Raw genomic sequence first — 44932 nt, 5'->3', positions numbered from 1 at the left:
TCGGAAGGCACGTGCAGACCTTTCGTCATGGCCTCCTACCTTTCTTTCGGGCCTTTCGGCCGAATCTCTCAGCACCCTTCCGTAACGGGTGCTGCTTGCTGACAGCTCTAGTTATATCCAAATTCCAACCGCAATTCCACCTCGCCCCCGAACGGTCAACAAAGTTCGATGAACGGTATATCGAATATGATTCTCCCATAATGCACTTCGGCGTTCTAAAGTAGCTTTTCTAAGGTAAATGCTCTTTTTTCTTAAAAATCATTCGCAATTACAACTCCAATCTTTCGATTAAGAATTGCATATCTAAAACGGTTTTATGTATATAAATGACGCTTGTTCGTGTTTCTGTCTGTATTCGATGATATTCAGCTACCTATCATTCTTATTCACACATACTCACCAGTTGAGTGAGGATATAGACCGTTTTTCACAACGCGAAGGGCGTCAGCTCTATGGCTTGTCAGCGTAAGAAGTAGGTAAAGATACCGTTCACGCGATACGTCCGTGCCATAGGCCGACTAAATTGAGACAATAGTGAATAGTGTTAGGCAACCGTCCCCCACGGGGACTGAACGGACAGATGCATATGCCGAGCAAAATCGAAAAAAAGCAAGCCGCTGCAAAGCTGCGTAAGCCGCCGCGCGACTTCTCGTACACGCAGAACCGAGAGCTCAGCTGGCTGCGCTTTGACAACCGTGTGCTTGACGAAGCCTTCGACGAGACCGTTCCGCTGTTCGAGCGGCTAAAGTTCGTGTCGATTTTCGAGTCTAACCTCGATGAGTTTCTCATGGTGCGCGTGGGCGGCCTGTCCGATCTGGCAGAGCTCAAAAAACAGCCTGTCGACAACAAGAGCAATATGACCGCCTCCGAACAAGTCGATGCTGTCATGGCCGAAATGCCCGGGCTCCTTACCCGATGGGAGTCCATCTTTAAGAGCATCGAGGGCAAGCTCGACACCCTGGGCGTTCACCGCGCCCGCATCGATTCGCTTACGCCCGAGGAGCGCACCTTTGTAACCCGTTACTTCCAGGCCTACGTGTCGCCGGTCATCTCACCGCTGGTGATTGACCCGCGCCACCCCTTCCCCAACCTGCGCAACGGCGCACTCTACCTGGCCTGCGGCCTGGACGGCGTCACCGACGAGGAGAGTCTGCTGGGCCTTATCGAGATTCCCACCTCGATGAACCGCGTGGTCGAGATCCCCTCGCCCACCGGCATCTACTCCTACATCTTGCTCGAGGACGTCATCCTCGCCTGCCTGGACAGCTGCTTTGGCTCCTATAAGCCGCTCGACCGCGCGCTCATCCGCGTCACCCGCAACGCCGACATCGACCCGGACGGCGAGGGCGTCGAGGAGGAAGAGGATTACCGTCAGCACATGAAGCGCATCCTCAAGAAACGCTTGCGCCTGCAGCCGGTGGTGCTCGCGGTCTCGGGGTCGCTCGAGAAGGCGACGCTCAAGACCATCCGCAAGGCGCTCGAGCTTTCGCGCCGCTCTGTCTTTACCTGCGATATCCCGCTCGACCTAGGCTACGTCTTTGGCATTGAGGGCAAGATTCCCGAGCACCTGCGCAACGAGCTGCTCTTTACACCGTTTAAGCCGCAGCCCAACCCCACCATCGATATGACCCGCTCCATCCGCGAGCAGGTACTTCAGCACGACAAGCTGCTCTTTTATCCCTATGAGGCCATGAACCCCTTCCTGGATCTGGTGCACGAGGCCGCCTACGACCCCGAGTGCATCTCACTGCGCATCACGCTCTACCGCGTGGCCAAGCAGAGCCGCCTGTGCGAGTCACTGATCGATGCCGCCGAGAACGGCAAAGAGGTCACGGTGCTCATGGAGCTCCGCGCGCGCTTTGACGAGCAGAACAACATCGAGTGGGCCGAGCGCCTGGAAGAGGCCGGCTGCACCGTCATCTACGGCTCCGAGGGCTTTAAGTGCCACTCCAAGATCTGCCAGCTCACCTATCGCGAGGGCATGGCGCTAACGCGCCTGACGCTGCTGGGCACCGGCAACTTTAACGAGAAGACGGCCAAACTCTACAGCGACTTTATGCTCATGACCGCTCACCCCGGCATCGGCGAGGACGCCAACCTGTTCTTCCGCAACCTGTCGCTGGGCAACCTGCGCGGCGATTACCGCTTCCTGGGTGTGGCGCCCGTCGGACTGAAACCGCTCATCATGCGCGGGCTTGACCGCGAGATCCAGCGCGCCCTCGCCGGCGAGCCCGCCCGCGTGTTCTTTAAACTCAACTCGCTCACCGACCGCGAGGTCATCGACAAGATCGCCGAGGCATCGTGCGCAGGAGTCCGCGTGGACATGATCATCCGCGGCATCTCGTGCCTCAAGCCGGGCGTTCCTGGCAAGACCGAGAACGTGCATGTCCGTTCTATCGTCGGACGCTTTTTGGAGCATGCGCGCGTTTACGCCTTTGGCGTGGACTCGGACATGATCTATCTGAGCTCGGCCGACATGATGACACGCAACACCGAGCACCGCGTGGAGATCGCCTTCCCCGTGCTCGACCCCACCTGCCGCGCCCTGGTGCACGAGTACATGAGCATGCAGCTGCGCGACAACGTGAAGGCCCGCAGCCTCACGAGCGACGGCACCTGGGTCCCCGTGGAGCGCGCAGAGGGTGAGAAACCCTTCAACTCGCAGGAAGCCCTGCTGGAGCGTGCCTACCGCAACGCCGAGGCCGCGCCCGAACCCGTCATTGAGGCAAAGCCCGCCCCTGCTCCTAAGCCGCAGCCGGCCACACCCGAGGTTCAGAAGGTCCAGGCGACCGTCATTGAGCCCGAGCCCGCACCTGCACCTCAGCCCGAGCCGCAGGCAGCTAAGCCCGCACCCGAGACGAGCGCCCGTCGCGATAAGCCCGCCGGCAAGACCAAGGCCATCGAGCGCCATCGCCCCGGTCGTGTGCGCATGGGCCTGGGCCTGATCGGCCTGGGTCTTAAGACGCTCATTACCGGCAAGACGAAATAGTCGTTTGTAGAAGCAGTTTGTAGAAGCGCCCCGCATTTGAGGAAAGCCTCGGATGCGGGGCGCTTTTCCCTGCTACCATGGTGCGAGCAACAACACGAATGACAGGCAGGGATATGAAGCTCACTATAGAATCGATGACCTACGGCGCCGACGGGCTGGCGCACGCCGACAACGGCAAAGCCGTCTTTGTGCAGGGTGCCGTGGCAGGCGACACCGTCGAGGCCGAGGTCGTACAGGACGGCAAGTCGTTCATGCGCGCCCGCACCACCGAGATTCTGGAGCCGAGCCCCGATCGCATTCAGCCCCCCTGCCCCTACGTGGGCATCTGCGGCGGCTGCTCGTGGGGCAATCTCTCACGCACGGCACAACTCGCCGCCAAGGAGCAAAACCTGCGCTCCACGCTCGAGCGCATCGGCAAGTTCGCTCCTGAGCAGGTCGATGAGTTGGTGCAGCCCATCTGCCACACCAAGGACGACTGGGGCTACCGCAATAAAATCGAGCTCGAACCGACCGTCGTCAACGGTCGCGTGCGCCTTGGCATGCACGGTGTCGACCCCAGCAAAATCGTGACCGTCGATGCGTGTCCGCTGTTCGATAAACGTTTTCCCAAGGCGCTCAAATCGGTCGTCGGCGCACTCAACTATCTAAGCGGCAGCCATGACTTAGGGCTCGAACGCGTGGGCATTCGCGCATCGCGCCGCACCAAGGCGCTCGAGGTTGCACTCTGGACGCCCACGGGCTCTTTTCCGCGCTCGCAAGTCTCCCGCGTGCTGGCGGTCGCCGCTCATCCCACGAGCATCGTGCGTGTGATGAGCAAGGGCGAAAAGAAGGCCCGCCGTGTCTCCAAGGTCGAAATGCTCGCCGGAGAGGGCTCATGGACCGAGAATATCGCCGAGGGTCAGATGCGCTTGTCTGCCCCGTCTTTTTTCCAAGTCAACACCAAGGGTGCTGAGATTTTGATCGAGCTTGTCATGGAAGCGCTCGACCCGCAAGAAGACGAGCTTGCCGTGGACCTGTACTGCGGCGCCGGAACCTTTACCCTGCCGCTCGCCCGCCGCTGCGACTTCGTCGCCGCCGTCGAGGCCTACGGCCCGGCCGTGCGCGACCTGCGCCGTAACCTGGAAATCAACAAGCTTGATAACGTCGACGTCATTGGCGGAGACGCGGTGCGCGAGTTCCCCGACCAGGATGCCGACGTCTTGGTGGTCGACCCGCCGCGCGCAGGCCTCGCCCCCGAGGCGATCGACCTTATCGCCAGCACGAGCGCTCGCGATGTCGTCTACGTGAGCTGCGACCCCGCCACCCTGGCACGCGACCTTAAGCGCTTTGTCGAGGAAGGTACCTTCTCCCCCGTCAAGATCACGCCGGTCGATCTGTTCCCGCAAACCTTCCACTGCGAAACCGTCGTCCACCTCAAGCGCAACTAGACTGTTTGCCCCAGACCACGCCCGATGATTTTTCTGGCACGGGGATAAAAATAGATTTGCTCCGAATGATTATTTAATCCCCGTCCCGAAATTGAACCGCCCCTCATTTCTTGAACATTAGAAATGGGGGCTTCTTTATGGACGGGAGAGTCAGGCACGACGCCACGCTGAGGACTCTTGCAGCAGAGCTTTGCGACAGGGGGTGCGGGCGCGCCGAAGGCCAGCGGGAGGCCGAAGGGTGCCCGGACCCGGCCGGGGCCGGCGGCGTGCGAGGGCAAGCTCATGCGACGGAGCTGCTGCCCGGGCGCCTGAAGGACGAATTCTACAGGAGCCGGACGTGGCGGAGCTTCGAGGAGTTCAAGCGGGACCTCGAAGCCTATACCGTTCACTGGAACAAGAGGAGGCGGGTTAAGCAAAAGGGACTGACCCCGGAGGAGTTCCGAAATCAGTCCCCATGTGCGGCATAGGCCGCTAATTGACCCGTCCAAGTATCGGGGCGCAGTTCATTTCAGCGCCGCCCGAGAAAGCTAAACGCCTTCTGGCAGGTTGTCCCGGGCCGAGGGCGGCCACCTTGATCGCCCTCGGCCCTCACCCACCTCAACTGCCCCTCAATTACATAGAGCTGATTGAGGAGGGCGCAGGCTAGCGGGTGCCTTCCTCATCGTCGTTGGGCCGGTAGGTGATGAACTCGATAACAAAGGCCAGGACGGCAGAGACGAGCGAGGCGATGATCGCGAAGATCATGTGGGAGATCCCGGCGCCACCAGGGGTCCCGTCGATAAAGTTGAGCAGGTTGAAGACGCCGAGGCCGCCCGAGATGTACATGAGAGCGCCAGTCATTCCCACGATGGCGCCGCCCACGGCGGAGCTCAGGCATGCCACGACGAACGCGCGCTTGTTGGGGAGGGCGATGCCGTAGATGCCCGGCTCGGTGACGCCGAAGAAGAAGGCGGAGATCATCGCGGGAAGGGCGATGCCGCGGAAGCGCTCGTCCTTGTTTCTGAGGTACATGGCAAAGATGACCGCTCCGAGCGCGAACCCGTGGCCGATGGTGGCGGCGAGCACGCTGTCGTGGCCGAGGGTGTTCAGATTCATGATGGAGATGGGGATGAGGCTCCAGTGGAAGCCAAAGATGACGAGGCACATCCACAGTCCGCCAACCAGGGCGCTGCCCAGGACGGAACCAACCACGGGGAGCTGGAAGATGAACGAGAATGCCGCGCTCAGCAGGTTGGTGATGAGGGTGGCCACCGGGCCGATGATGAGGTAGCCCAAGACGATGGAGACCGTCATCGTGGCGAGCGGGACAAGGAACATCTTGAGCGCAGCCGGCATCCAGCTCTTGAGCCAGCGCTCAAGGATAGAGCCGAACCACACCATGAGAAGGACGGGGATCACCGAGCTCACGTAGCCGGACACGGGCATGATGATGGGGAGCCCGAGGGCGGTGGCGTACCACGAGAACGTGCCGGCCACGCCGAGGTCGATGCTGCCGAGCGCCTCGCCCGAGGTCAGGGCGACCATCGTCGGGTAGAGAAGCGCCACGCCGATTGCCACGCCGGTGAACTCGTTCATGCGGAACTTGCGCGCGGCACTGAACGCCAGGGCGACGGGAAGGAAGTAGAAGAAGCCGTCAGCCACGGTGTAGAGCAGCGTGTAGAGGCCGTCGTTTGCAAAGGCCGGGACGAAGTAGGTGATGAGGGCAAGCAGTCCCTTCATGATGCCTGCGGCGGCAAGCGGTCCCAGGATGGGCTGGAAGATGCCAGAGATGAGGTCGATGACGACGGAGGCAACGGTCTTATCGCCCTGGGGCTCGTCGTCGGCGCTTGCGCCGCCCGAGAAGTTGCCGGCCTCCAGGACCGCGTCGTAGACGTCCTCGACGATGTTACCCACGACCACCTGGTACTGGCCGTTGGCCTGGATGACCTGGATGACGCCCTTGAGGGCCTCGATCTTGGCAGTGTTGGCGCGGGACTCGTCCTTGAGTTTGAAGCGCACGCGCGTGATGCAGTGCGCGACGCTGGCGACGTTCTCTGTGCCGCCTACGTTCTCGAGTATGGATCTGGCCAGATCGTCGTATTTTTCAGCCATTATTTTCTCCTTAGTGATATTGCCCGGGCGGCTAGCCCAGGTCGCCTCCGTTGGTGGCGATGGCCTGTTGATACCAGTAGAAGCTCTTCTTGCGCCTGCGCTCGAGCGTGCCGTTGCCCAGGTTGTCGCGGTCCACGTAGATGAAGCCGTAGCGCTTCTCCATCTCGCCGGAGCCCGCGCTCACGAGGTCGATCGGCCCCCAGGTGGTGTAGCCGAGCATCTCGACGCCGTCCTGCTCGATGGCGTCACGCATGGCCTCGATGTGCTCGCGCAGGTAGGCGATGCGGTAGTCGTCCTCGATCGTGCCGTCGGGAAGCACCTCGTCATAGGCGCCGAGGCCGTTCTCCACCACAAAGAGCGGCTTCTGGTAGCGGTCCCAGAGGTCGTTGATCGTGATGCGGAATCCCAGCGGGTCGATGACCCAGCCCCAGTCGCTCGTGCGCACGTAGGGGTTCTCCACGCCGGCGAAGGCGTTGCCCTCGGCGACGCCGCCCACGGAGTCGGGGTCGCCCGCGGTGCAGCGCGAGGAGTAGTAGCTAAACGAGATGAAGTCGACGGTGTTCTCCGCAAGGATGCGCTCGTCCTCGGCGGTCATGCCCACGTCGATGCCCTCGCGCTCGAGCATCTTGAGCGCGTAGCCGGGGTAGCGACCGCGCGCCTGCACGTCCACGAAGAAGAGGTCCTCCTGGTTCTTGACCTGCGCCGCGCGAACGTCCTCGGGACGACAGGAGTAGGGGTAGTAGCTTCCCGCGGCGAGCATGCAGCCCACCTTGTTCTCCGGATCGACCTCGTGGGCGATCTTGGTGGCCCAGGCGCTCGCCACGAGCTCGTTGTGCGCGGCGCGGTACTCGGCCTCGCGGGCATTCTCCCCGGGCTCGAGGACGATGCCGGCACCCATGAAGGGACGGTGCAAGATCATGTTCATCTCGTTGAACGTGATCCACCAGCGCACGAGGCCGCGGTAGCGGTTGAAGAGCACCGTCACAAGCCGCTTGTAGAGCTCGATAAGGGTGCGGTTTCGCCAGGCGCCGTACTTCTTGACGAGGTGGATGGGGCAGTCGAAGTGCGTGATGGTCACGAGGGGCTCGATCCCGTGCTCGCGGCAGCAGCGGAACACGTCCTCGTAGAAAGCGAGCCCGGCCTCGTTGGGCTCCTCCTCGTCGCCATTGGGGAAGATGCGGCTCCAGGCGATGGAGAGGCGAAAGACCTTAAAGCCCATCTCCGCGAAGAGGGCTATGTCCTCGCGGTAGTGGTGGTAGAAGTCGATGCCCGTCTGGGCCGGGTAGTAGTACCCGGGCTCGAAGTCGAGCATGCGCCTCAGGCCGCGGCTTACGTCGTTGCGCTCCGGCCCGTGTGGGATGACGTCGACGTTGGCAAGGCCGCGGCCGCCCTCGTCATAACCTCCCTCGCATTGGTTGGCGGCGGTGGCTCCTCCCCAAAGGAACCCTTTTGGAAATGGCATGGTGCCTCCTTCTCTCTGGCGCCCCCATCTCTGCGGGGGACGCTTTATAACGTCCTTGCGGCCTCGCGCGCCTGGCCCGTGGCCCTTTCCCTGATGCGCGCGGGCCGCCTGTGAAGGGGTGACTAGCTGACGGCTTGTCCTGCGGCGGCGCGACGTGCCTCCCGGCCTCCAAGCAGGGAGGGGACCTGTGCCAGGCACACGCCGGCGAGGATGATGGCGACGCCCAGCCACTCGACGACGCCGAGCGGCTCGCCGAGGACGATCATGGCGATGAGCAGGCCGGCGGGGAGTTCCGCGGCGGCCATGACGGTGGACAGGCCCGCGGGCAGGTGCGGAGAGCCCATGCCGAAGAGCAGGACCGGGCAGAGCATGCCAAAGAAGCCGGCGATGACGGCAAAGGGCAGGATGCCCTGGGCGAGGACGCCCGAGACGACGTAGTCCGGACACACCGTGAGCGACATGACCACGGAGCCCGCGCATACGATGACGCCACGCTGCTCGGACGAGCAGGGGGCCTCGACCTTGCCGGAGAGGGTGACAAAGAGGGAGCAGGACACGGCCGCCCCCAGCGCGCAGAGCAGGGCCACGGGGTCGTACCCGGTGATGCCGGTCTTGTAGACGCCGCTGGCGAACACCGTTCCGAAGACGATGACCAGGGCGGAGACCACTTGGAGGAGCCTCGGCGGCCGGCGCGTCATGACGGTCTGCCACACGAGCCCCAGCCACGTGAACTGGAAGAGGAGCGTGAGTGCCACCGGGGCGGGCAGCACGCTCATGGCGTAGCAGTAGAGGATTGAGGTGAGGCAGGTGAGGGCTCCCAGGCCCATGAGCTTGAGGGCGAGCTTCCAGCCCACGCGCTGCCAGCGGTGCCCGAGTGCGTGCCCTGCGAGCGTGGCGAGGGCGAAGAAGAGGCAGCCGAACCACGCCTGGCTCGCCACCACCTGCGCTGAGGTGAAGCCCGCGGCGTAGGCGAGCTTGTAGGTCGTGGCCATCGCGCCGTAGCAGGCGCCGCCCGCAAAGACCTGGAGCGCCGCCTTGACCTGCCCCGCGCCCGCGGCTCCCGCCTCGGCGGTCTGTTGCTTGATTGTGTTTGTTTCTGCCATTAGGCTCCCTTCCGTCTGCTGTCTTGCAGATGCACGTCTCGTGCGTTTGTTCCCTGCAGTCGGAAGGTGGGCTCGTGCGGTCTTCTGGCGGTGCATGTGGTACCTGCTGCCAAGACGAAAAAAGCCACGCAACCGACTGCTCGGTTGCGTGGCAAAAAGGTGGCTAGCGCCCAGAAAAGTCCACGCGTTTTTAGACTGGGACAAAGTACTACAACAGGTGAGATTCCGTCAAGAAAAACCGAAGAAAAAAGTGAGCCTCTGCCCGCCGTACCTGTAGCGGTCGTTTCCCCGAACGGGGCGGTGCTGTTGGGGGCTGTCTCGATCTGTAACAGTAAGACCCGGTTTTGGTCCGTAGATGTTACAGATTTAGACGTTTTGTCGGGGCGGTTTCCGTTTGTCTTGATCTGTAACAGTTAGGGGTCAAAAGTGGGTCTAGATGTTACAGATTGAGATTGTTGAGGATGGGTGAGGGTAGCTAATTCGGACGGGGCTATTTTAGCTACCCTGCAAGTGGGGTAGCTAAAATAGCCCCGTCCCTTTTTAAACAATGGAAAATCGAGCGTGGCAAGCGGAGGTCTTCGGGGTATAAGACGGCTAATTGTATGCCGCCTATGAAAGGAACCCTCATGCCCAGCGTTGCCGTTCTCGCCGCCGATGGCTTTGAAACTATTGAATGCCTGACCATGGTCGATGTCATGCGTCGCGGCGGCGTGCGCGCCACGCTTGTCTCGATCATGCCCACGCGCGAGGTCGTAAGCTCGCTGCAGATCCCCGTGACCTGCGATGCGCTCTTTGATGAGATCAATTTTGACGAGTACGACTGCGTCGTGCTGCCCGGCGGCCTGCCCGGTGCCACCAACCTGCGCGCCGACCAGCGCGTCTGCGACGTAGTCTGCGATTTCGCCGCGACCAAGCACGTTGCCGCCATCTGCGCCGCCCCGTTTATCCTGGGCGAGCTCGACCTGCTCGAGGGACGCCACGCCACGTGCTTCCCCGGCTTTGAGAAGAGCTTCCCCGAGGGCGCCTATACCGGCGACAAGGTCACGCACGACGGCAACATCATCACCGCCAGCGGCATGGCCCAGTCGCTCCCCTTTGCGCTTGAGCTGCTGCGCACGCTCGCCGGCGACAAGGCCGTCGAGAAGGTCGCCGAGGGCATTCAGCTATGATTTTGGCTTCGCAATCACCGCGCCGCATCGAGTTGATGCGCGAGGCAGGCTATAACATTCGCGTGATTCCCGCAGATATCGACGAAACGCCTTTTGATGGCGAGGTCCCGCTTACGCTCGTTGAACGCTTAGCACGCGCCAAAGCCGCCGCCGTTGCCGCCGAGCATGCCGAGCCCAACGAACTGACCGTCGCGGCCGATACTATTGTCACCTTTGACGGCCATATTTTGGGCAAGCCGGCAGACGGGGACGAGGCACGCACCATGCTCCGCGAGCTTTCGGGCCGCACGCACCAGGTCGCAACCGGCGTCTGCATCGTTAAAGCCGGCGACGCTACAGCTCCGCATGCCGCCGAGAGCCTGTCGTTTGTCGATGTGACCGACGTGACGTTCTATGAGCTTACCGAAGAGCAGATCGAGCGCTATGTTGCCTCCGGCGAACCCATGGACAAGGCCGGGGCCTACGGCATCCAAGGCACAGGCGGCCGCATGCTTGTGCACGATATTTCGGGTGACTTCTACAACGTGGTGGGCTTGCCCATCGCTCGCGTCGCACGCGCGATTCAAAAACTCTCGTAATTGCATCTGGCGCTGGGTATCCCCCAGCGCCTACAATTTTGCCGTACCGTACGGATCCCGACCGGGCATAAGGCCCGGCGGAAAACCGATAGGAGAAAACATGGACACACTGCTCGAAGCCATCGATGTTTGCAATGTCGATGGCTTTTGCTTTGGCAACTATACGGACGAGGAAGCTGGCACCGGCTGCACCGTAATCGTGGCGCCCGAGGGTGCCACCGGTGGCGTTGACGTTCGCGGCGGTGCTCCCGCATCGCGCGAAACCGACTTGCTGCGACCCGAGAACACCGTCGACAAGGTCCACGCCGTCTGCCTTTCGGGCGGATCGGCCTTTGGCCTCGAGGCTGCAAGCGGCGTGGCCCGCGAACTCGAGAGCCGCGGCATTGGTCTGCCCGTCGGCCCCACGCAGGTGCCCATCGTGTGCTCCAGCTGTATCTTCGACCTTGCCTTTGGCGACCCCACCGTTCGCCCCGACATTGAGGCCGGCATCGCCGCCGTGCGCGAGGCGCTCGACCACACCCCCACCAAGCTCGAACAGGGCAACGTAGGCGCCGGCACGGGCGCTACCGTGGGTAAGCTCATGGGCCCTGCCACCTGCATGAAGGCCGGCCTTGGCGCTGCCGCCGTGGCGCTCGGCCCCATCAAGGTGGGCGCCGTGGTCTCGGTCAACGCCTGTGGCAACGTTGTCGACCCCTTCACCGGCGAGTGGGTCGCCGGTATGCGCGCCGCAGCCGATAGCGACCAGATCGTCGACATGGAACTCGCAGCCTTTGCCGCCGCCGGATCCATGCAGATGCCGCTCGACCGCACCAACACCACCATCAGCTGCATCGTCACCAACGTGGAACTCACTAAGGCACAAGCCACCAAGGTCTCTCAGATGGCCGCAGACGCCTACGCACACGCCATCCGTCCCACGCACACCACCAACGATGGCGACACCATCTACACCCTCGCCAGCGGCAAACTGGGTGCCCAGGCAAGCGCCGCCGTTCCCCTAGACCTGCTGGGCATGCTCGCCGTAAGGGCTTTGCAAACCGCCATCGTAAACGGAGCCAAAACCGCCAAAACCTCCCACGGCATCCCAGGTGCTGCGAAGTAATCTCACTCGACCGTCGGCCGGAGGCGGGCGGGCATTACGTTTGCTGCTCTACAGTCCTATGCAAGACGAAGGCCACATTAAGTGGCCTTCTTTGCATGCGGAGCTCGCGACAAACGTAATGCCCGCCCGCCTCCGGCCGACTTCCAACCTTTTTCTTTTCAGCCCAGGCCCCTGTGTACCGCGCGTCGAAGATCTTCAAATTCAAATCATCTGAAAATCGATACTTATAGCAGAGGCCCCTTGGCCTTTAGTTTGATACAAGTTCCGCACGAGCCGGAAAGCACTTAATGTGCTTTCCGTGCGAGCAGGACTGTTCGCAGTAGCAAACTAAAGGCCAAGGGGCCCAGTCAACCCAACAGTATCGATAACTCAGCAGTTAGTTGAATTTGAAGATCTTTGAGGCAAGACGGTATAGGCCGAGTGTGGTTTTGTCTCCGGCACGACCGCGGAGGTTAGTGAAGAAGCCGACCACACCGTAACGTGCACGACGATACATACGCTCGTCATAGGCCTTCAAATCATTCCACAGCGTCTTCAGACGCTCATCGGCACAATCCTCGTCGGAAAGCTTGGTGAGCACCGAGCAGATCGCCATCATCATGGTGAAGTAGCCCATCATGTACGAACGCAGACGCGACGACTCGACATCGCTGTACAGGTGGTACGACTCCATCATGATACGCGTAACACGGAACTGCTGGTCCAGACGCTTGACCATCGTGGCCTCGTTGACACTCTGGCCCTCGCGACCGATAAAGTAGCGATAGAGGTCGATGTCGGCGTAGTACATGGTCTTGCAACGCGGCAGCGGCACGTAGGCGTAGATGTTGTCCACATAGAACGTGTGCGGCGGCATGGGCAGGTTGGACTCGCGCAGCACATCCGTGCGATAGCACAGGCTGTGCATGAGCAGATTCTGGTCCAAACGGAAATGGCCGATCTGGTCCCAGGTAAAGATCTTTTTTCGAGGCAGGGCAAACTTGTAACCAATGGCCGTATGCGTACCCTCGTAAACCTTCTCGTACACGTAGTTCGAGATAAACAGGTCAACGCGCTGGTCGCGCTCTTCAAAGCCGCGCAGAATCGACAGCATGGTCGAAAGGGCAGCGCCGTCAAGCCAGTCGTCCGAGTCGACGACCTTGTAGTAGGTGCCCTGCGCCTCGCGCAGACCCGAAAGGACGGCAATACCGTGGCCGCCATTCTCCTGGTGCACCGCGCGGATGATTCCAGGATAACGGGCCTCCCACTCGTCGGCCTTGGCGGCCGTCTCGTCCTTGGAGCCGTCGTCCACCACGATAATCTCGATATCGGTGGCGTAATTGCTCCCCTCCAAGATGGAGGTGATGCAATGGTCCATGTCCTTGGCGGCGTTATACGAGGGAATACCGAATGTTATGACTTTATGCATGGCAGGCGATAATCTCATCCGAAAGATCGAGGGCAGAATTGGTCACGGCATCCATATCGTAGTAACGATACTCGGCCAGACGACCCACCGGGTGGAAGTTTGTCAGGTTCTGGACGCGCTCAAGATAGCGCTCATAGAGCTCACGGTTCTCGGGCTCAAGAATGGCGTAATACGGCGTCTCGCCCGAGCCGGGCGTATAGGCCTTGGAGTACTCCTTCATGATGGTGGTCTTGCCGGGCAGGACCTGACCAGTCATGTTCTTGAACTCGGTAATGCGGGTGTAGTCCTCGCTCGTGGTGTAGTTGACGGTGCCCACGGGCTGGAACTGATCCATATCGAGCGTCTCGAACTTCATGTCGAGCGTGCGGTACGGAAGAGCGCCCAGGTCGAGGTTGAACAGCTCATCGAGCGGACCGGTATAGACGATCTCGCCGCCGTAGACCTTGCCGTCGACCTTGACGGTTGTCTCGTCGATCTCGAAGAGATCGCGAGCATCCACGTCGCAGAACACATCAATCAGGTCGTGGTCGAGCATGTGCTCAAACAGCGCCGTGTAGCCATCCTGCGGCATACCCTGGAAGGGGGCCTGCGGGAAGTAGCGGTCATCGTCGCCCACAAAGACGGGAACGCGGCCGGTGATCGAGGGATCGATCTGGTCGGGCGTCTGGCCCCACTGCTTCATGGTGTAATGCAAAAAGACGTTCTCGTAGACGTAATCGGCGACCTCGGCCAAGTCGGGGTCGTTCTTCTTACGCAGCTCCATGATGGGCACTTTGACATCCTTGCCAAAGGTCTCCACGAGCTTCTGATACAGCTCCTCGCCGCGCTCATCACCAAAGGCGAGCTTGAGACTCGCATGGTTGAAGGGCACGGGCATAAGGGTACCGTTGATGTTGGCGAGCACCTTGTGCTGATAATCCGTCCACTTGGTAAAGCGCGACAGGAAATTATGCACGCGCTCGTTAAAGGTGTGATAGATATGCGGACCGTACTCGTGGATCAGGATTCCGGCCTCGTCAGTGCAGTCATAGGCATTGCCCGCAATGTGGCTACGGCGCTCCAAAACGGCAACACGATAGCCGATGGTCTCGGCAAGACGGCGGGCGCAAACGGCACCGGCATATCCAGCACCGACGACAATCATGTCGTACGCGCCGGCGTTAAAGCCTTCAGGCAGGCCTGAGGTAATCTGCATCGATACTCCTTGTCAAAAGCCACGGGCTCGTTAGCTGGGCTTTTCTCGAACATTCTTCGAGACATATTTATCAGAGCGATTATAGCGCTAATGCGTCCTATAATGAGCTTGCCACACAAGGAAAGCTCAAGCACCGCGGCGTACATTATTGAAAGGTAAACCCGCTAGCAGCGGGTTTATTCGTGAACAGCCGGGCGCCTGGAGCTTAGCGAAACGCTTGCAAGGAGTAACATGAGCGATTTCCTAAACCGTATGAAGTCTGCCGCCAAGGCCGACCTTAAGACCATCGTCCTGCCCGAGGGCGAGGATCCGCGCACCATCGTCGCGGCCAACAAGATCATCGAGGAAGGCCTGGCCAACATCGTCATCCTGGGCGATCCCAACGAGATCAACGTCCCCGGCGCCACCGTCATCGATCCGCGCAACGCCGAGAAGCACGAGGAGTACGCACAGAAGTTTGCCGAGCTCCGCGCCAAGAAGGGCGTCACCATCGAGCAGGCTCGCGCCCAGGTGATGGACGCCACCTACTTTGGCACCATGATGGTCAAGATGGGTGACGCCGACGGCCTGGTCTCCGGCGCCTGCCACTCCACCGCCGACACCCTGCGCCCCGCGCTGCAGATCCTTAAGACCGCCCCGGGCACCAAGCTGGTCTCGGCCTTCTTCGTGATGTGCACCGACACCCCGCAGTTCGGCACCGACGGTACGCTGATCTTCGCCGACTGCGGCCTCAACATCAACCCGTCCTCCGACGAGCTATCCGAGATCGCCATCGCCTCCGCTCACTCCTGGTCCACCTTTATGGGCAGCGTCGAGCCGCACGTGGCCATGCTCTCCTACTCCACCATGGGCTCCGCCGGCGGCGAGGTCGCCAAGAAGGTCCAGGAGGCCGTTAAGTTCTGCAAAGAGAAGGCTCCCGAGCTCGCCATCGATGGCGACCTGCAGCTCGACGCCGCCATCGTTCCCACCGTCGCCCAGCTCAAGGCCCCCGGCTCCTCCGTTGCCGGCAAGGCCAACGTGCTTGTGTTCCCCGATCTCGAGGCCGGCAACATCGGCTACAAGCTGGTCCAGCGCTTCGCCGGCGCCGACGCTTACGGCCCCATCCTGCAGGGCATCGCCAAGCCGGTTAACGACCTTTCGCGCGGCTGCTCTGCCGACGACATCGTGGGTGTCGTAGCCATCACCGCCGTCCAGGCTCAGATGGCTGAGTAGCGGACGCACTCGCCCGAAGGCCGTACGGGCTAACCCCTGAAAACGTCCTCGACCAATGAAACGCCCCCGTTCTGCTCCTTCGGAGCTACGAACGGGGGCGTTGCTGGTGATGATCACTTTGGGACTGGAATTTCCGCCTGCTAGCAAAAAGGCCTCCTGAGTCGTTGCTCTGGAGGCCTTTCGCTTACTTGCAAATGCGCGCGTTAGTTGTTCTTGGTCAGACGCTCGACGTCGTGGGCGATCATGTATTCCTCGTCGGTGGGGATGACCATGACCGTGACGGCGGAACCGGCGGCGCTGATGACCTGCGGGCCGTTACCCACGGCCTCGCGGTTCTTGTTGTTGTCGATGCGCACGCCCAGCCACTCAAAGCAGTCGCAGAAGGCCTTGCGGATCGACCAGTCGTTCTCGCCAATGCCGGCGGTAAAGGTAATGGTGTCCACGCCCGCCATGGAAGCGATCATGGAGCCGGCCTGCTGCATGGCCTTGTAGGCGAACATATCGAAGGCGAGCAGGCAGCGCTCGTCGCCCTCGGAGGCGCGCGTACGGATGTCACGGGCGTCGTTGGAGATGCCCGAGATGGCACGCAGACCAGACTGCTTGTTCATCATGTCATCGACTTCCTGGTAGCTGTAGCCGCCCTCGCGCTGCAGGTAGCACACGGTAGCCGGGTCAATGGAACCACAACGGGTGCCCATCATCAGGCCGTCGAGCGGCGTGAGGCCCATCGTGGTATCGCGGCATACACCGTCCTCGATGGCGGCAAGCGAGGCGCCGTTGCCCAAATGGCACGAGAGCAGGCGGTGGCAGCGCGAGCCCAGGATCTCCTTGGCCATCATCCACTCATAGCGGTGGCTCGTGCCGTGGGCACCGTACTTGCGCACGTGGTACTTGTCGCACACGTCCTTGGGCAGCGCGTAGGTGTAGGCGACCTCGGGCATGGTCATGTGGAACGAGGTATCGAAGACGGCCACGTTGGGCAGCTCCGGATACTTCTCGCGGCAATACTCAATCGCCGCGGCCTCGCCGTAGTTGTGCAGCGGGGCGAGCGGGGCAACCTCGAGGATCTTAGCCATGACCTCATCGTCGACGACCGCGGAATCATCGAAGTGCCAGCCACCCTGAACGATACGGTGGCCGATGCCATCGATCGTAAAGTCGGTCTTCTCGAGCTCCTCGAGCACGCGCGCAATGGCGCAGCGATGATCGGGAAAAGGAATCTCCTCGGTCTGCTTGGCACCACCGTTCTCGGAGTGGCCAAAGATGCCCATGTCCGAGCCGATACGCTCGCAGTTGCCCTTGGCGAAAACCTCGCGGGTATCGGTATCCAAAAGCTGATATTTAAGGCTCGAGCTGCCGGCGTTGACAACAAGTACGTTCATGAGACTCCTTTGCAGTGCGATACGGTCGGCGCAGACCCCTTAAGGCGGCCGCATGTTAATAAGAAGTTATCACAACTTGATAAATAGCTATCAGGCATATCGCTCAACGAGACGAAAGAGGGGCTGAACGGCGCTCGGTCGTCCAGCCCCTCCCCTCTTGCAATTACTTGCCGTTGACGATGCGCTCGACGTCGGAAGCGATCATGAACTCCTCGTCCGTGGGGATGACGAAAATCTTGACCTTGGAATCCTTGGCAGACAGGCACCAAGCGCCGTCACCACGCAGGGCGTTGCGGGCATGATCCATCTTGACGCCCATAAAGGCCAGGCGGTCGGCAACGCCGGCGCGGACGGCCGGAGCGTGCTCGCCGATGCCGGCGGTAAAGACCAGGGTGTCCATACCGCACATAGAAGTGGCCATCTCGGCAGCCTTGGCGGCAATCTTGTAGACGAACATATCGAAGGCGAGCTGAGCCTCGGGGTCGCCAGCGGCAGCGAGCTCCTCGACATTGCGGCAGTCGTTGGTCTTGCCACCGGTCACAGCCAAAAGGCCGGACTTCTTGTTCATCATCTCGTCAACCTCGTCGAAGGTGTAGCCGCCCTCGCGCTGCAGGTAGCACACGGTAGCCGGGTCGATGGAGCCACAGCGGGTGCCCATCATGACGCCGTCAAGCGGGGTGAGACCCATGGTGGTGTCCATGCACTTGCCGTCCTCGATGGCGCACAGGGAGGCACCGGAACCGATGTGGCACACGACGACCTTGCGGGCCCCGCCGTTGGTCATCTCGGCGACCTTCTTGGAGATGTAGCGGTAGCTGGTGCCGTGGGCGCCGTACTTACGAATGTGCAGCTTGTCGCAAACATCCTTGGGCAGAGCGTAAGTCTTGGCGACCTCGGGCATGTTGAAGTGGAAAGCGGTGTCATAGACCGTGACGTTGGGCAGGTCGGGATACTGCTCCAGGCAGTACTCGATAACGTTGGCCTCGGGGTTATTGTGCAGCGGGGCGAGCGGAGCAACCTCGCGGATCTTGGCGAGGACGTCCTCGTCGACGAGGGAGGAATCACCGAAGTACCAACCGCCCTGAACGATACGGTGGCCGATACCCTCGATCTTGACGCCGTTGGCCTCGAGGTCCTTCAGAACGACCTCGATGGCGACCTTGTGGTCGGGGAACTCGATGTTCTCGGTCACCTTCTTGGAACCGTTGGCAGCGTGGGTGAAGGTACCGCCGGTAAAGCAGACGCGCTCGCAGGAGCCCTTTGCGGACACCTTGTGGGACTTGGTATCGATGACCTGATACTTAAGGGTCGAAGATCCTGCGTTGACGACCAGAACGTTCATGTGTCTCCCTACTAACAGGCGGTGTGGCGCCGCCAGGTTACATACGCTTCAATAATAAACCCAAACGCCCTCGCGCTCGGGTTTATTGCGTTGATATATAAGTTATCGGTGCTTGAGCTTCCGTTTCATTGCAAGGAAGAAGCGCCCTCAGATGAGGTTCTCGCCCAGGTTTTTGCCGCCGAGGACGTGCATGTGGAAGTGCATGACGGTCTGGCCGGCGTTGACGCCCTTGTTGGAGATGACGCGGAAACCGTCCTCCAGACCCTTGGCCTTGGCGACCTCCTGGATGGCGTGAGCTATGGCGCCCATGGTCTCGGCGGGTACGTTGTCGGCGATGTCGCTGTAGTGCTTCTTAGGGATCACGAGCGTGTGGACCGGCGCCTGCGGGTTGAGGTCGTCGAAGGCGATGACCTGGTCGTCCTCATAGACAACGGTCGAGGGGATCTCGTGGTTGGCAATTTTACAGAAGATGCAATCGCACATAGCTGGTTCCTTTCTTACAGACCAAGGTAATTATATTTGGTCGAGATGCTTAGAACGAGAGGTTATCATCGGTGTTGGCGGCCTCGCCGTCGGCGAGCACATCGTTGCCGTCGACGTCCTTAAGGAGCACCGAGACCTTCTGCTCGGCATCGGACAGGCGGGTGCGCAGGCTTTTGAGGAGCTCGACGCCGCGGGTGTAGCTCTCGAGCGACTCCTCAAGCTCCATATCGCCCGACTCCAGGCTGCGGATGATGAGCTCCAGCTCCTGCGAGGCCTGCTTGTACGTAAGCTGCTCGACCGGGGTCTTCTCTGCCATATCTGTTTCCTTTCCTAAGGGTCTATCACTGCGAAACGCGGTCTACTCGACCGTATCGACCGTTGCTGCCACGTTGCCGTCTGCCATGCGCACGCGAATGGCGTCGCCAGGCTTAAAGGTCTTGGCACTCGTAGCCACACCATCATCGCTGTACGCGATGGAATAGCCGCGAGCAAGCACTTTGAGCGGCGACAGGGCATCGAGCGACGCTGCCGCACGGCTCAGGTCGGACGCTGGCTTGCTGAGCATCGTGCGCCCTTGATGCTCTAGGCGGGAACTCGCAAGCGTGAGCGCATGGCGCTTACCATCGAGCCCCGAGGTGCTTGTAATCAGACGCTCGGGCAAGCGCTCAAAGTTGGAGCGGAATGTCCCGACCGAGCGTACTATGGCGCCCGACAGGCGATCGGCAGTCAGCGCAAGCTCCGATTCGCGACGCTCGACCATAAATGTGGGGTCGTTGAGGCACGGGCGACACGCAGCGGCATCGAGCGCATCACCCAAGCGAGCCGTATAGGTATCCCAGGCACGGCGACCGCGCTGATCGAGCATCTCCAGGTCGACCTGGGCCGACCCAATCATCGATGCCATCGCGGCACCCAGACGCTGATGGCGCGCCTCGAGCACATCGGCCAACTCCGTCATAGCCGGCGCCACCGATTCTGCCGCCGCCGTGGGCGTGGAGGCGCGTCGGTCGCTCACCATGTCGCAAATCGAGGTATCGGGCTCATGGCCAATGCCGGTCACCACGGGCACAGGACAAGCCGCCACCGCGCGGGCAAGCTCCTCGTCATTAAAGGTCATGAGGTCCTCAAAGGAGCCGCCGCCGCGCACCAGCAAAATACAGTCGGGCGCCGGCGTAATGGAAGCGGCGCGGCGCAAGCCATCAATGAGCTCGGCCGGCGCACCCTCGCCTTGAACCTTGGCGCCCACGCAGACAAGCTCGACGAGCGGGTTGCGACGGCGCAGCGTACGCTTGACGTCGTCGATTACCGCACCGGAAAGCGAGGTGACGACCGCCACGCGTGAGCAAAACACCGGGATGCGGCGTTTGCGGGACTCGTCCATCAGTCCCTCGCGGCGTAGCTTTTCGGCCAACTGCGCCACCTGTTGACGCAGCAGACCCTCCCCCGCCAGCGAAAACGAGCGAGCGACAAAGCTCATGCGGCCCGTGGCCTTATAGAGATTGAAGCTGCCCTTAAAGCTCACCTGCATGCCGTCACGCAGATCGAAGGTACGCTTGAGATAGGCGCCCTTCCAGATGATGCAGTCGACGGCGGCCGAGTCGTCTTTAATCTGGAAGTAGCAGTGGCCGCTTCGGGCATTGGGACCACGGAAACCCGTGACCTCGCCCAGGACACTCAGCTGCGGAATGGCATCGAGCGCACCGGCGGCGATCTCTACCGCCTGGCTCACGCTGAGCTCCTTACGCTCCTGCTCGTCCGAACCGTCGAACTCGGCGGAAACGGCATTGCCGGCTAGATTCCAGCCTGCCACGCAGCCTCCTTTCGTCATCGTGCACAAGGGCTTCGGCCCTGCGCAAATTCAAGTCCAACACATAGTACAGCGCCGCGAGGACACGAATCCCCGCGGCGCCCAGCGACCCAATTTGTTATCGGTTGGAGTTTCTGTTGTATCGAGCCATAAGATAGAGCAGCTGAATAATCGAGGTGAGCGCCGCAGCCACATAGGTAAGCGCGGCGGCCGTCAGCACCTTCTTGGCACCGTTGACCTGCTGGGAGCTCATACCCGACTGCTCAATATACGCCACGGCGCGCCGACTAGCATCAATCTCGACCGGTAGCGTAACCAGTTGGAACAGCACGCTAAACGAGAAGAAGATCAGTGCGAGGGTCGTGAGTCCCGCGATGTTCATAAACAGGCCCATGAGCAGCACGATGGTCCAAGTGTTCTGGGTAAAGTTGACGACCGGCACGAGGGCGGTGCGTACCTTCATCATGGCATAGCCGCTTTGACGCTGCGCGGCATGGCCTGCCTCGTGACAAGCGACAGCAACGCTTGCGACCGAGCCGCCCGAACGGTTGGAATCCGACAGATACAGGTTATTGTCCTGCGGGTTGTAATGGTCGGTGAGCTCACCGGCGACGCCCTTGATACCCACGGCGTTGCAACCGTTGGCGTCGAGCATGCGGCGAGCGACCGTGGCACCCGTGTCGCCGTCCGAGCGAACCTTGGACCACGTCTTGTACGTCGAATTGATATAGCTCTGCGCAGCAAGGCCAAGCACCGTGCAGACAAGAACAACCAGCAGGTACAGCGGGTCGATGCCAAAGCCATATCCATAGTAATAGGGCATGCGAATTCCTCCAAATCGAGTTACACGTTGGAGGCATTCTACCCACTCAGCAGACTAGGCTTCCCTATAACAACTCAATCTTTCCGTCCTTCACGGTGAGCCCCATATTGCCGGAAAGCAGATCGTCCAGGCGCGAACCCACAAGCTCAAAACGCCAGCCTTCGCGCAGGGGGCTTTGCTCAGGATGCTCGATGTAATCGGCCAGGTCATCGCGCGAGGCAATGACCGAGGTCGCCACCCCCGAGCGCTCGGCAACCAGGCGGATGAGCGCATACATCAGGTCCGTCACGCTCTCCAGCTCCGGCGAGATCTGACGGTGTCCGCGCACCATGAGCGGCAGGCGATCGTGCGGGCAGCTCGCGCCGCGCTTGATGGCCATGAGCGCACCGTCCACGTCGCGCTCCCCCAGCTGGTCGGTACCGCGAATGCTACGGAACTCCTCAACGCGGACGGGATTGCGCTTAACGAGCGCAAGCAGCGTGTCGTCGGACATGACCCACTTGCGCGGGATGTTACGGCGCTCGGCGCGGTCCTCGCGCCAGGCGGCGAGCTCGCGCGCGATACCCAGCTGGTGACGGCTGCACGAATTGATGCGCTTGACCTTGCGGAACGCCTCGTGGCGATCGGCGCGATAGTGCGACTCGTCAGCCAGCGGGCGCAACTCGTCGAGTACCCAGTCCACGCGGCCCAGCTCGCGCAGACGGCTCATCATCTCGGTATAGGCGACGATCAGGTACTTGACGTCATCGATCGCGTACTCAATCTGCTTATCGGTCAGCGGGCGACGCGACCAGTCGGTCAGCGACTCAGTCTTGGGCAGCGAGACGCCGCAAAACGTCTGCACGAGCGCGCCGTAGGAAATCTGCTGGCGCTCGCCTAAAAAGGCGGCGGCCACCTGCGTGTCAAAAATCGGACGCGGCAACACGCCTACGGTATGAAGCATAACTTCCATGTCCTGCGAGCAAGCATGGAACACCTTGGTCACGCTCTCGTCGGCCATGAGTTCGGCCAAGGGAGACAGGTCGTCGATCACCAGCGGATCAACCGCGACGCTCTCGGCAGGAGTGGCAATCTGGACCAGGCACAGGCGCGGATGGAACGTGCGCTCGCGCAAAAACTCGGTATCGACGGCAATCGCGTCAAACTCACGGGCGCGCTGACAAAAGTCGAGTAGAGCCTGATGTGTGGAAATGTACATATCAACCCATCGAATAAGGTTAGGCCCGAAAAACACGGGTAGGATATCGGCATTGCCTTACAACTATACTCGGTTAGTCACAGAACGGGAACGTAAGTATGCGCTGCCTTATCATCCACAACCCGGCATCGGGCCCCAGCTCAGATGAAATCTACGCATTCACGCACGCCCTCGCGCAGGGCGGCGACGAGGTCGTGATGCGTTTTATCGGCGATGGCATGGAACCCGAAGACGCCGTGGCAGACGTGCGCGAGTTTGATCGCGTGGTGATTTCGGGCGGCGACGGCACCGTCTCCAACGTACTCGACCAAATGCGCGGATGCGGCGTCCCCACGCTCGTCTTCCCCTCCGGCACAGCCTGCCTGTTCTTTAACAACATCGGTAATGCCCCCGAGGCAGCGGCACTTGCCAAGGCCTGCCGTGCCGGTCGCACGGTCAAAGTGGACATGGGCGAGCTCTTTTGGCTCGACGAGAACGGCAACGAAAAGCGCCACGGCTTTATCATCATCGCCGGCTCGGGCTTCGACGCCGAGATCATGATGAAGGCCGCCCCTACCAAAAACGACATCGGCGAGATCGCCTACTTCCTCTCCGCGGTCGCCACGCCCAACCCCACGGTGGCGCACTTTACCATCGAGCATGACGGCATTGTCGAGGAGCTCGATGGCATCTGCTGCATGGCCGGCAACACCTCGGTCATCCAAAACGACATCAACCTGTTCCCCAACTGCCGCATGAACGACGGCATGGTCGACATTGCGGTCATCGAACCCGTGCGCACCGTGCAGCTGCTGCCTACCGTGATCACCGCTGCGCTTGACCCCGCCGGCAAGGTACTCGGGCGCCCACAGTTCAAGATCATCCAGACCAAGGAAGCCAAGATCACCTGCACCCCGTCACTGGGCATGCAGTTCGATGGCGAGATTATCTCCAGCAATTCGGGCGTCTTTGGAGCCCGCGCGCTTCCGCAATGCCTCGACCTCATCGTCGACGAATTCTCCCCGCTCGGAAAATAGGAGGACCCTATGAACGACAATCCCCTGATCGGCTTTATTGTCATCGTCTTGGCCATGCTCGTCGGTTACGCCATCAACGTGATTCACCGCCGAAAGAAGTAAATCCACATTGGTATGATATTCATCCAGTTATCGACTCTCCCGCTGTTTATGCAAATCCTAAACAGCGGGAGAGTTTTCTTTTTGACCGCCGTCTAATGCTTTATTCAGCTACAGTAAATGCAGGGTGCCTTTATTTAACTAAAGCCATAAAATGAGTATTATTATCCGTTCATCGTATATTTCTTCACGCTCATCGAGCAAAGGCTGTTGTCGAGTGAATACTCTTTACACTTCCTTTAGGCTAGTAGATGTATTTATTAGCTGAAACTCCGTACGGTTTCGCGGGGTTTCAACAGTTGGGAGGGATTATGAGGTTTACTCATCCTGTCAACACGCTCAAGAAGCTCGGCTGCGGCCTTGCGTTTGGAGCAGCGGCTATCATGGCCATGCCGACTTCGGCACTCGCCTGCACCCAGATCTACATGGGCAGCAAGCTCACGGCAGACGGCAACACGTACTACGGCCGTTCCGAGGACTTCGGTCCGCGCTACATCAAGCACTTTGGCATTGAGCCCGCACACAAGGACGGCAACGAGTACACCTCGGTCGAGTCCGGTTTTGAGTACAAGTCCAAGGGCGCAACCTACCGCTACACCTTCGTTCGCGACAACCCCTCGCAGTGGGAAGATCGCTACGACGCATATTCCGAGGCAGGCATCAACGAGAAGGGTGTCTCCTGCTCTGCCACGTTGAGCACCTCCTATAACGAGAAGGCCGAAGAGGCCGACCCCATCACCGAGGAGACTGGCATTGGCGAATACAACTACGCCAGCGTCATTCTGGGCGAGAGTGCCACGGCCCGCGAGGGTGTCGAGCTCCTCGGCAGCCTGATTGACGAGCAGGGCGTCTGCTCCAACGACCAGATCATCATTGCCGACAACAACGAGACCTGGTTGTTTGCAGCGCTTTCCGGCCATCAGTGGATCGCCATGAGGCTCACTGACGATATCGCCTCGCTCAACCCCAACATCGGCAACCTCACCTATGACGTCGACCTCGACGACACCGAGAACTGCCTCCACTCCGAGGGCATCGAGTCTATGCCTAAGGAGAAGGGCTTTGCCGAGTACACCGACGGCAAGTTCGACGTCGCCAAGACCTACGGCGAGGAGATTGGCGAGGCCGGCATGCACCAGTGGTCGCGCTATATCCAGGGCCGCGATTACTTCATGGCTCCGCTTGCTGAGGGCACCGACTACAAGATCGTCAAGGACGAGCGCGAAGACGCTCGCGCGACGACCGGCGCCCTGGTCCACGAAATGCAGCCGCTGTTCTTTACGCCCGGCAAGTCCGACTGGAACACCTTTGAGATGATTCGTTCCTTCGCCGCTCGCGGCGAGAATGTCGCCGGCCTCAACGCCAACACCGACGGCGCGTATGCCATCGGCTCCAACCGCAACACCGAAATCCACACCTTCCAGATCCGTCACGGCATGGACCCCGAGATCGCGACCATCCAGTGGGAAATGCTCTCCAACGCCGAGTTCTCCGTCGCTATCCCCCTCTATTCCGCACTGCTCACCGAGGTCAGCCCCTACTTCAGCGATCAGGATGTCTCCTTCGATCACTGCGAAGAGGAAGACGTCGTGAACAACGAGGAGCCCGAGAACTCCATCAACTACGTCCTCATGGACATCAACACGCTCGCCTATGAGAACCGCGACCACTGCGCCACCGGCGTCCGCGCCTATCTCGACGCCCTGCAGAAGGAGCTCATCGAGCAGAACCTGACCGTCGACGAGGCCATGCAGGCCGAAGAAGGCACCGAAGCCCGCACCGCCCTGGCCAACAAGGCCGGCAAGGCTGCAACCAAGAACACCTATGTTAAGTGCAAGGCCATGCTCGAGGAGATGCGCGACTACCTCCAGGAGGGCGATTTCTCCGAGGAGTTCGTCCCGAGTGACTACGATGCTGACAACGACTGCCTGGTCGAGTCCATCACCTACGCCGACGAGGCCCTTTCCGATGAGGACGTGGCCGAGCCCGAGGCCGAAGAGGAAGAGGTCACCGAGGAGAAGTCCGAGGGCAACAACATGGCCGCCATGGCCGTTGGCGCCGTCGTCATCATCGGTGTCTGCGCCTACGTGATCTATCGTCGCAAGAAGGCCTAAGGCCCTCATGTCTTAGCGGGGGGGGCGAGGCAGCAATGGCAGCCTCGCCCGCTTAGCCCGCTCTTTTGACCGACGGGAAACCCGCCTGAAATCTTTTCAAAAAAGATTTCCTCGCATACACTTCGCTGTGCTATAGTGCAGCGCAACAGCAACTAGGTGCGACCGCGCCACGGCATCACGAAAGGAGCCACCAACATGAAGAACACGATGACGTCTCTCAACAACTGGTGGTGGCGTGATGCGAATACGATCGGTCGACAGTGAGTCCCTCACGCCTGTTTTTGCGCTCTAGGTGATTGGAAGGCCTCCGGTTTCGACCGGGGGCTTTTTTCTATCTCGAGCCCGATCGCATTCGCATCACGCGCCTCCGCTTTTCTCTTGCACTCCCATTCCGAAAGGATTTTCACCATGTCTCAGAACACCGCCGCCCAGCCCCGCACCGTCCAGACCGCCGACCGCGGCAAACTCGATGTCCGCGCCCTCGTCCTGCTCGCCATCCTGCTCGCCGCCGGCTTCATCCTCAACTTTACCGTCGGCAAGGCAATCTCGGGCATCTCGGGCGGCATGATCAGCCCCGAGTTCATCATCTCGGCCTTCTGCCTCACCATCCTGGTCGTTCGCCCCAACATCGGTCAGGCGCTCGTCATTGGCCTCATCTCGGCTGCCGTGATCCAGATCACCACCACCTCGCCGTTCGTCGATTTTGCCGCCGAGGGCATCGCCGCCATGCTCATGGCCGTCATCGTCAATGCCGCCGGCAAGAACGGTCAGGTCAAGCCCGCCATCGCCATTGTCGCGACGTTCGTGACCACCTTTGTCTCGGGCGTCATCTTCATGGTCATCAAGATGGCCATGCTCGGCGTGGTGGGCGAGCTCGCCGCCGCCATGCTGCCCGTCGTCGCCATGACCGCCGTCTTTAACGCCATTCTGGTCGGCGCCCTCTACTTGCCCATCCAGAAGACCCTGAAGCTCAACTAACCCGTTCGGCTTTATGAGCCACCCCATCTTGGCGTTCATTCGTCGCTCGCGTACCCAAGTACGCTTCGCTCCTCTTTCGCGCCAACCTGGAGCCCCTCGTAAAGCCGTCTCCGTGCTTCGCCACCAAAGACTGTCCCAAACAACTAGCTCTTGGGGACGTTCTTAAACGACTAGTCATTAAAGAACGTCCCCAATGACTATGAAAGGTATCCATGGAAACGATCATCAACGTCGACGATGTCTCGTTCTCCTATGGCACGCAGACCGAGCAGGCGCTTAGCCACATCTCGCTCAGCGTGAACAAGGGAGATTTCATCGGCATCATCGGGCCCTCGGGCGCCGGCAAGTCCACGCTTTCCGCCTGCCTGTCGGGCGCCGTGCCCCACCACTACACCGGCACGTTCTTTGGGTCCGTCATGGTTGACGGCCACGACACCTGCGAGGTCTCGTTGACCGACGTGTCGCAAATCGTCGGCAGCGTGCTGCAAGACATCGACACGCAGATGGTCGCCTCCGTGGTTGAGGATGAGATGCTCTTTGGCCTCGAGAACTTTGGCGTGCCGCACGACCAGATTGAGCAGCGCGTCACCGAAACCCTCGAGACCGTCGGCATCAGCGACCTGCGCGACCGCGAGATCGCCACCCTCTCGGGCGGACAGAAGCAAAAGGTAGCCATCGCTGCCATCCTCGCTATGCGTCCGCGCGTCTTGGTTCTCGACGAGCCCACCGCGGCACTCGACCCCGCCAGCTCCACGTTGGTCTTCGAGATGCTACGTGAGGCAAACCGCGCACTTGGAATCACCATCGTCGTCGTTGAGCAAAAGGTCGCCCTGCTCTCGGAGTACTGCAACCGCGTGCTCGTGCTCAACCAGGGCGAAATCGCGCTGCAGGGCGAGCCACACGAGGTCTTCGCGCATACCGACGAGCTCCGTGCCATCGGCGTCGACTGCCCTCGCGTCACGCGTATCTTCAATAGCCTCCAGGCCGATGGCCTGGTAAGCGGTACCCCTTGCTTGGATGTCGATGAGGCCGAGCGCCTGATTTCGGGCATCGTCGACCCCGCACACGCAAGCAGCGACATTCAGGCACCCGCCGGCTCACCGCACGCACCGTCGTTGCGCCCGCACGCCAAGGACGCCGAGCCCGTGCTCACCTTCGACCATGTTGAGTTTGCCTATCCCAATGGCGGCGCCGCCGTCCACGACCTCAACCTAACCCTCTATCCCGGCGAGCTCGTGGGCATCGTCGGCCAGAACGGTGCCGGCAAGACCACGCTCACCAAGCTGCTCACAGGCCTGCTTAAGCCCGCCTCGGGCAGCGTGCGCGTCACGGGACTGGATACCGCAGCCGTTCCCACGAGCCGTATCGCCCGCGAAGTCGCAACCCTCTTCCAAAACCCTGACCGTCAGATCTGCAAGGACACCGTGCTCGACGAGGTCGCCTTTGGCTTGGAGCTTGGCGGCATGGACCGCGCCGAGGCCCTGCGTCGCGCCCAGCTCGTCATCGACCGCTTTGGCCTGCCTGCCGATGAGGCACCTTTCTCGCTTTCGCGCGGTCAGCGCCAGATGGTGGCACTCGCCTCTGTCGTGGTCGTAGAGCCCAAGATCGTCGTGCTCGACGAGCCCACGAGCGGCCTTGATTACCGCGAGTGCATGACCGTCATGGAAACGGTGCGCACCATGGCCGAGCGCGGTTGCGCCGTTATCATGGTCTGCCACGATATGGAAGTCGTTTCGGATTTTGCCGAGCGCATTGTGGTAATGGCAAACGGCCGCATCCTCGACCGCGGCCGCACGCACGAGCTGTTTTCGAACATCGAACTCATGCAGCGTGCCTACGTCGAGCCGCCCCAGGTCATTGAACTCTCACGCCGCCTGGCATCCTCCGTCTCGCCTGCCTTTGCGCAGGTGAGTGAGGTCACCGATATCGTTCGTATTACCGAGGAGATGGACCGCCGTGGTTAACGTCATCGACTACATGCCGGGCGATACGCTGCTGCATCGCCTGAACCCCGTCATCAAACTGGGCCTCGCCGCCGCCATCATCATCGGCATCTTCTTGTCCGACACCTACGTGGCGCTGCTGGGCTTTTTGGCACTCACCCTTGTACTGGGTGCCTATGCCGGCGTCGTCAACCGTCTGTTCTCGCTACTCAAGTTGCTGATTTCGCTCGCGCTTATCATGCTGGTGCTCCAGCTGGCCTTTATGCGCGATGGCAACGTGGTGTGGGGCTTTGTCACCGACGAGGGCCTCATCACCGGAACAAAGGCCTGCCTGCGTCTGTTGGGCGTGGCGCTGCCGCTCATCCTCATGCTTATGGTGACCAAGCTCAACGACCTCGCCAACGCCTGCGTCGAGGTGCTGCACGTGCCATATCGCTATGCCTTCACCTTTACCACGGCGCTGCGCTTTGTGCCGGTATTTGGCCAGGAAATGAACGCCATCATGGAGGCGCAGACTGCACGCGGCGTAGAATACGACACTAAGAATCCCGTCAAGAAACTCAAGCTCATGCTGCCGCTGTGCGTGACACTGCTTATTTCGAGCGTGGGCAAGACCGATGCCACCGCGCTTGCCGCCGAGCAGCGCGGCTTCTACCTGCGCACGCGTGCGAGTTCGTATAAGCGCTACCCCATCAAAGGCCTGGATATCGCCGTACTTATCGTCAGTATCGCCCTTATCTCCATCGGCTTCCTTTTCTAGTTCACCACCGACAGCAACCGCCCAACGCAAAAGGCCTCGGCTCGCACCAAACGAGCCGAGGCCTTTACTGTTTCACCAGATAAAACCTACCAAAATAAACCTGTCCCTTTTTGGCAGGTCGGAAGCTAGAGGCGGTAGGGGGCGCCGCTGCGGATGATGGATTCGCGCACCAGGACATCCATGGCATCGAGGGTGATCTCGGGCATCTCTCGATACTTCTGCAGCACCGATAGCTCGGTGCAGGCCAGAATGACACGGTCGCAGCCGCTACGGGCGAACTCCCACATCACGCGGTCGAACTTATCCATATCGGGCTCACGTCCGGCTTTCACATCATCGTAGATAAGCGACATCACATCGTTTTGACGTTTCTCGCTGGGATAGACAACCTCAACACCCGCAGCCTTACATTCGCGGCCGTAGACGCCCGCGCCCACGGTTCCGTCGGTGCCCATGATGCCAATCTTGTGCACCGGCTCGGCCGGCATACTCAGGTTGGGGTCGAACTCGCACTCCCCCATCACCGCACCCGCAAGGGCATAGCGCACCGACTCACGCGGCATGTGGATAATCGGCACCTTCGTAAACGACTGGATCTGGTCGTAGAAGTAGTGCGACGTGTTGCAGGGAATGGCAATGTGCGCACAGCCCAGCGACTCGAGTGCCTGGGCACACTCTTTCATGGTCGCCAGCAGCTTGGCATGCTCGCCGGTCTTAATGGCAAGCGTGCGGTCGGGCATGGTCGACTTGGAGAGCACCACCATGTCGATATGTTCCTGATCGCAGGCAGCAGCCGTATGGCGCACCACCTGGTCGTAGTAATACGACGTGGCCTCGGCGCCCATGCCGCCGATAACTCCCAGCTTTTCCATCGCCGCCTCCTTGATGACGCTTGCGCAATTGCGCGTATCATACCCGCGCCCGCCCGATGTAAACCGGACGGGCGCCGCACTCATCTACTTGTAATACGTCTTGAACAGCTTAAAGTGGCGCAGCTTGGTGTGCCACATGCGCAGCCAGCGGTTAAAGACAAAGTCGCCCTTCATAAACGAAGGGTCGGCGCCCTTGCCTTCCTTGTCCAGGCGATGCACCTTAGCGCGCAGCTCGGGATCCTTGACGTACTTGTCGACGACCCCCATGGGAACGACCATCCACAGCGCCTCGTCCTGCGCCGCCACAAACTCCGGCTCAAACGGGCGGTTGAACACATACTCGTCCACCACATACTTGGCAACGTTAAAGCCGCTGTTAGTGACGTAGTAGTTGCTGCGACCTTGGCGCGTGTTGAAATCGAAGAACTTAAACGAGCCGTCGCGTTCGTCGTACTTAACGTCAAAGTTGGAATAACCCACAAAGCGAAGGTCCTCGAGCAACTTGCGCACGCCGCCCATGAGCTCGTCATTGGGCTCGGTGATGATACAGGCGTGGTTGCCGACACCGTGAGGCTGATGCTCCTCGAGCAGCACGTGACCCAGGCACATCATGCGCACCTTGCCGTTGCGGTCGGAATAACTGGTGAGCACGCGCATGTACTCGTCATTGCCGGGCACGCGATCCTGCAAGATCAGGTCGTCGGTGTAGCCGCTGGCGTACGAGTCGCGAATGACCTGTTCCAGCTCGGCACGGTCGGCAATCTCATAGGCCTTTTTCTGGCCCTCGAACTCGTGCTGCCACCACATGATGCCGTCAGAAGGCTTCAGAATCATCGGGTAAGGAAAATCGATCTGGTCGAGCACTTCGGCAGGTGCCTCGCCTTGGGCGTTCAGCATCGCCATGGTGAAGGTAAAGGTATGCGGATAGGGCACGCCATGCTTCTCGCACAGCTCGTAGAAGATCTCCTTCTTCTGACACTGCTCAAGCATGCTGTAGGGAGCGTAAGGCGCGACGATGTTATCCGCCAACTCATGGGCATCCTTGGCCTGAGCCACGAGGGCAACATAGTTATCGCCACAGCCCACAAGAACAATCGTCTTATCGGCATGCGCTTGGGCAATGCCGTTGACGGTCCTGAGCATCACGGGCATGGTATCGATATCCACGTTGGGCGTGTAGTCGATAATCTGGCTGCGGTACGCGGGACCCGTCTGGTACTTGCCAAAGACCAGGCTCTTGACCTGGTACTCCTCGTAGAAGGCGCGCGCCACCGAATAGGCGTTGATGTCGCCACCGAGCAGCACGGGAATGAACTCGCGCTCTGTAAACTGCAATGCCATGGAAACTTCCTATCATGAACTGCCCACACAACGGGCGATCTTTGCGCAACTGATTTATTCTAGCGTGCCAAACCGCCGGCGCCCAAAGCTCCACCGTATCTATGGCAATCGACGTAATCGTCCAGCATAAAGGCCGCACTCACCGCGATGAAGCCTTGTAGCTGCAAACCCCACGTTGAGATAGCTTTTACAGCCCAAAACACCTCTCAAACAGGGCTCCGTAACGTTAAAGTTGAACTCTATGGTTTCTCAACAATTCATCATAACTGCAGGTCAAAGCTAAAGCCTCAAGTTCAACTTGACCCTTTGGAACCTTTAAGGTTCAAGTTGAGGTCGAAAGCAGTAGTAGAATACCGTTCGAACCATAACCTACGATTGATTGCAGAGGGACTGGATGCAGCATTCGAATCATCGCGCCGCAGCGCTCATTGCGTCGAAGCCGGCTCGTATCATCACGAGCGCCGCGCTCGCCGTTGCGCTGACGGCCACGCCGATGCTCTCCCCCGTTGCGGCGTATGCCGCCTCGCAGGCAACGCAGGACCAGCTTTCCGCAGCCCAGCAGAAGATCGAAGCCGCCACGAGCGCCTACAACGACGCCCGCACCAAACTCGATGACCTGCAAAAGCAGATTGACTCCAATGAGGCAAGCATCGAGGAAATCGAGGCTAAGCTTCCCGAGCAGCAGGCCAAGGCAAGCTCCGCCATGCGCGATCTGTACAAGTATCAGAAGGGCACCAACCCCATCGTGAGCTTCCTGGTCAACGCGCAGAGCCTGGGTGAGTTCATCACGACCTGCAAATACACCAACCAGATCACGAGCTCGAGCGTCGACGAGATCGAACAGCTCAATAACATGCAAACCGAACTCGAGCAGAACAAGGCTGAGCTCCAGCAGGCCAAGTCTCAGCTTGAGGCAGAGCAGAAAAACGCCGAGGATGCGTTGGCTCAGGCCCAGCAGCTCCGCAGCGAGGCACAGGCAAAAGCCGAGCAGGAAAATGCCGCCGAGCTTGCCAAGCTTGAGGCCGATAAGGCCGCTGCCGCCGAGAAGCTCTCGGGCGAGGGCGTAAGCGGCAGCAATTCCAGCAGCCAGGCCACCAACACCAACACCACCATCGACACCACGGTGAACAACGCCAATACCGGTAGCTCCGATTACGATTCGTTCATTAATGAGTGGACGAGCCGCATCGACAATTATCTCGCCGGCTCCCCCATGGCAGGCCAGGGCTATAACTTTGCCGTCGCCGCTTGGAATACCGGTGTCGACCCCCGTTGGTCCCCCGCCATCGCCTGCATCGAGAGCACCAAGGGTGCTTATTGCGCCAATTCTTACAACGCCTGGGGCTGGAGTGCCCGTGGCGGCGGTTGGCGCAGCTTTGGCAGCTGGAGCGAGGGCATCTCCGCTCACGTTGCCTATCTGGGCGCCAACTACGGCTCCACCCTTACCCCGGCAGCGGCCAAAAAGTACTGCCCGCCCACGTGGCAGGACTGGTACAACAAAGTCGCCGCTCAGATGAACCGCATCTAAGCGCAACTGCAAAGGGCCCCAATGGGGCCCTTTTCTTTTAGGTAGCGGAGGTATCGACGACGCCGGTCGCATTGGCAATCGCGACTATGACGATCATGCATAGGAGCAGCACACCCAATGCCTTGAGCCAGAGTTTCGCGAGTTTCTTGCCGCGATAGCTGTCGAGCAGTGCGAATCGCCGACGAAGACGGCGCTTATCGAGCAGCGCAAAATGCATAAGCACCATAAGGCCATCGACAAGGAAAAAATACTCGATTATGAGAAACCACGTCGGGTAGCTTTGGTTTGCTCCCGTGGGGTGAAAGACGGCAAAGTGACTTCCGGCAAAGAACACAAGTAGGGAGAAGCAGACAAGCGTATTCCAAATGCGCCCCAGAGACTCCGGAACGCGAGAGAGCGGACCGCATGCAGCGGAGGCGGCAGGCCTAGGAAGCCCTGCGGGGTTCTGGAGCCCTTGGAGCGTCAACACCGTCTCCGAGGCCGGAGTACGGACAGGCGCAGGTGTAGAAGGCCGCACGGGGCGGCTCAGATCGTATGCCGAGCGCGTCGCCCGTCCCAACGCTTCCGCACTCGCAAAACGCTTGGCCGGGTCGAGCGCCATCGACATGCAGACGGCATCGGCAAGTGGAGTGGGAATGCCACGCGCCTCGCATTGCTCGCGCATGTCGAGCCCTGGTTTAGGGTCGATTCCCGTCAAGCAGAAGAACAACAGGGCGCCAAGTGCGTAGACGTCGCTGCGCACACTCGTCTGCCCAAACCCATACTGCTCGGGCGGCGCATAGGGTCGCGTGCCAAACTTGACGGTGTCGGCATCGGCGCCATCGCGCCATACGCGCGCGATCCCCAAGTCGATAATCACCAGCGATGAAAACGTCAGGCCCTCATCGAGCGTACGGCTCGCACCTGTCACGATGATATTCGATGGCTTGAGGTCGCGATGGATCACCGGCGCCGACGTCTCCCCCGCCATTGCAAAACCGGCGTGGAGCTCGCCCACGGCGTCGCAAAGGGCAGGATACAATTCACGTGCATAATCGGGGGTGGCTCCCAGACGGTCCACCAGCACCCCGAGCGTCTCTCCTTCGATATATTCCATAACCACGTTAAGCTCGTCGCCCACACGACGGCAATCGACGATTCTGGGCAGGTGCTCAAAACGCCCGCCCGCCCGCTGGGCGGCAAACAGACGCTCGTATGCCCCGCCGATTTGAGCCGAAGCATCGATGCGTTTACGGACAAAGGGGCCGATCGAACCACCACCGGTTCCTTCAAAGTACACGAGCTCGGTTGTTTCAACGGACGAGCGCTTAAGTACACGCTCCACGCGATAGCTGTCGTCGCGATCGAGCGACGCCAGATGTTCGGCAAGCGCTGCGGTCAGCTCGTCATCGGAATATGTTGTGGTCTGAGTATCCATAGCCTCCATCATAGCGCAGGGCGCAGACACCCCATGGCATCCGCGCCCCGTTCGTTTGCATCGTTGTTCGGCAGCTCCGCCGGCTCAGATATCAGCCGCTAACTCACCGTCTCCTCGCCAAAGCGATACAGCTCCTCGTTGACCTTTTGGAGGCTGCACCCGCGATCGATGCAAAAGATGATAATCGCATCACGGCGATCCTTGCAGTTAAGGACGCTTACCCCGGCAGCCGTCAGTGCACGGTTGGCCTCTTTGAGCGTCAGCGCCATCGCAAAGGCAATCTGCAGCACCTTATTGCGACTCGGATTGCGCGAACCAGTAAAGATCTGATAGCCAAAGGTCTCGTTGAGGTCGGCCATACGCACCACGCGCGAACGCTCCAAGCCCTTTTCCTGCAGCAGCTGCTTCAGGTAGTCCGAAAGCGACGGGGCGGCAAAGTCGTGCTCCCTGATATAGCCATCGATGTTCGGCGCATCGAGAAGCTCATTGAGCAACTCCTCGGTCAGCTTTTTATCGGGCATACGACTTCACCTCCCCCAGTGCATGCAACATGCTAGAAACCGCTTACGTCCGAACGCTCCCAGCTAGCAACCTGGTCGGGAGACACCGTACCCAGCGCCTCGAACTTCCAGGAGCCGCCCGCCTTCAGATGATTGGTGTTTGCAAGAGCCGTTCCAACCTGGTTGCCATCGGCATCATACAGAACATACTCAATCTGAATGTAGCTCTTTTCCTTGTCCGTGTTATTGGTCAGCGTGCCCGTGATCTTATAGGCAAACTGATTGGAGGTGTCTTCAGCCTCGTCAGCAATGGTATACGGTTCTTGCGGTTCTTTTTGCTCCTCAGCCTGCTGTGTCGTCTCGGCAGATTTTGCCGAATCGCTCGCAGACGAATCGGTTGAATTGCCACCCATAGAGCCCACGGCACCGACGATAACCAGCACCACGATGACGCCTAGGACAATCTTGCCGATCGGCTTCTTTCCCTCTTTTGCCATTATTCATCCTTCCTACGATCCGGCTACCGTGCCGGCACACAGCACATCGTAGGAAGGATTGAATTTGAATTCATTAGCTGAGAGCTAAGGTTGCGGTAAACGGCCAATGCAGCTATCCAGACGCCGAGCAAACGCACTTTGCGTGACCGTCTGCTGGCAGCGCATCAACCCACCGTGACGGATTTCCCGGTAAAGGCACTGATCATCAACAGGGCAAAGAACACCAGGTAGCTGACACTCAGCGGGTACGCAATGATCAGGAATACGACCCAGCCGACATTGGTTTTACCGTCGGCACGGCGTTGCCCGCGATTGCGGCAGAGCCAAATCGTCACGCCGATGGCAGTGATAAACAGTACGAGTGCCGCCGCAGCCAGCCCAGCAAGCACAAACATCACGCCAATGCTCACAGCAATGACCGGAAGTAGCAGCAAACCACACCCGCATCCACCCGGACTATATACGGCAGATTGCCGACGTCGCCTCATCGTCACTCCATCACAAGCAATCGTTTGTAGACATCGAGGCCTTTGAGTAGGATTTCCTCGTCGAAGAGCATACTATCGGTATGCAGAGCGCTTGTGGCATAGGCGGGGCAGCCATCCGAATCACTCGGGTTGTCTTGGTCCTCTAGCATACCCGTGCCCAGCAGGAAAAATACGCCCGGCAGATGGCGTTGATAGAACGCGAAATCCTCGGCAATCAGCAGCGGCTCGTCCACGAGCTGTAACTCGGGCAGAGCAGGCGCGATTCGATCAAACAACTCGGGATCGTTGTCGACCGGCGGATAGCCCTCGGCAAAGTCGAGATCGTACGTGCAGCCCGTTGCAGTGCATGCCTCATCAAGCACGCGGCGCACACCCTCGCGTGCACGGTCGAACATGCCGTCCGTAAACACACGCAAGCTGCCGGCCACATGGGCCTCCCCCGCCACCGCGTTGCAGACGGTACCGGCCTGCAGCAGGCCAAACTTGCCGATACAGGGCTCGTCGGTGCCCAGTTCGTCCATCAGCTCGCGCTCGGTAACCAAAAACTTCGCTGCCGCCAACGCGGCATCGTGTGACTCCTCAACCGGCACACCATAAGTCTTAGCAATATGGATACTCGTACCGTGAATATGGATATGCGTCTCGCTCGAACGCGCCAGCAGCGGACCAGAACAACTCGCCAGCGTGCCGGCAGACAGATCGGGCCACACATGGAAGCCAAAAATGCGGTCGGCCCCATAGCGCTCGAACACACCACTCTCGCATACCGTCTTGGCACCACCGGTCGTTTCCTCGGCCGGCTGGAACACAAAAAGCACGTTGCGTTTAAGTGAACCCGGCTGCTCGCGAATCGTGCGGTCGACATACGTCGCGGCGGCGAGCGCCATGGCCATGTGTCCGTCGTGCCCGCAAGCGTGCATCTTGCCGGGATGAGACGAGGCGAAGGCCGCACCCGTCGCCTCGGCAATGGGCAGCGCATCCATATCCGCACGAATCGCCGTGGCATGCGTGGCACCAACGCCAGCGTCAAAGAAAGCGCAGACGCAGCTGGGGCACGGATGGGTCACCTCGCAGGCAAGCGACGCCAACACGCCCTCGATATAGGCAATAGTCTGCGGAAGATCGAAGTCGAGCTCCGGGATCCTGTGCAAGTCGCGCCGATAGCGACGGAGTTCTTGGAGCTCGGTCATAGAGGTTCCTTTCATTGGTGTGCGCCGGTTGCTATCTATTGTGCCGCAAGATTGCCATACCCTTATTTCCAGCATATCCCTGCATTTTTTAAACGTTATATACGAATACTCTTGTTTGGTAAAGTGCAACGTGGTAGGGTCGTTACCACTTGATAGAGGCGCGGGCACGAAGAACCGCGGGCGAGCCGGCAGGCTTTGACCCCGTGGGGAGGCGAAACCCGCCGAACTGGGTTTTTCGGGCACGAACAACCTGGTGGGCCTGTGGGAAACACCCACAGGACTGTCTGCAGCAATGCGGGAGCGCTATCCGGACATTGGGTCCACGCTATGCGGATTCGATGCGCAGATGGCGCCGTCTGGATAGCGAGGTTTACGGGACATGGCATTGACCCCCAACGAGGCATATGCGGCCAAGCAGCCGTTTGTGGACAAGGAGACGCTCGAGCATATCGTCGAGCAGTTCCCCACGCCGTTTCATCTATACGACGAGGCGGGCATCCGCCGCAACATGCAAGAAGTGCGCGACGCCTTTGCATGGAACCCGGGCTTTAAGGAATACTTTGCCGTCAAGGCCAACCCCAACCCGGCGCTCATCTCCATTCTCAACGAATACGGCTGCGGCTGCGATTGCTCGAGCTATACCGAGCTCATGATCGCCCGCTCGCTGGGTATCACGGGACACGACATCATGTTCTCGTCCAACGATACGCCGGCTGCCGACTTTGAGCTCGCCGACAAACTGGGTGCCATCGTCAACTTTGACGACATCAGCCACATCGAGTTCTTTGAGCACGTTGCGGGGCCAATCCCCAAGACGGTCAGTTGCCGCTTTAATCCAGGCGGCCTGTTCCAGCTCTCCAACGGCATCATGGACAATCCGGGCGACTCCAAGTACGGCATGACCACCGAGCAGCTCTTCGAGGCCTTCCGCACGCTCAAGGCCAAGGGCGCCGAGCGCTTTGGCATCCACGCATTCCTTGCCAGCAACACCGTCACCAACGACTACTACCCCAAGCTCGCGCGCATCCTCTTTGAGCTTGCCGTGCGCCTGGAGCGCGAGACCGGCGCACACGTCGCCTTCATCAACCTATCCGGCGGCGTCGGTATCCCCTACCTGCCCGAGCAGCAGGCCAACGACATCCACGCCATCGGTGAAGGGGTGCACACGGCCTACGACGAGATTCTGGTTCCCGCCGGCATGGGCGATGTGGCAATCTGTACCGAGATGGGCCGCTTTATGATGGGCCCCTATGGGTGCCTGGTCACCAAGACCATCCATGAGAAGCAGATCTACAAGGACTATATCGGCGTGGACGCCAGTGCCGTTGACCTTATTCGTCCCGCCATGTATGGCGCCTACCACCACATTACGGTGATGGGCCAACCGGGTGGTGACGACAAGACCACAGCGCCCGCTACGGACACCTACGACATCACGGGCAATCTGTGCGAGAACAACGATAAGTTCGCCATCGACCGCGAGCTGCCGCATATCGACATGGGCGACCTGCTCGTGATTCACGACACCGGCGCGCATGGCTACTCCATGGGCTACAACTACAACGGCCGTCTGCGCTCCGCCGAGGTCCTGCTGCGCCCCGATGGCTCGGCAGACCTCATCCGCCGCGCCGAGCGCCCGGGCGATTACTTTGCCACGCTCGACGTGCTGCCGTGCGGCCGCGAGCTGCTGGCCAAATCGCGCGCCGATGCCGCCCGCCGTCGCGCTCAGGACGAGCGCCTAGCAGTCACCGCCCAATGGAACAAACGCGTCCAGATCGCGGAAGCGAAGGAGAAGAACATGGATATCCGCAATCTCGAGGGCTCAATCGTCGCCCTTGTCACGCCGTTTAAAAAGGACGGCAGTGTCGACTTTGACGCGCTTGAGCGCCTTATCGATTTCCACCTGCAAAATGGCACTGACGCCATCCTCACCCTGGGCACCACCGGAGAGAGCGCCACGATGACCGATGACGAAGACAACTCCGTCGTCGCCGCCGTTGTCAAGCATGTTGCAGGACGCGTCCCCGTCATCGCCGGCTCGGGCTCCAACTCCACGCAGACCATGCTCACCAAGTCGCTCACCTATCAGGGCCTGGGCGCCGACGGCCTGCTGCTCATTACCCCCTACTACAACAAGTCTAATGAAGAGGGCATCTACCAGCACTTTAAGACCGTTGCCGATGCCGTAGATATCCCCTGCATCCTGTACAACATCCCCGGCCGCTGCGGCTGCGGCATCAGCGTGCGCAACGTGGAGCGCTTGGCCGCGCACCCCAACATCATGGGTATTAAGGAAGCCTCGGGCAACGTCGCTTACGCAGCCAAGATCGCCCACCTGCTGTCCGATGACTTCCGCATGTACTCGGGCGAGGACGCACTCACCGTTCCGCTCATGAGCCTGGGAGCCTCGGGCACCATCAGCGTATGGGCCGACGTGCAGCCGCAGCTCGTGCATGACATGTGCCGCGCCTATCTGGACGGCGACGTAGCGCGCGCCCGCGATATCCAGATTGCTGGCCAGCCGCTCATCAATGCCCTCTTTAGCGAGGTCAACCCCATCCCCGTTAAGGAGGCGCTCGCCCAGATGGGTATGATCGAAGCAAACTACCGCATGCCGCTGTGCCCCATGGCCGACGATACGCGTGCCGCACTTACCGATGCTCTGAAGGGAGCTGGTCTGCTTGATTAAGACCGTCATTATGGGAACGGGCCGCATGGGCTCGCTCATCCGCACTACCGCCGAGGGTATTGTCGATACCGCCGGACAGCCCGTTTTCGACATTGTGGCCCAGATTGGCTTCGATTTGAGCGAGCTCGAGAACGCACCGGCTGCCGATGTGATTATCGACTTCTCGAACGTCGTGACCTTTGACGCCGTCGTCGCCTATGTCGAGCGCACGGGCGCGGCGTTGGTCTCGGGCACCACAGGCTACACTCCCGAGCAGATGGACCGCCTGCGTGAGCTGGGCCAGAACGCCCGCGTCATGCACTCCGGCAATTACTCCATCGGCATCGCAGCCCTGCGTCATCTAGTGGCCCAGGCCACGCGTGAGCTGCCCGGCTTTGACTGCGAGATTGTCGAGACTCACCACAACCAAAAGGTCGACGCCCCCAGCGGCACCGCAAAGCTGCTGCTCGACGCCGTAGTCGAGGCCGAGCCCGAGGCAGGCTACCACCCCGTCTATGGCCGCGAGGGCATGTGCGGCGCGCGTGACCCCAAGGAGATCGGCATGCACTCGCTGCGCGGCGGCACCGTCGCCGGCGTGCACGAGGTGAGTTTCTTTGGCCAGGACGAGGAGGTCACGCTCACCCACCGCGCCACGAGCCGTCAGATCTTCGTCAACGGTGCCTTGGCAGCCGCGCAGAAGCTCATCACCCGCGAACCCGGCTTCTACACCTTCGACCAGGTCATGTTCGCCTAACTAGTTATCAACCATACCCCCTCAAAGGAGAGACAGCATATGAGCAACGCAGCCGAGATGGACGCACAGGAGATTATCAACTACATCGCCACCGCGCCCAAAAAGACGCCCGTCAAGCTGTACGTGCGCGAGAAGCCCGGCATGAAGGTTGCCTGGGGCGACGCGCATGTCTACGGCGGGCGGCGCGGCAAGACCGTCTTTGGCGACTGGGATGAGCTCAGGGCAATCCTCGACGCCAACGCCGACTCTATCGACTACTACGACGTAGAGAACGACTGCCGCAACTCCGCCGTGCCCATGCTCGACCTTAAGGGCATCAACGCCCGCATCGAGCCGGGCGCGATCATCCGCGACCGCGTCGAGATCGGCGACCGTGCCGTCATCATGATGGGTGCCATCATCAACATCGGCTCCGTTATCGGCGAGGGTTCCATGATCGATATGGGCGCCGTGCTGGGCGGCCGCGCCACCGTGGGCAAGAACTGCCATATCGGCGCCGGCACCGTGCTGGCAGGCGTTGTGGAGCCCGCCAGCGCCACGCCCGTCATCATCGAGGACGATGTCATGATCGGCGCAAACGCCGTGGTCCTGGAAGGCGTGCGCGTGGGCAAGGGCGCTGTTGTCGCCGCCGGCGCCGTGTGCGTCGAGGACGTCCCCGCCGGCGCCGTCGTGGCCGGTGTCCCCGCCCGCGTCATCAAGATGCGCGACGCCCAGACCGACAGCAAGACCGGTCTCGAGGAAGGACTACGTCAACTTTAATAGTTACGCGGTTATGACGAAAAGGCCGAAGTCCCAAAGGGCTTCGGCCTTTTCGTTACGGTCAATCCGCTCGATCCCTTATCGATTCTCAATTGACCCGATATTCTTGAGCTCGATGGAGATGAGGCCGTTGGGTTCGTTGACGAACTCGATGTACTCGGAGTTCGAGCCCATCTCGGCCGGAAAGCTGATCTCGATGCCCGTATCGGTACGAATCTTGTGGTTGCGCACGGCCGCACGCTCGACCTGCTTGCGCTCCACGGGCACACGCTCGGGCACCTTCTCTTCGGTCAGCGCCGCGCGTACGCTCTCCTTGATGACCGGCTCGTCCTCAAAGACCTCATCGACGATATCCCAGGGCGGCAGCTCCTCGTCATCCTCAACCTTCTCGGCAACGGCAGCCTTAACCTTAGCGAGCGCTACGGCCGTATTGGCACCGTGCTCCTCGGCGACTTCCTCGACCACGCGCGTCACGGTGTCGATGACCTCCTTGCCCGACACGCCCGTATCGCACTGCAGCAGACCGTCGGGAATGAGCATGCGGTCTTCGCCGGCAATCTTGCGCTTCTTGTCCACATAGCCGATCTCCATGGTGCTCGCACGCACGATGGCATAGCTTGGCACCTTTTGGGAAGGATTCGGCAGGATAGCATAGTGGCGCGCGATGTCGTTGCGTACCTCGCCCTCCTCGCGGCCCACCTCGTGCATAAAGGCCTGCTTGGAGCCCAGCAGCATCACGGCAAACCAGCGGGCATCCTCATCGTCGTCAAAGTCGGCCACGAGCACATCGGTGGACTCGGCTTTTTCGGCCTTGGTAAGCTCGGAGGAAATGAACTCCGCAATCTGCTGCGACAGGTCTACGAACTCGCGCTCGCCAAAGAAATAGCCCTTGAGCTCGCCGCCAAACGCAGAGTTCTCGGCAAACGCGGCGCGTTTATTGTCGGCCGAGGTACGTGCGCGGCGCAGATGCGTGGTCACGAAGTTGCGCACGGTACGGCTCTCGATATCGAGCTCGCGCTGGCTCATAACGTTGACGGCAGAGTCAAAGTCCAGGATATGCAGAATCGCATGATTGATTTTCATATACGGCATTCCGTTCTAGATTGAATTGAGCACGAACCAGTATAGCGGTCGAGCCCGCCCCAGGCGCATCGAAGATTGGTGCATCGGGGACAGGTTGCTTTGCACCAATGGCTAGCGCAGGAGCTCGGACTGCCATACCTCGAGCTGTTCTGCCAGGCTCTTACCACTAGAAGGCACGCTGAACTCGGGACGTTTGGGCAGCAGCGCACACTTAAGAATTGCCACGATGGTCTGCGAGACAAAGCGTCGCGTATCCTTGTCAAACCCTTGCGCAGCCTGGAGCATCACGGGCAGGCTCTCGCGCAGATTCCCAGCGATATCCGCAAACCGCTCAGCACCCGTAGCCTCAAACACGGAGAACAACGCATCTACAAAACGCTCGCGCTCGCTAGGCGAAACTGCAAGCAGCATCTCGCGAATGGAGCCATCAACGTATCGAGCACCGGCAGACAGGCGCTCACAGTACACGAAGTCGCGACCATCAACCACCCAGCTAAAGGGATTGTGCTGCAGCAGGCTGAACTCGGTGCTCTCAACGATGGCATAGTCCTCCTGCGTCTCGAACATCATGCCAAAGATCGACGACCGAGGTAGCGTCTTGTCGATTCGACCGGAAAGATCGGCAAAGGCGTTGCCGTTCAGAAACTCCTCGACGAAACCCGGACCATCATGGGAATACGCCTGTTCGATTCGCGCACGGGCGACATCGGAGCACATCGCCGCACCGTACACCGCAAGGTTTCCACCCTTGGAATGACCTCCGCACAAAAGCGGCCCGTCAATCGCATCCGCCGCCTCGTCCACATAACGCGCCGCGGATTCCTGGGCCGGCACAGGATACCGGAACGCCATGTTAAAGTCCTCTTTCCAGCCCACAATCGTGCTGTCGGTCCCCCGGAAGGAAAGATAGCTAAACCCCGCCGGAAACCGGAACGCCATGGCTGCAAACTGCTCTGTCGCCACCACATCGCTCACGGCACGATAGCCGCAAACGTGCACGCCACGGTAGCGAGGACTTGCTGCCACGGCCTCCAGCAAGGCCTTGCTCCCCTCCGGGTCCCACAAGTCGTCAATCATGTCCCGGTAGCACTCGGCACGCAGCAGCTCGCGTACGTCTAGGCCCTGCCAGTTCGTCAGCTCCGCCATATCACCCGGCAAACGCAAATAGGACAACCACGCAAAGACGAGGCTATCCACCGCGCAGAACGGCCTCTCCTCAAACGGATCAAACGCCGTCTGGGCATAGGTTAAAAAATTAGGCGAATCCGACATGGCCCTCCCATCGACTATGGTGCATTGGGGCAACTATGGTGCATTGGGGTCAGGTTACTTTGCACCAAAAAGGCGCCCGGGCCGTGTGGACCCGGACGCCTTCATTGTAGCTTTTCGCTCTAGCGAGCTTGATTTAGCAGGAGAAGTCGACGCTGTCGATGATGTCCTTGAGGGCCTTGGCGGAGGCGGTGAGCTCATGCTGCTCGTCATCGTTCAGCGGCACGGGGACGCGACAGACGACGCCGTCGCGGCCAACGACCGTCGGCATGGAGATGGCAAGATCGGACAGGCCATACTCGCCCACCATGAGCGAGGAGACGGGCAGAACGGTCTGCTCATCGCGCATGACGGCGGTGCAGATGCGCTTGACGGCCATGGCGACGCCATAGTAGGTGGCGTGCTTCTTCTCGATGATGGTGTAGGCGGAGTTCTTGACGTCCTCGGCGATGCGCTTCTCGGCAGCCTCATGCTCCAGATGACCGTGAAGCTCGCAGAAAGTGTTCAGCGGCACGCCGGCAACCTGGGCGCTGGACCAAGCGACAAACTCAGAGTCGCCGTGCTCACCCATGACATAGGCCTGGACATCGCGCGGGTCAACCTCGACGTGGGCACCAAGCATCTGCTGCAGACGGCCAGTGTCGAGCACGGTGCCGGAGCCGATGACATGGCCCTCGGGCAGGCCGGACATCTTGATGGCGGCATAGGTCAGAACATCGACCGGGTTGGAGACAATGAGCAGAATGCCGTCGAAGCCAGACTTCTTAATTTCGGGAATGATGGACTTAAAGATGTTGACGTTCTTGTTGACCAGGTCCAGGCGAGTCTCACCGGGCTTCTGGGCAGCGCCAGCGGTGACGACGATCATGGCGGCGTCGGCGACAT

General features: G+C 60.3%; 38 protein-coding genes and 1 riboswitch (1 of these 39 running past the window's edge). Of the genes, 16 read left to right on the top strand and 22 right to left on the bottom strand.

Annotated elements, in window-relative coordinates:
- The first annotated feature begins 580 nt into the window (after nt 1–580).
- The 3 genes from ppk1 to DXB53_RS10060 all read left to right on the top strand — a co-directional run bounded on the left by ppk1 (nt 581) and on the right by DXB53_RS10060 (nt 4883).
- Nucleotides 581–2989: a polyphosphate kinase 1 gene (gene ppk1, locus DXB53_RS07375; RefSeq protein WP_117583939.1), complete on the top strand. Its 2409-nt coding sequence runs from the start codon at nt 581–583 to the stop codon at nt 2987–2989.
- A 98-nt stretch (nt 2990–3087) separates the two neighbouring features.
- A complete protein-coding gene (gene rlmD, locus DXB53_RS07370) occupies nt 3088–4416 on the top strand; it encodes a 23S rRNA (uracil(1939)-C(5))-methyltransferase RlmD (protein ID WP_117583938.1) in 1329 nt (442 codons plus the stop codon).
- Nucleotides 4417–4553: 137 nt separating this feature from the next.
- Complete coding sequence (locus tag DXB53_RS10060; RefSeq protein WP_197032199.1) at nt 4554–4883, top strand: IS3 family transposase; 330 nt, start codon at nt 4554–4556, stop codon at nt 4881–4883.
- A 175-nt stretch (nt 4884–5058) separates the two neighbouring features.
- On the opposite strand, the gene DXB53_RS07360 is transcribed toward DXB53_RS10060, so the two are convergent.
- The 3 genes from DXB53_RS07360 to DXB53_RS07350 form a co-directional block, all read right to left on the bottom strand.
- Nucleotides 5059–6507: a PTS transporter subunit EIIC gene (locus tag DXB53_RS07360; protein ID WP_117583937.1), complete on the bottom strand. Its 1449-nt coding sequence runs from the start codon at nt 6505–6507 to the stop codon at nt 5059–5061.
- 31 nt (nt 6508–6538) lie between these two features.
- Nucleotides 6539–7969, bottom strand: coding sequence for a 6-phospho-beta-glucosidase (locus tag DXB53_RS07355; RefSeq protein WP_117583936.1), 1431 nt, complete (start codon nt 7967–7969; stop codon nt 6539–6541).
- Nucleotides 7970–8091: 122 nt separating this feature from the next.
- Nucleotides 8092–9072, bottom strand: coding sequence for an EamA family transporter (locus tag DXB53_RS07350; RefSeq protein ID WP_117583935.1), 981 nt, complete (start codon nt 9070–9072; stop codon nt 8092–8094).
- A 626-nt stretch (nt 9073–9698) separates the two neighbouring features.
- Between DXB53_RS07350 and DXB53_RS07345 the strand changes: the two genes are divergently transcribed.
- The 3 genes from DXB53_RS07345 to DXB53_RS07335 all read left to right on the top strand — a co-directional run bounded on the left by DXB53_RS07345 (nt 9699) and on the right by DXB53_RS07335 (nt 11921).
- Nucleotides 9699–10241 (top strand): DJ-1 family glyoxalase III, encoded by a 543-nt coding sequence (locus DXB53_RS07345; RefSeq protein ID WP_117583934.1) that lies wholly within the window; start codon nt 9699–9701, stop codon nt 10239–10241.
- Entirely contained in the window at nt 10238–10819 is a 582-nt protein-coding gene (locus DXB53_RS07340; protein WP_117583933.1) for a nucleoside triphosphate pyrophosphatase, read from the top strand. The genes DXB53_RS07345 and DXB53_RS07340 overlap by 4 nt, the downstream gene beginning before the upstream one ends.
- A gap of 100 nt (nt 10820–10919) precedes the next feature.
- Entirely contained in the window at nt 10920–11921 is a 1002-nt protein-coding gene (locus DXB53_RS07335) for a P1 family peptidase (RefSeq protein ID WP_117583932.1), read from the top strand.
- 376 nt (nt 11922–12297) lie between these two features.
- Here DXB53_RS07335 and DXB53_RS07330 read toward each other — a convergent pair whose 3' ends face one another.
- Together DXB53_RS07330 and glf are read right to left on the bottom strand one after the other, a co-directional pair.
- Nucleotides 12298–13329, bottom strand: a complete 1032-nt coding sequence (locus tag DXB53_RS07330; RefSeq protein WP_117583931.1) for a glycosyltransferase family 2 protein — start codon at nt 13327–13329, stop codon at nt 12298–12300.
- Complete coding sequence (glf, locus tag DXB53_RS07325; RefSeq protein ID WP_117583930.1) at nt 13322–14524, bottom strand: UDP-galactopyranose mutase; 1203 nt, start codon at nt 14522–14524, stop codon at nt 13322–13324. The genes DXB53_RS07330 and glf overlap by 8 nt, the downstream gene beginning before the upstream one ends.
- A 231-nt stretch (nt 14525–14755) precedes the next feature.
- Between glf and pta the strand changes: the two genes are divergently transcribed.
- Complete coding sequence (gene pta / locus DXB53_RS07320; protein WP_117583929.1) at nt 14756–15736, top strand: phosphate acetyltransferase; 981 nt, start codon at nt 14756–14758, stop codon at nt 15734–15736.
- Nucleotides 15737–15939: 203 nt separating this feature from the next.
- Here pta and DXB53_RS07315 read toward each other — a convergent pair whose 3' ends face one another.
- From DXB53_RS07315 to rnd, 7 genes are all read right to left on the bottom strand, one after another.
- Entirely contained in the window at nt 15940–17118 is a 1179-nt protein-coding gene (locus DXB53_RS07315; protein WP_117583928.1) for an acetate/propionate family kinase, read from the bottom strand.
- A 163-nt stretch (nt 17119–17281) separates the two neighbouring features.
- On the bottom strand, nt 17282–18460 hold the full coding sequence (locus DXB53_RS07310; RefSeq protein ID WP_117583927.1) for an acetate/propionate family kinase: 1179 nt from the start codon (nt 18458–18460) through the stop codon (nt 17282–17284).
- Between the two features lie 147 nt (nt 18461–18607).
- Nucleotides 18608–18943: a histidine triad nucleotide-binding protein gene (locus tag DXB53_RS07305; protein ID WP_117564389.1), complete on the bottom strand. Its 336-nt coding sequence runs from the start codon at nt 18941–18943 to the stop codon at nt 18608–18610.
- A gap of 49 nt (nt 18944–18992) precedes the next feature.
- Entirely contained in the window at nt 18993–19259 is a 267-nt protein-coding gene (gene xseB / locus DXB53_RS07300) for an exodeoxyribonuclease VII small subunit (protein WP_006234311.1), read from the bottom strand.
- A gap of 42 nt (nt 19260–19301) precedes the next feature.
- Nucleotides 19302–20753: an exodeoxyribonuclease VII large subunit gene (xseA, locus tag DXB53_RS07295; protein ID WP_369831456.1), complete on the bottom strand. Its 1452-nt coding sequence runs from the start codon at nt 20751–20753 to the stop codon at nt 19302–19304.
- Nucleotides 20754–20868: 115 nt separating this feature from the next.
- Nucleotides 20869–21573 (bottom strand): zinc metallopeptidase, encoded by a 705-nt coding sequence (locus DXB53_RS07290; protein WP_117564390.1) that lies wholly within the window; start codon nt 21571–21573, stop codon nt 20869–20871.
- 64 nt (nt 21574–21637) lie between these two features.
- Nucleotides 21638–22771, bottom strand: a complete 1134-nt coding sequence (rnd, locus tag DXB53_RS07285; RefSeq protein ID WP_006234315.1) for a ribonuclease D — start codon at nt 22769–22771, stop codon at nt 21638–21640.
- Nucleotides 22772–22869: 98 nt separating this feature from the next.
- Between rnd and DXB53_RS07280 the strand changes: the two genes are divergently transcribed.
- The 5 genes from DXB53_RS07280 to DXB53_RS07260 all read left to right on the top strand — a co-directional run bounded on the left by DXB53_RS07280 (nt 22870) and on the right by DXB53_RS07260 (nt 29681).
- Complete coding sequence (locus DXB53_RS07280) at nt 22870–23787, top strand: diacylglycerol kinase family protein (protein ID WP_117583926.1); 918 nt, start codon at nt 22870–22872, stop codon at nt 23785–23787.
- Nucleotides 23788–24197: 410 nt separating this feature from the next.
- Entirely contained in the window at nt 24198–26000 is a 1803-nt protein-coding gene (locus DXB53_RS07275) for a C69 family dipeptidase (RefSeq protein ID WP_158551678.1), read from the top strand.
- A 408-nt stretch (nt 26001–26408) separates the two neighbouring features.
- Nucleotides 26409–26978: a hypothetical protein gene (locus DXB53_RS07270; protein ID WP_117583924.1), complete on the top strand. Its 570-nt coding sequence runs from the start codon at nt 26409–26411 to the stop codon at nt 26976–26978.
- Nucleotides 26979–27190: 212 nt separating this feature from the next.
- A complete protein-coding gene (locus DXB53_RS07265; protein WP_117583923.1) occupies nt 27191–28942 on the top strand; it encodes an ABC transporter ATP-binding protein in 1752 nt (583 codons plus the stop codon).
- Nucleotides 28935–29681 carry an energy-coupling factor transporter transmembrane protein EcfT gene (locus DXB53_RS07260; protein WP_117583922.1) on the top strand — a complete coding sequence of 249 codons (747 nt, stop codon included), beginning with the start codon at nt 28935–28937 and terminating at the stop codon, nt 29679–29681. Before DXB53_RS07265 ends, DXB53_RS07260 begins: the two co-directional genes overlap by 8 nt.
- 125 nt (nt 29682–29806) lie before the next feature.
- Here the strand turns inward: DXB53_RS07260 and DXB53_RS07255 are convergent, their stop codons facing one another.
- A complete protein-coding gene (locus DXB53_RS07255; protein ID WP_040358337.1) occupies nt 29807–30553 on the bottom strand; it encodes an aspartate/glutamate racemase family protein in 747 nt (248 codons plus the stop codon).
- Between the two features lie 84 nt (nt 30554–30637).
- Entirely contained in the window at nt 30638–31894 is a 1257-nt protein-coding gene (locus DXB53_RS07250; RefSeq protein ID WP_117583920.1) for an ATP-grasp domain-containing protein, read from the bottom strand.
- 394 nt (nt 31895–32288) lie between these two features.
- On the opposite strand from DXB53_RS07250, the gene DXB53_RS07245 reads away from it, so the two are divergent.
- Nucleotides 32289–33422 carry a glucosaminidase domain-containing protein gene (locus DXB53_RS07245; RefSeq protein ID WP_099431497.1) on the top strand — a complete coding sequence of 378 codons (1134 nt, stop codon included), beginning with the start codon at nt 32289–32291 and terminating at the stop codon, nt 33420–33422.
- 37 nt (nt 33423–33459) lie between these two features.
- On the opposite strand, the gene DXB53_RS07240 is transcribed toward DXB53_RS07245, so the two are convergent.
- The 5 genes from DXB53_RS07240 to DXB53_RS07220 all read right to left on the bottom strand — a co-directional run bounded on the left by DXB53_RS07240 (nt 33460) and on the right by DXB53_RS07220 (nt 37514).
- A complete protein-coding gene (locus tag DXB53_RS07240) occupies nt 33460–34839 on the bottom strand; it encodes a protein kinase (RefSeq protein ID WP_158551677.1) in 1380 nt (459 codons plus the stop codon).
- Nucleotides 34840–34937: 98 nt separating this feature from the next.
- Nucleotides 34938–35360: an XRE family transcriptional regulator gene (locus DXB53_RS07235; protein WP_117583918.1), complete on the bottom strand. Its 423-nt coding sequence runs from the start codon at nt 35358–35360 to the stop codon at nt 34938–34940.
- Nucleotides 35361–35392: 32 nt separating this feature from the next.
- Nucleotides 35393–35836 (bottom strand): FxLYD domain-containing protein, encoded by a 444-nt coding sequence (locus DXB53_RS07230; protein ID WP_089573052.1) that lies wholly within the window; start codon nt 35834–35836, stop codon nt 35393–35395.
- Nucleotides 35837–36000: 164 nt separating this feature from the next.
- A complete protein-coding gene (locus DXB53_RS07225; RefSeq protein WP_117583917.1) occupies nt 36001–36270 on the bottom strand; it encodes a hypothetical protein in 270 nt (89 codons plus the stop codon).
- Nucleotides 36271–36326: 56 nt separating this feature from the next.
- Complete coding sequence (locus tag DXB53_RS07220; RefSeq protein ID WP_117583916.1) at nt 36327–37514, bottom strand: N-acetyldiaminopimelate deacetylase; 1188 nt, start codon at nt 37512–37514, stop codon at nt 36327–36329.
- 145 nt (nt 37515–37659) lie between these two features.
- Nucleotides 37660–37828: riboswitch (Lysine riboswitch) on the top strand.
- Between the two features lie 65 nt (nt 37829–37893).
- On the opposite strand from DXB53_RS07220, the gene dapA reads away from it, so the two are divergent.
- Genes dapA through dapD form a run of 3 tightly spaced genes read left to right on the top strand, consistent with a single transcriptional unit; the run spans nt 37894 to nt 41695 of the window.
- Nucleotides 37894–40203, top strand: coding sequence for a 4-hydroxy-tetrahydrodipicolinate synthase (gene dapA / locus DXB53_RS10125; RefSeq protein ID WP_117583915.1), 2310 nt, complete (start codon nt 37894–37896; stop codon nt 40201–40203).
- Nucleotides 40196–40936, top strand: a complete 741-nt coding sequence (dapB, locus tag DXB53_RS07210; RefSeq protein WP_233503837.1) for a 4-hydroxy-tetrahydrodipicolinate reductase — start codon at nt 40196–40198, stop codon at nt 40934–40936. Before dapA ends, dapB begins: the two co-directional genes overlap by 8 nt.
- Before the next feature lie 39 nt (nt 40937–40975).
- On the top strand, nt 40976–41695 hold the full coding sequence (gene dapD, locus DXB53_RS07205) for a 2,3,4,5-tetrahydropyridine-2,6-dicarboxylate N-acetyltransferase (RefSeq protein WP_117583914.1): 720 nt from the start codon (nt 40976–40978) through the stop codon (nt 41693–41695).
- 78 nt (nt 41696–41773) lie between these two features.
- On the opposite strand, the gene DXB53_RS07200 is transcribed toward dapD, so the two are convergent.
- The 3 genes from DXB53_RS07200 to DXB53_RS07190 form a co-directional block, all read right to left on the bottom strand.
- Nucleotides 41774–42778, bottom strand: coding sequence for a nucleoid-associated protein (locus DXB53_RS07200; protein WP_117583913.1), 1005 nt, complete (start codon nt 42776–42778; stop codon nt 41774–41776).
- Between the two features lie 111 nt (nt 42779–42889).
- Nucleotides 42890–44050, bottom strand: a complete 1161-nt coding sequence (locus tag DXB53_RS07195; protein WP_117583912.1) for an Mbeg1-like protein — start codon at nt 44048–44050, stop codon at nt 42890–42892.
- A gap of 133 nt (nt 44051–44183) precedes the next feature.
- Nucleotides 44184–44932: the 3' portion of an L-lactate dehydrogenase gene (locus tag DXB53_RS07190; protein WP_006234343.1), read on the bottom strand. The gene runs 202 nt beyond the window's last position; only the last 749 of its 951 coding nucleotides appear in the window; the start codon falls outside the window, past its right edge; the stop codon is at nt 44184–44186.

It is taken from the genome of Collinsella sp. OM04-5 (assembly GCF_003439125.1).
GTDB lineage: Bacteria > Actinomycetota > Coriobacteriia > Coriobacteriales > Coriobacteriaceae > Collinsella.
Note: the sequence above shows the minus strand (reverse complement) of the source record. Positions and strands in the feature narration are given on the sequence as shown.

Bases quoted from the DNA above. Each gene is read 5' to 3' on its own strand.
- DXB53_RS07340 (WP_117583933.1), top strand. From the start codon at position 10,238: ATGATTTTGGCTTCGCAATCACCGCGCCGCATCGAGTTGATGCGCGAG.
- DXB53_RS07290 (WP_117564390.1), bottom strand. From the start codon at position 21,573: ATGCCCTATTACTATGGATATGGCTTTGGCATCGACCCGCTGTACCTG.
- DXB53_RS07355 (WP_117583936.1), bottom strand. From the start codon at position 7,969: ATGCCATTTCCAAAAGGGTTCCTTTGGGGAGGAGCCACCGCCGCCAAC.
- DXB53_RS07240 (WP_158551677.1), bottom strand. From the start codon at position 34,839: ATGGATACTCAGACCACAACATATTCCGATGACGAGCTGACCGCAGCG.
- DXB53_RS07330 (WP_117583931.1), bottom strand. From the start codon at position 13,329: ATGCATAAAGTCATAACATTCGGTATTCCCTCGTATAACGCCGCCAAG.
- DXB53_RS07200 (WP_117583913.1), bottom strand. From the start codon at position 42,778: ATGAAAATCAATCATGCGATTCTGCATATCCTGGACTTTGACTCTGCC.
- dapA (WP_117583915.1), top strand. From the start codon at position 37,894: ATGGCATTGACCCCCAACGAGGCATATGCGGCCAAGCAGCCGTTTGTG.
- DXB53_RS07315 (WP_117583928.1), bottom strand. From the start codon at position 17,118: ATGAACGTACTTGTTGTCAACGCCGGCAGCTCGAGCCTTAAATATCAG.
- DXB53_RS07235 (WP_117583918.1), bottom strand. From the start codon at position 35,360: ATGCCCGATAAAAAGCTGACCGAGGAGTTGCTCAATGAGCTTCTCGAT.
- DXB53_RS07245 (WP_099431497.1), top strand. From the start codon at position 32,289: ATGCAGCATTCGAATCATCGCGCCGCAGCGCTCATTGCGTCGAAGCCG.
- DXB53_RS07310 (WP_117583927.1), bottom strand. From the start codon at position 18,460: ATGAACGTTCTGGTCGTCAACGCAGGATCTTCGACCCTTAAGTATCAG.
- DXB53_RS07360 (WP_117583937.1), bottom strand. From the start codon at position 6,507: ATGGCTGAAAAATACGACGATCTGGCCAGATCCATACTCGAGAACGTA.
- DXB53_RS07305 (WP_117564389.1), bottom strand. From the start codon at position 18,943: ATGTGCGATTGCATCTTCTGTAAAATTGCCAACCACGAGATCCCCTCG.
- DXB53_RS07195 (WP_117583912.1), bottom strand. From the start codon at position 44,050: ATGTCGGATTCGCCTAATTTTTTAACCTATGCCCAGACGGCGTTTGAT.
- DXB53_RS07350 (WP_117583935.1), bottom strand. From the start codon at position 9,072: ATGGCAGAAACAAACACAATCAAGCAACAGACCGCCGAGGCGGGAGCC.
- DXB53_RS07345 (WP_117583934.1), top strand. From the start codon at position 9,699: ATGCCCAGCGTTGCCGTTCTCGCCGCCGATGGCTTTGAAACTATTGAA.
- DXB53_RS07265 (WP_117583923.1), top strand. From the start codon at position 27,191: ATGGAAACGATCATCAACGTCGACGATGTCTCGTTCTCCTATGGCACG.
- DXB53_RS07280 (WP_117583926.1), top strand. From the start codon at position 22,870: ATGCGCTGCCTTATCATCCACAACCCGGCATCGGGCCCCAGCTCAGAT.
- DXB53_RS07335 (WP_117583932.1), top strand. From the start codon at position 10,920: ATGGACACACTGCTCGAAGCCATCGATGTTTGCAATGTCGATGGCTTT.
- DXB53_RS07255 (WP_040358337.1), bottom strand. From the start codon at position 30,553: ATGGAAAAGCTGGGAGTTATCGGCGGCATGGGCGCCGAGGCCACGTCG.
- rnd (WP_006234315.1), bottom strand. From the start codon at position 22,771: ATGTACATTTCCACACATCAGGCTCTACTCGACTTTTGTCAGCGCGCC.
- pta (WP_117583929.1), top strand. From the start codon at position 14,756: ATGAGCGATTTCCTAAACCGTATGAAGTCTGCCGCCAAGGCCGACCTT.
- DXB53_RS07275 (WP_158551678.1), top strand. From the start codon at position 24,198: ATGAGGTTTACTCATCCTGTCAACACGCTCAAGAAGCTCGGCTGCGGC.
- DXB53_RS10060 (WP_197032199.1), top strand. From the start codon at position 4,554: ATGGACGGGAGAGTCAGGCACGACGCCACGCTGAGGACTCTTGCAGCA.
- xseB (WP_006234311.1), bottom strand. From the start codon at position 19,259: ATGGCAGAGAAGACCCCGGTCGAGCAGCTTACGTACAAGCAGGCCTCG.
- DXB53_RS07270 (WP_117583924.1), top strand. From the start codon at position 26,409: ATGTCTCAGAACACCGCCGCCCAGCCCCGCACCGTCCAGACCGCCGAC.
- rlmD (WP_117583938.1), top strand. From the start codon at position 3,088: ATGACAGGCAGGGATATGAAGCTCACTATAGAATCGATGACCTACGGC.
- DXB53_RS07230 (WP_089573052.1), bottom strand. From the start codon at position 35,836: ATGGCAAAAGAGGGAAAGAAGCCGATCGGCAAGATTGTCCTAGGCGTC.
- DXB53_RS07220 (WP_117583916.1), bottom strand. From the start codon at position 37,514: ATGACCGAGCTCCAAGAACTCCGTCGCTATCGGCGCGACTTGCACAGG.
- ppk1 (WP_117583939.1), top strand. From the start codon at position 581: ATGCATATGCCGAGCAAAATCGAAAAAAAGCAAGCCGCTGCAAAGCTG.
- DXB53_RS07250 (WP_117583920.1), bottom strand. From the start codon at position 31,894: ATGGCATTGCAGTTTACAGAGCGCGAGTTCATTCCCGTGCTGCTCGGT.
- dapD (WP_117583914.1), top strand. From the start codon at position 40,976: ATGAGCAACGCAGCCGAGATGGACGCACAGGAGATTATCAACTACATC.
- glf (WP_117583930.1), bottom strand. From the start codon at position 14,524: ATGCAGATTACCTCAGGCCTGCCTGAAGGCTTTAACGCCGGCGCGTAC.